The 52,535-nt window shown below is 53.6% G+C and carries 49 protein-coding genes and 1 tRNA gene; 3 read left to right on the top strand and 47 right to left on the bottom strand.

Annotation, left to right across the window (positions count from 1 at the left end; all coding sequences use genetic code 11):
- Nucleotides 1-277: 277 nt before the first annotated feature.
- From lysS to pth, 37 genes are all read right to left on the bottom strand, one after another.
- Nucleotides 278-1,774: a lysine--tRNA ligase gene (gene lysS, locus DQG23_RS38970; protein ID WP_113036461.1), complete on the bottom strand. Its 1,497-nt coding sequence runs from the start codon at nt 1,772-1,774 to the stop codon at nt 278-280.
- A 253-nt stretch (nt 1,775-2,027) separates the two neighbouring features.
- Nucleotides 2,028-2,504, bottom strand: a complete 477-nt coding sequence (greA, locus tag DQG23_RS38975; RefSeq protein WP_113036462.1) for a transcription elongation factor GreA — start codon at nt 2,502-2,504, stop codon at nt 2,028-2,030.
- A gap of 359 nt (nt 2,505-2,863) precedes the next feature.
- A complete protein-coding gene (dusB, locus tag DQG23_RS38980; RefSeq protein WP_113036463.1) occupies nt 2,864-3,889 on the bottom strand; it encodes a tRNA dihydrouridine synthase DusB in 1,026 nt (341 codons plus the stop codon).
- Nucleotides 3,890-3,916: 27 nt separating this feature from the next.
- Nucleotides 3,917-4,129: a helix-turn-helix domain-containing protein gene (locus DQG23_RS38985; RefSeq protein ID WP_113036464.1), complete on the bottom strand. Its 213-nt coding sequence runs from the start codon at nt 4,127-4,129 to the stop codon at nt 3,917-3,919.
- Nucleotides 4,102-4,626 (bottom strand): 2-amino-4-hydroxy-6-hydroxymethyldihydropteridine diphosphokinase, encoded by a 525-nt coding sequence (gene folK, locus DQG23_RS38990; protein ID WP_113036465.1) that lies wholly within the window; start codon nt 4,624-4,626, stop codon nt 4,102-4,104. The genes DQG23_RS38985 and folK overlap by 28 nt, the downstream gene beginning before the upstream one ends.
- Nucleotides 4,627-4,629: 3 nt before the next feature.
- Complete coding sequence (gene folB, locus DQG23_RS38995; protein ID WP_113036466.1) at nt 4,630-4,992, bottom strand: dihydroneopterin aldolase; 363 nt, start codon at nt 4,990-4,992, stop codon at nt 4,630-4,632.
- Nucleotides 4,993-5,018: 26 nt separating this feature from the next.
- Nucleotides 5,019-5,855 carry a dihydropteroate synthase gene (folP, locus tag DQG23_RS39000; RefSeq protein ID WP_113036467.1) on the bottom strand — a complete coding sequence of 279 codons (837 nt, stop codon included), beginning with the start codon at nt 5,853-5,855 and terminating at the stop codon, nt 5,019-5,021.
- A gap of 31 nt (nt 5,856-5,886) precedes the next feature.
- Nucleotides 5,887-6,759, bottom strand: a complete 873-nt coding sequence (gene pabC / locus DQG23_RS39005; protein WP_113036468.1) for an aminodeoxychorismate lyase — start codon at nt 6,757-6,759, stop codon at nt 5,887-5,889.
- Nucleotides 6,756-7,343 carry an aminodeoxychorismate/anthranilate synthase component II gene (gene pabA, locus DQG23_RS39010; RefSeq protein WP_113036469.1) on the bottom strand — a complete coding sequence of 196 codons (588 nt, stop codon included), beginning with the start codon at nt 7,341-7,343 and terminating at the stop codon, nt 6,756-6,758. Before pabA ends, pabC begins: the two co-directional genes overlap by 4 nt.
- On the bottom strand, nt 7,340-8,929 hold the full coding sequence (locus DQG23_RS39015) for an anthranilate synthase component I family protein (protein ID WP_113036470.1): 1,590 nt from the start codon (nt 8,927-8,929) through the stop codon (nt 7,340-7,342). Before DQG23_RS39015 ends, pabA begins: the two co-directional genes overlap by 4 nt.
- A gap of 184 nt (nt 8,930-9,113) precedes the next feature.
- Nucleotides 9,114-10,052, bottom strand: a complete 939-nt coding sequence (gene cysK, locus DQG23_RS39020) for a cysteine synthase A (protein ID WP_113036471.1) — start codon at nt 10,050-10,052, stop codon at nt 9,114-9,116.
- Nucleotides 10,053-10,138: 86 nt separating this feature from the next.
- Nucleotides 10,139-11,098 (bottom strand): peptidylprolyl isomerase, encoded by a 960-nt coding sequence (locus DQG23_RS39025; protein WP_113036472.1) that lies wholly within the window; start codon nt 11,096-11,098, stop codon nt 10,139-10,141.
- A 128-nt stretch (nt 11,099-11,226) separates the two neighbouring features.
- Complete coding sequence (gene hslO, locus DQG23_RS39030) at nt 11,227-12,102, bottom strand: Hsp33 family molecular chaperone HslO (RefSeq protein ID WP_113036473.1); 876 nt, start codon at nt 12,100-12,102, stop codon at nt 11,227-11,229.
- Nucleotides 12,103-12,163: 61 nt separating this feature from the next.
- Complete coding sequence (locus DQG23_RS39035; protein WP_113036474.1) at nt 12,164-12,931, bottom strand: type III pantothenate kinase; 768 nt, start codon at nt 12,929-12,931, stop codon at nt 12,164-12,166.
- The gene (nadC, locus tag DQG23_RS39040; protein WP_113036475.1) at nt 12,928-13,797 is read right to left on the bottom strand and encodes a carboxylating nicotinate-nucleotide diphosphorylase; all 870 of its coding nucleotides are present in this window, start codon (nt 13,795-13,797) and stop codon (nt 12,928-12,930) included. The genes DQG23_RS39035 and nadC overlap by 4 nt, the downstream gene beginning before the upstream one ends.
- 183 nt (nt 13,798-13,980) lie before the next feature.
- Nucleotides 13,981-15,585, bottom strand: coding sequence for an L-aspartate oxidase (gene nadB / locus DQG23_RS39045; protein WP_113036476.1), 1,605 nt, complete (start codon nt 15,583-15,585; stop codon nt 13,981-13,983).
- Between the two features lie 66 nt (nt 15,586-15,651).
- Nucleotides 15,652-16,590, bottom strand: a complete 939-nt coding sequence (gene nadA, locus DQG23_RS39050) for a quinolinate synthase NadA (protein ID WP_113036477.1) — start codon at nt 16,588-16,590, stop codon at nt 15,652-15,654.
- Nucleotides 16,591-16,897: 307 nt separating this feature from the next.
- Nucleotides 16,898-18,838, bottom strand: a complete 1,941-nt coding sequence (gene ftsH / locus DQG23_RS39055) for an ATP-dependent zinc metalloprotease FtsH (protein ID WP_113036478.1) — start codon at nt 18,836-18,838, stop codon at nt 16,898-16,900.
- Between the two features lie 122 nt (nt 18,839-18,960).
- A complete protein-coding gene (hpt, locus tag DQG23_RS39060; protein ID WP_113036479.1) occupies nt 18,961-19,503 on the bottom strand; it encodes a hypoxanthine phosphoribosyltransferase in 543 nt (180 codons plus the stop codon).
- Nucleotides 19,504-19,715: 212 nt separating this feature from the next.
- The gene (tilS, locus tag DQG23_RS39065) at nt 19,716-21,146 is read right to left on the bottom strand and encodes a tRNA lysidine(34) synthetase TilS (RefSeq protein WP_238178236.1); all 1,431 of its coding nucleotides are present in this window, start codon (nt 21,144-21,146) and stop codon (nt 19,716-19,718) included.
- Nucleotides 21,147-21,251: 105 nt separating this feature from the next.
- Nucleotides 21,252-22,178 carry a protein kinase domain-containing protein gene (locus DQG23_RS39070; RefSeq protein WP_113036480.1) on the bottom strand — a complete coding sequence of 309 codons (927 nt, stop codon included), beginning with the start codon at nt 22,176-22,178 and terminating at the stop codon, nt 21,252-21,254.
- Nucleotides 22,162-22,911 (bottom strand): vWA domain-containing protein, encoded by a 750-nt coding sequence (locus DQG23_RS39075; RefSeq protein ID WP_113036481.1) that lies wholly within the window; start codon nt 22,909-22,911, stop codon nt 22,162-22,164. Before DQG23_RS39075 ends, DQG23_RS39070 begins: the two co-directional genes overlap by 17 nt.
- 301 nt (nt 22,912-23,212) lie before the next feature.
- Nucleotides 23,213-25,705, bottom strand: coding sequence for a stage II sporulation protein E (spoIIE, locus tag DQG23_RS39080; RefSeq protein ID WP_113036482.1), 2,493 nt, complete (start codon nt 25,703-25,705; stop codon nt 23,213-23,215).
- 369 nt (nt 25,706-26,074) lie between these two features.
- Nucleotides 26,075-26,151 (bottom strand) — tRNA-Met (locus DQG23_RS39085).
- A 222-nt stretch (nt 26,152-26,373) separates the two neighbouring features.
- Complete coding sequence (locus DQG23_RS39090) at nt 26,374-26,889, bottom strand: S1 domain-containing RNA-binding protein (RefSeq protein ID WP_113036483.1); 516 nt, start codon at nt 26,887-26,889, stop codon at nt 26,374-26,376.
- 214 nt (nt 26,890-27,103) lie between these two features.
- Nucleotides 27,104-27,418, bottom strand: a complete 315-nt coding sequence (locus DQG23_RS39095; RefSeq protein ID WP_238178238.1) for an FtsB family cell division protein — start codon at nt 27,416-27,418, stop codon at nt 27,104-27,106.
- Between the two features lie 219 nt (nt 27,419-27,637).
- Complete coding sequence (gene yabQ, locus DQG23_RS39100; protein ID WP_113036485.1) at nt 27,638-28,228, bottom strand: spore cortex biosynthesis protein YabQ; 591 nt, start codon at nt 28,226-28,228, stop codon at nt 27,638-27,640.
- Entirely contained in the window at nt 28,225-28,506 is a 282-nt protein-coding gene (gene yabP, locus DQG23_RS39105) for a sporulation protein YabP (RefSeq protein WP_113036486.1), read from the bottom strand. The genes yabQ and yabP overlap by 4 nt, the downstream gene beginning before the upstream one ends.
- Nucleotides 28,507-28,632: 126 nt before the next feature.
- On the bottom strand, nt 28,633-28,896 hold the full coding sequence (locus tag DQG23_RS39110) for an RNA-binding S4 domain-containing protein (protein WP_113036487.1): 264 nt from the start codon (nt 28,894-28,896) through the stop codon (nt 28,633-28,635).
- Nucleotides 28,896-29,168, bottom strand: a complete 273-nt coding sequence (locus tag DQG23_RS39115; RefSeq protein ID WP_113036488.1) for an HU family DNA-binding protein — start codon at nt 29,166-29,168, stop codon at nt 28,896-28,898. Before DQG23_RS39115 ends, DQG23_RS39110 begins: the two co-directional genes overlap by 1 nt.
- Nucleotides 29,169-29,248: 80 nt before the next feature.
- Nucleotides 29,249-30,748: a bifunctional methyltransferase/pyrophosphohydrolase YabN gene (gene yabN, locus DQG23_RS39120; RefSeq protein ID WP_113036489.1), complete on the bottom strand. Its 1,500-nt coding sequence runs from the start codon at nt 30,746-30,748 to the stop codon at nt 29,249-29,251.
- Between the two features lie 56 nt (nt 30,749-30,804).
- On the bottom strand, nt 30,805-32,508 hold the full coding sequence (locus DQG23_RS39125) for a polysaccharide biosynthesis protein (protein WP_113036509.1): 1,704 nt from the start codon (nt 32,506-32,508) through the stop codon (nt 30,805-30,807).
- 187 nt (nt 32,509-32,695) lie between these two features.
- The gene (gene spoVT / locus DQG23_RS39130; protein WP_113036490.1) at nt 32,696-33,238 is read right to left on the bottom strand and encodes a stage V sporulation protein T; all 543 of its coding nucleotides are present in this window, start codon (nt 33,236-33,238) and stop codon (nt 32,696-32,698) included.
- Between the two features lie 323 nt (nt 33,239-33,561).
- The gene (locus tag DQG23_RS39140) at nt 33,562-34,668 is read right to left on the bottom strand and encodes a peptidylprolyl isomerase (RefSeq protein ID WP_113036492.1); all 1,107 of its coding nucleotides are present in this window, start codon (nt 34,666-34,668) and stop codon (nt 33,562-33,564) included.
- On the bottom strand, nt 34,655-38,176 hold the full coding sequence (gene mfd, locus DQG23_RS39145) for a transcription-repair coupling factor (protein WP_113036510.1): 3,522 nt from the start codon (nt 38,174-38,176) through the stop codon (nt 34,655-34,657). The genes DQG23_RS39140 and mfd overlap by 14 nt, the downstream gene beginning before the upstream one ends.
- Before the next feature lie 227 nt (nt 38,177-38,403).
- Nucleotides 38,404-38,634 (bottom strand): anti-sigma-F factor Fin, encoded by a 231-nt coding sequence (locus DQG23_RS39150; protein ID WP_113036493.1) that lies wholly within the window; start codon nt 38,632-38,634, stop codon nt 38,404-38,406.
- 117 nt (nt 38,635-38,751) lie between these two features.
- Nucleotides 38,752-39,315: an aminoacyl-tRNA hydrolase gene (pth, locus tag DQG23_RS39155; protein WP_113036494.1), complete on the bottom strand. Its 564-nt coding sequence runs from the start codon at nt 39,313-39,315 to the stop codon at nt 38,752-38,754.
- A gap of 138 nt (nt 39,316-39,453) precedes the next feature.
- Between pth and DQG23_RS39160 the strand changes: the two genes are divergently transcribed.
- Nucleotides 39,454-39,696: a hypothetical protein gene (locus tag DQG23_RS39160; protein WP_113036495.1), complete on the top strand. Its 243-nt coding sequence runs from the start codon at nt 39,454-39,456 to the stop codon at nt 39,694-39,696.
- Nucleotides 39,697-39,840: 144 nt separating this feature from the next.
- Here the strand turns inward: DQG23_RS39160 and DQG23_RS39165 are convergent, their stop codons facing one another.
- The 10 genes from DQG23_RS39165 to DQG23_RS39210 form a co-directional block, all read right to left on the bottom strand.
- A complete protein-coding gene (locus DQG23_RS39165) occupies nt 39,841-40,686 on the bottom strand; it encodes a MurR/RpiR family transcriptional regulator (RefSeq protein WP_113036496.1) in 846 nt (281 codons plus the stop codon).
- Nucleotides 40,687-40,747: 61 nt separating this feature from the next.
- Nucleotides 40,748-41,458: a PIG-L deacetylase family protein gene (locus DQG23_RS39170; RefSeq protein WP_113036497.1), complete on the bottom strand. Its 711-nt coding sequence runs from the start codon at nt 41,456-41,458 to the stop codon at nt 40,748-40,750.
- Between the two features lie 36 nt (nt 41,459-41,494).
- The gene (locus DQG23_RS39175) at nt 41,495-42,451 is read right to left on the bottom strand and encodes a GNAT family N-acetyltransferase (RefSeq protein WP_113036498.1); all 957 of its coding nucleotides are present in this window, start codon (nt 42,449-42,451) and stop codon (nt 41,495-41,497) included.
- Nucleotides 42,452-42,526: 75 nt separating this feature from the next.
- Nucleotides 42,527-43,717, bottom strand: coding sequence for an anhydro-N-acetylmuramic acid kinase (locus DQG23_RS39180; protein WP_113036499.1), 1,191 nt, complete (start codon nt 43,715-43,717; stop codon nt 42,527-42,529).
- Between the two features lie 54 nt (nt 43,718-43,771).
- Nucleotides 43,772-44,971 (bottom strand): exo-beta-N-acetylmuramidase NamZ family protein, encoded by a 1,200-nt coding sequence (locus DQG23_RS39185; RefSeq protein WP_113036500.1) that lies wholly within the window; start codon nt 44,969-44,971, stop codon nt 43,772-43,774.
- A gap of 67 nt (nt 44,972-45,038) precedes the next feature.
- Entirely contained in the window at nt 45,039-45,773 is a 735-nt protein-coding gene (locus DQG23_RS39190) for a hypothetical protein (RefSeq protein WP_113036501.1), read from the bottom strand.
- A gap of 33 nt (nt 45,774-45,806) precedes the next feature.
- Nucleotides 45,807-46,913 carry an ABC transporter ATP-binding protein gene (locus tag DQG23_RS39195; protein WP_113036502.1) on the bottom strand — a complete coding sequence of 369 codons (1,107 nt, stop codon included), beginning with the start codon at nt 46,911-46,913 and terminating at the stop codon, nt 45,807-45,809.
- Nucleotides 46,914-46,980: 67 nt separating this feature from the next.
- Nucleotides 46,981-47,814 (bottom strand): carbohydrate ABC transporter permease, encoded by an 834-nt coding sequence (locus DQG23_RS39200; protein WP_113036503.1) that lies wholly within the window; start codon nt 47,812-47,814, stop codon nt 46,981-46,983.
- A 13-nt stretch (nt 47,815-47,827) separates the two neighbouring features.
- Entirely contained in the window at nt 47,828-48,745 is a 918-nt protein-coding gene (locus DQG23_RS39205; protein ID WP_238178237.1) for a carbohydrate ABC transporter permease, read from the bottom strand.
- A 120-nt stretch (nt 48,746-48,865) separates the two neighbouring features.
- A complete protein-coding gene (locus tag DQG23_RS39210; protein ID WP_113036505.1) occupies nt 48,866-50,242 on the bottom strand; it encodes an ABC transporter substrate-binding protein in 1,377 nt (458 codons plus the stop codon).
- Between the two features lie 296 nt (nt 50,243-50,538).
- On the opposite strand from DQG23_RS39210, the gene DQG23_RS39215 reads away from it, so the two are divergent.
- Complete coding sequence (locus DQG23_RS39215; RefSeq protein WP_113036506.1) at nt 50,539-51,501, top strand: BadF/BadG/BcrA/BcrD ATPase family protein; 963 nt, start codon at nt 50,539-50,541, stop codon at nt 51,499-51,501.
- Between the two features lie 26 nt (nt 51,502-51,527).
- On the top strand, nt 51,528-52,439 hold the full coding sequence (gene murQ, locus DQG23_RS39220; RefSeq protein ID WP_113036507.1) for an N-acetylmuramic acid 6-phosphate etherase: 912 nt from the start codon (nt 51,528-51,530) through the stop codon (nt 52,437-52,439).
- Nucleotides 52,440-52,535 lie beyond the last annotated feature (96 nt).

The following is a 52,535-nucleotide window of genomic DNA, read 5'->3' on the forward strand; positions in this document are numbered from 1 at the left end:
GAGTATCGCCTCAAAAGCGACTTTTATACTATAACACATTGTTCTTTCTCATTGCAAGCACTTTTTTCAACCAATTTCGTCCGCCGCCTTACAGACAGCGTTCTAGCGGGCGTCTTGCGCTTGCTTTGTTGCTTGTCCGCCTCAGAAGCGGCAAGAAGTAATGTATCACATTCCGCATACCGAATGCAAGCTTTTTTATAAAAAAACTTTCCGGAACGAGAAAATCCAAAATTAAAGGGCGCCGCATCGCATGCGGCGCCCTTTAATTTGTACGATTTTAGTCGATCTGCCGGTCGCGCATATGCGGGAACAACAGCACGTCGCGAATCGAAGGAGCGTTCGTAAGCAGCATAACGAGGCGGTCGATGCCGATACCGAGCCCTCCCGTTGGCGGCATGCCATATTCCAAAGCTCGAATGAAATCGTCATCCATCTCATGCGCTTCATCATTGCCGTGTTCCTTCTCGACAAGCTGAGCTTCGAAACGCTCACGTTGATCGATCGGATCGTTAAGCTCGGTAAACGCATTGGCATGCTCACGCGCCACGATAAACAGCTCGAAACGGTCCGTGAACCGCGGATCCTGATCATTTTTCTTCGCCAGCGGCGAAATTTCCACAGGATGACCTGTAATAAACGTAGGCTGAATAAGCGTACTTTCTACGAATTCCTCAAAGAACGCATTTAAAATATGTCCGAACGTCCAGTGCGGCTCCACTTTTACTTTATGCTCTTTAGCCAGCTGCCGGGCTTCTTCATCCGTCATATGGCGGCCGAAATCGACGCCCGTCACTTCTTTAACGGCGTCCACCATCGACACGCGGCGCCATTCCGGCGTCAGATCGACTTGATGCTCGCCGTACGTTATTTTCGTCGTTCCCAGCACTTCCTGCGCAATATGCGCAATCAAGTGCTCGGTCAAGGACATAATATCTTTATAATCGGCGTACGCTTCGTACAGCTCGATCATCGTAAATTCCGGATTATGACGCGTCGAAATGCCTTCGTTCCGATAAACGCGGCCGATTTCGTATACTTTCTCCAGCCCGCCGACAATCAGACGCTTCAAGTGAAGCTCGATCGCGATACGCATATACAGCTGCATATCAAGCGCGTTGTGATGCGTGATAAACGGACGTGCTGAAGCTCCTCCCGCTATGGCGTGCAGCGTAGGCGTTTCCACCTCCAAATAGCCCTGCCCATCCAAGTAGCGGCGCATGGATTGAATAATTTTGGAACGCAAAATAAACGACTCCCTCACGTCTTGGCTCATGATCAGATCGACGTAACGCTGGCGGTAGCGCATTTCTACGTCTTTCAAACCATGAAACTTATCCGGCAGCGGATAGAGCGATTTCGACAGCACTGTGATCGATTTCGCTTTGACGGAAGTTTCGCCCGTCTGCGTTTTGAAAACCGTTCCGTATACGCCGACGATATCGCCGATATCGAGCATATCGAACGCTTGATATTCCTTTTCGTCAACCGTATCTTTACGGACATACAGTTGAATTTTGCCGGAGAGGTCTTGAATGTGAGCGAAAGACGCTTTGCCCATTCCGCGTTTTTGCATAATCCGGCCGGCCAAGCGTACCTCTACGTCCAATTCCGCCAATTCCTCTTTGGATTGGCTATCGTAAGCATCTAGGACTTGTTGTGCGGTATGCGAACGTTCGAATTTTTGACCGAAAGGATCGATCCCGAGCGCCCGCAGCTCGTCCAGCTTGTTACGGCGAATAACCAGCAGTTCGTTTAGTTCCAGTTCTTGACTCATGTTATCATCTCCTAGAAAAGTGTTGCATAAACGCAAATGTATACACGATCTGTAATATGGCGTTATAAGCATACCATATCCGGATATTCCGGGGCTAACCAATTCCCTCCACATAATGAATACGCTAAGCGACACCCGCGTCCGCCGTGCAAAATAGACGCTTTGTTAGCGCTTCGCCATATACATTCCAATAAACAGAAAAAGCTTCCGTTGGAAGCTTTCCATGGTCGAGGAGCGCTATTGCTCCGGCAGTTTATTTCTTAATATCGATAATCTGATATTGAATAATGCCCGCTGGAACGTTCACATCTACCGTAGAGCCTTTCTGCTTGCCGAGAATGGCTTTTCCGACCGGGCTTTCGTTCGATATTTTATTATGCAGAGGATCCGATTCGGCCGTACCCACGATATTGTACTCGACAGTATCGCCGAACTCGAGATCCTTCAGCGTTACGATCGAACCGATGCTTACGGTGTTGGTATCCACTTCGTCGTTATTGATAATCCGCGCGTTGCGGAGCATTTTCTCAAGCGTAATGATGCGTCCCTCGATAAAAGCCTGCTCGTTCTTCGCATCTTCGTACTCCGAGTTTTCGCTGATATCGCCGTATCCGATGGCAACTTTAATCCGTTCCGCCACTTCCCGGCGCTTCACCGATTTAAGGTTTTCAAGCTCTTCCTCCAGCCTCTTCAGGCCTTCCTGCGTCAGGATCACTTCTTTTTCTGACATTGCTTCATATCCCCTGTCATGTGATAGATTGTTCGCGGTGAACACCCGCCGGAAAGGCTCGGTTCGCAAACTCACGAAAGGCTAAGACGTACGGTATTTCGTGCCGTCATATTCAATATATTACTCACACGAAGTATGATGACTTCATGTTGCCGGTTCGGTTATTGACTGATTATATTGCAATGACCCCCAAATGTCAATCACAGGGAATTGCTCGGAATTCTACCGTCAATACACGCAAAACCCGCGTTAAACCAAGCATAACCGCCTGCACTCCCACCATACCTGCCATCGAAAACACGAACCCGCCGTATTCACGACAGATGAACGGCAATCAAGCGGCTATGCCTTCTTCAATATCAATGAACCGCAGCTTCATTACTGCCGTTCTCCAACGGCGCCTCGCCGGACGCGGTAGCAAGCTGATCCACATATTGCTCAAGGAGCTCGACCAGGATATCCCGTTTCGTCAGCTCCATGATTGCGTCTTTGACGCGGGCCGCGCCAGGCAGACCTTTAAGATACCACGCCATATGCTTGCGCATTTCTTTAACGGCCGTATTCTCGCCTTTAAGCGCGATCAACCGGTCCATATGCAATACGGCTATGCGAATCTTCTCTTCGGGCGTAGGATCGGACGGCAGCTCGCCGCCGGTCAGGTATTGGACCGTGCGATACAGCATCCAAGGGTTGCCCAGCGCGCCCCGGCCGATCATGACGCCGTCGCAGCCGGTATGGTCCAGCATCCGTTTGGCATCCTCGGGCGAAAAAACATCGCCGTTCCCGATAACCGGTATCGACACGGACTCTTTAACTTCTTTAATAATATCCCAATTAGCGGTCCCGGTATACATTTGCACCCTCGTGCGCCCGTGGACGGATACGGCTGAACCTCCGCCGTTCTCAACCGCTTTGGCGTTCTGAACCGCGTAAACATGCTCGTCGTCCCAGCCGATACGCATTTTAACGGTGACCGGCTTGCTGACGGACTTCACGACAGTCGTAATCATGCTTTCGATCTTACCGGGATCGAGCAGCCAGCGGGCGCCGGCGTCGCATTTGGTGATTTTGGGAACGGGACAACCCATATTGATATCGATAATGTCCGCGTTCGTTTGCTGGTCGACGACTTTAGCCGCTTCCACCAGCGTTTCCGTATCGCCGCCGAAAATTTGCAAGCTAAGCGGCTTCTCGCGCTCATCGACGAAAAGCATTTCCCTCGTCCGGGCATTCCCGTGCACGATCGCTTTATCGCTCACCATTTCCGCGCAGACAAGTCCGGTCCCGAACTCTTTGGCGATGAGCCGGAAGGCCGGATTGCATACGCCGGCCATCGGCGCAAGCACGACTTTGTTCTTGGCAACGATGTTTCCGATTTTAAGCATGTTTTATGCTCCCTGCTGTTCTTAATATTAAGGGGCCGCCAGTTCTTCCACGGCAACGCCAAGCGTGTCCGCGATTCGCTGAATCGTTCGGGCGTCCGCCTTGCGGGTTCCCCTTTCGATGGAGCCGACTATGGCGACCGAAACGCCGAGCTTATCGGCAAGTTCCGTCTGGGTATAGCCTTTCAGCTTGCGAAAAGCCCTTATACGCTGAGCTAATTGTTCGTTAAGCCGGTATTCCATCTCGTTACGCCTTCCTTTCCTTCCAACCCGTCCAGGTAAGCGGAAAGCGGCTCTTCCAATCCCGGCACAGCCGCTTCTTCCAGCACATCCAGCAGCGGCACGAGAACGAAAGCGCGTTCCAGCATACGCGGATGCGGGACGATCAATTCCGGTTCCGTCAACACTTCGCTTCCGAAAAGCAGCAAATCCAGGTCAATCGTCCGGGGCCCGAAACGAATATCTCTTGTACGTCCAAGCTTAAGCTCCGCATCAAGCATGGCGCCGAGCAGTTCGCCGGCCTTCATATCGGTCCGAACGGCTGCCACCGCGTTAAGAAATGCAGGCTGATCCAAATAACCGACGGGCTCCGTTTCGTAGATGGACGATAAGCGGAGAACCTGTATGCGCGGATGTTCGCCCAGCATTTGAAGCGCGCTCTGCAAATGCTTTTCGCGATCGCCCATATTGGAACCGAGCGCGATGAAAGCGAGAACCCCGCTGTTTGCGACAACGTTCATGCTTTACGCCCGCTTTCTGTGAATTTCAACAGTGACGCCTTCAAAAATAACGGCAAAAGGCGGATGCGGCTTGATGACCCGCACTGTAATTTCGTTGATACTAGTATAAGTTTGCAAAAGCGTCGATGCAACTCGCTCGGCTACGGCCTCGATCAGCTTGAACGGTTTGCCTTCGACAATCGATTTCACAATCTCGAAAACATCCGCATAATTGACGGTTTGCTCCAAATCGTCGTTAATGCCTGCAGCCTCCAAAGGCAGGAACAGCTCCACATCTACGTAATACCGTTGACCGAGTTTATTCTCCTCGGCAAATACGCCGTGATAGCCAAAAAACTCCATTCGTGTGAGTACGATCTTATCCATTATTCCCCCGCCCTTCTTCAGTCAATTTACGCATTCGGATTGCGCGCATGAACGATCGCCTCCGTCATCGCCGCCACCCGCTTCATCTGCTTCACATCATGGACGCGGATGATTTGGCAGCCTTGCGCGATCCCGATCGCCACGGTTGCGCTTGTTCCTTCCACAACATCCTCGGCAGGCAGCTGCAGCGTGCGTTGAATGAAGCTTTTACGGGAGGTCCCGAGCAGTACAGGGTATCCCAGAGCGACGATACCGTTCAAATGATTCATCAAGTACAGGTTATGTTCGTAGTTTTTGGCAAAACCGATGCCCGGATCGAGAATGATCCGTTCGGCGCGAACGCCTGACGCAAGCGCAAGCCTGACGCTTTCCTGCAAATCGGCGATGACGTCCGGCACGAATGCGCCGTAATTCATATCGGTCCGGTTATGCATAAGAATGACGGGACAATCGTATTCCGCCGCAATTCGGGCCATCGCCGGGCTGTCTTTAAAGCCCCATATATCGTTAATGATATGCGCGCCTGCCTCAAGACTGCGCTTCGCCACCTCAGGCTTGTACGTATCGACGGAAATCGGCACGCCTACCGCTTCACGTAGCGCTTCGATTACGGGCAGCACCCGCCGGAGTTCTTCTTCAAGCGATACTTTCTCCGCTCCCGGACGAGTCGATTCGCCCCCAATATCGATGATGTCCGCACCTTCCGCAACCATTTGGCGCGCTCTTTCGATCGCCTTCTCCGTAGACGCGTAGCTTCCTCCGTCGGAGAACGAATCGGGTGTCATATTTAAAATGCCCATGATGAGCGTCTTTTCGCCTAATGTAAGAGACAGCTCCCGGCAAGCCATCGTTCGTGTCGTCATGTCTTCCCTCCGCACAAAATGGAATTCGGGGTTATTCCGCGCATAACGCCCGGTATTCGTTCAGAAGCAAACGCGCTGCAGGTCCCGGCTTTCCATCGCCGACAATGCGTTCGGCTCCTTGCTTATCGAAAATCGACGTGATCGGAACGACCTCCTGGATCGAGTTCGTCACAAAACATTCGTCGGCATGGCAAAGATCGTCCCACGTATAGAAGCCTTCCTCCGGCCGTAAGCCTTTTTGCTCCGCGAGGCGTAAAATACATGAGCGCGTTATTCCCGGTAAAATGCCCGTTTCAATCGAAGGCGTCATGCAGACGCCGCCGCGTACCAGAAATACATTGCTTACAATGCCTTCCGCCACATGGCCGCCCCCCGTCAGAAACATCCCCTCGGCACCTGCGGCCCAAGGATAACCGGACATTTCCCGTTTGGCCAGTATGTTGTTCATGTAGTGAAACGACTTGAAACGCACCGCCCCTTCCGGCGTGTTTCGGGTCAGCTGCAGAAGCTGCAGCTGCTTTCCGCGCTCATACAGCGCTTCATTCGCCGCAGGCAGCGCTTTAACGTACAATATTTCCGCCGGCTTCCCGTATCGGCCGGCAGGCAGCCCCAGCGCCTCCTCGCCGGCCGAGACCGAAAGCCGGAAATACCCGTCCGTCAGCCCGTTGTCCGCCAGCAGCCGTTCGACCAAACGGCGGATATGGCCGGCATCGGGACGATAATCGATCCACAGCTCCTGCAAGGCTTGTTCCAGCCTGGATAAATGCTCATCCAGCATAAACGGCTTGCCGGCATAGGTGCGAAACGTTTCAAAAAAGCCGATTCCATAGAGAAAGCCGTGATCGTACGCGGAGATCACGGCGTTTCCTTCCTCTATCAATTGTCCGTTGACCGCGATAATCATGCGTGTGTTCCGCTTCCCGCTTTTAATGCGAGGAAGTTCTTAAGCAGCGTAAGCCCATGCTCCGAAATGACCGATTCCGGGTGGAATTGAACGCCCTCGATCGGGTACTCCTTATGACGCAGCGCCATAATTTCGCCTTCGGCCGTTCGTGCGCTCACTTCCAGGCAATCCGGCAGCGTTTCGCTTTTGACGATAAGCGAATGGTAACGAGTCGCCGTGTAAGGGGACGGAATATCGCTGAAAATGGTTTTGCCGTCGTGGCGGATCTCCGACGTCTTGCCGTGCATCAGACGCTCCGCCCGTATGACTTCGCCGCCGAACGCTTGTCCGATCGATTGATGCCCGAGGCAAACGCCTAGAATCGGCACTTTACCTTTGAAATGTTCGATCAGCGCCAGGCTGATCCCCGCTTCATTCGGCGTACAAGGCCCCGGCGAAATCAGGATATGATCCGGCTTCAACGCTTCAATACCGGCTAAATCGATCTCGTCGTTACGGCGAACGACAACCGTTTCTCCGATTTCCCCCAAATACTGAACCAGGTTATACGTAAACGAGTCGTAATTGTCGATGACTAGAATCATATGGTATCCCCCTTTAAGATAGGCGAAGCCGCCTGTTCCTCTGCCTCTGTTTCTTTATCGTTCCCGCTATAATGAACGGCCTTCCACAGCGCCTTCGCTTTATTCAGCGATTCGACGTATTCCTTTTCCGGCACGGAATCGATCACGATGCCCGCTCCCGCTTGCACGTATCCTTTGCCTCCGGCAGCTACGAGCGTTCGTATAAGTATATTTAATTCCATATTGCCGTTGTAGTCAATCCAGCCCATCGACCCGGTATATGGCCCCCTGCGGACCGGCTCGAGCTCCTCGATGATCTCCATCGTGCGCACCTTGGGTGCCCCTGTAATCGTTCCGCCAGGAAATGCAGCCGCGGTAATGTCGTACACATCCTTGTCCTGCATTCGTTCGCCGCGAATTTCGGAAACGATATGCATGACGTGGGAATAATATTCGATCACCATCAGATCGTCTACCCGTACGGTGCCGTATTTGGCGATTTTCCCGATGTCGTTCCGTTCGAGATCGACAAGCATAATATGCTCCGCTCTTTCCTTCTCGTCCCATATCAGTTCATCCGCCAGTTTCCGGTCTTCGGCTTCGTTCATCCCGCGGGGTCTCGTCCCGGCGATCGGACGCGTTCGTACCGTGTCGCCCTCCACCTGCACGAGAAGCTCCGGCGAGCCGGAAACAAGCTGAAAGCCCGGAGCTCTCAACAAACCCATATAAGGAGACGGATTCAACAGCCTGAGCCATTCGTAGACCGTTTCCGGCTCCGACTTCAGCTCCACGCTCTGCCTGACGGACAAGTTGACTTGAAAAACGTCGCCCGCTTCAATATAACGCTGAATGCGCCGAACCGCTTCCATGTATTCATTTTTGCCGAACGCGCGTTCTACGCCGGGTATGGCTTCCACGTCGATTTGCAGCCGGTCTTGCGCCATTGCCTGTTCGCGTCTTTGCCGCTCTTCTTTGGATCCGGGATCGTCATTCACAGCCGCGATATCGCGCCACGCCCGTACCATCCGCTCTGCACGCAACCGAGCTTCCTCATAGGCGGAACGAAGCCGCTCATCGTCAACGTTCTCGCCGATATGATGGCTCACCGAGCAATATAGCGCATTCTCCTCGTGGTCCAGCACATAAAGTTCATCGAACCGCATCATGTAATAATCGGGAAGCGGCAAATCGTCGGCAGCCTTGTTCGGCAGCCTTTCGATCGAACGGGCGATGTCATAGCCCAAAAAGCCTACGCAGCCTCCGACAAATTTCGGCAATTGCAGAACGCGCGGCGAACGGTACGGCGCCATCCATTCTTTAATAAGCGCAAGCGGATCCCCCTCACGGCGAACGGAAGGCCTCCCGTCGGCCCAGGTTACGATAGCTTCGCGGTTTTTGCCGCTGATGACCGACACCGGTGACAGCCCCAAAAAGGAATAACGGCCGCCTTTTCCACTTTCAAGCAAAACCGACGACTCCGATGCCATTTGCCATGCGCGTTCCCAGGACAACAGACGGGATTCCGGCAAGGTTGTTTGAAATACCATAGGAAGAACGGTATACGTTCGGGCCCAGTCCTTCCATTGATCGAACGAAGTGACAATCACAAGGGTACCTCCCTATACTTCAAACGAGGCTTACAATTTCATTAAGTATATAGGAAACCGGCGAAAATAAAAAGCGCGCAGGCAGCCTGCCCGGCATGTCCATGCGATGATGCCGTGCAATTCCCCGGGTGAAAAGCGAAAGCCCCTCCGTATAGAGGGGCTGACTTTAAACGAAGCGCTTCACTTAGTCTTCGAACTGGTACAGCGGCGTGCTGAGGTAACGTTCCCCGTTGCTCGGGATGATCGCTACGACACGTTTTCCTTTGCCGAGCTCTTTGGCTACTTTCAGAGCGGCGAAGATCGCGGCACCGGAAGAGATACCGCCAAGGATTCCTTCTTCTTTGGCAACGCGGCGCGACGTTTCGAACGCATCCTCGTTCTCGACAGGAATAATGTCGTCATAAATGCTTGTGTTCAAAATATCGGGCACGAAACCTGCGCCGATCCCTTGAATTTTGTGCGGGCCCGGTTTGCCGCCGGACAGAACCGGGGAAGCCGCAGGCTCAACCGCATATATTTTGATGTTCGGGAAGTTTTCTTTCAATACTTGGCCGGCTCCGCTGATCGTACCGCCTGTACCGATGCCCGAGATAAAAGCGTCGAGCTTGCCGTCATGCGCATTGATCGCTTCGACGATTTCCGGACCCGTCGTTTCGCGGTGAACTTTCGGATTGGCCTCATTCTTGAATTGCTGCGGAATGAAATAAGTCGGGTTCTCGGCTTGCAGCTCTTCCGCACGGCGGATAGCGCCTTTCATGCCTTCCGCGCCAGGCGTCAGCACCAGTTGGGCTCCATATGCGCGAAGCAGGTTTCGGCGTTCTATACTCATCGTTTCCGGCATGACGAGAATGGCTTTATATCCTTTCGCTGCGGCGACCATCGCAAGTCCGATTCCGGTGTTGCCGCTGGTCGGTTCGACGATCGTGTCGCCCGGCTTCAATTTGCCTTCTTGCTCGGCAACTTCGATCATGCTGATTGCGATACGGTCTTTCACGCTTGCGCCGGGATTCTGGAATTCCAGCTTCAAATAAATTTCCGCACTATCTTCAGGTACGACACGATTCAAACGAACAAGTGGAGTATCGCCAATAAGCTCAGTAATGGATTGCACAAGCTTTGCCATGTGAAGTCCTCCTCAAAATACATTTCCGAGTGTTTTAGTTGGTTTTATATTTTCATATTACCAATAGAAACCAAAGGTGTCAATCATCATTTTCTTAGCTCTGCGTCTAAAATGACCGCGTTACGTTCGTCACGCAGCTCCTGCGTCACTTCTTTGAGGGGTTTTGCTTTTTGCAAAGCCAGCTGCTTGCGAAGCGACTCGCGGATCTCTTCCTGATTCCCTTTATTCATTTCCTTCCGGTCGTTCAGCTTGACGACTGCGTAGCCGTCCGTAAACGAAATCGGCTTGCTGATTTCCCCGACTTTCAGCGATTGAACGGCCTTCATGATCGATGCCGCCACGAACGGATCGTTCTCGTCGATCCATCCCATATCGCCGCCGTCATTAGCCGTAGCCGTATCCAGCGAACGTTCCTTGGCCAGAGCCGCGAAATCGCGCCCGCCCTTGGCCAGCTCAATCGTTTTATTCGCCTGCTCAAGCGTTTCCGATATAATCTGTTGAAAACGGTATTGCACGATGCTGCGGAACTCCTCGGGATGCGCCTTCATGAAGGCATCCACTTCTTGATCGCTTACCTGTATGCCGTTGGTTGCGATTTTCTCGAGCAGGAGCTTATAATACACGTCCTCGCGCAAATCTTCTTTGCTTAGTCCGATCTGCTCCTTCATCGCGGTATAAAATTGTTCCTCGCTGTCGTACCCTTGCTGCATCCGCTTGATCTCGCGATCGAGCTCTTCCCGCTCCAGCTTCAGACCGATCTTATCGGCCTTCTGCTGAATGGCTTCGCGGTCGAGCATCTGGTTAAGCAGCTCCGCGCCATGACGGTTTATCAAATTTTGCGTCAAATCGCTCTCTTTAATTTCGCGATCGCCGATTCGGGCCAGCACGCGGTCTTCTTTTTTCTCGGGTTCCTTGATTTCTCCTTGTTTGACAGTCTCTCCTTCGGCACGCGGGGTCCCCAGCATACGAGCCACGATCCCGGTCAATCCAACCGTTACCACAAGCAAAAAAACGACGGCTCCCCACAGTAGTTTTACGTTTCTCATCCTACTCTCCTCTAACTGCAAATGAGCGTTCGACCCGCTTCAAGGATAAACGCCCGCCGACGTTTTGGACTATGGCGTTTACCTTAGGTTTAGAGCCGCTTCCACGATCTGCTTCCGACTAAATGGCGTTATGATTTTATTTTTTCCATAACTGCCTCTAATGCATCCTTCTCGAATAAATAGGCCTCGTTGCAGAAATGACAAACCACTTCCGCCTTGCCGTCTTCCTCCAGAATGGATGCAAGCTCCTCGGCGCCCAAGCTGATCAAGGTCTGCTCTACTCGTTCTCGGGAGCATTTGCATTTGAACACGACATCCATCCGGTCCAAAATCCGGACATCCTCAAGCACCGTATCCAAAATGTGCTCAAGCGCAGCCCCTTCATCCAGCATGCGCGTAATCGGCGGGAGCTTGCTTAGACGCTCTTCCATTCTGGCAATGTCCTCATCGGCCAATCCCGGCAGAAGCTGAATGATAAAACCCCCCGATGCTTTGACGGTAAAGTCCACATCGACCAGAACGCCTAACGCGACTGCGGAAGGAGTTTGCTCGGATTTCGTGAAGTAGTACGTAAAATCTTCGCCCAGCTCTCCCGAGACGATCGGCGTGCTCCCGCGATACGGCTCCTTCAAGCCGAGATCCTTGATGATGTATAGAAACCCTTCCGTACCGACCGCACCGGCAACGTCCAGCTTGCCGACAGCGTTTAAAGGCAGATCGATTTCCGGATTATCGACATAACCCCTTACTTCCCCGTTCGCATTGGCGTCGACGACGATTTGTCCGATAGGTCCGCCGCCTTTTATTTGAACGGTCAGCTTTTCGTTCCCCTTCATCATGGCGCCCATCATGGCGCCTGCGCTTGCCGCTCGTCCGAGCGCAGCAGTCGCTGTCGGCGTCGTACGGTGTCTGCGCTGCAGCTCGCCGACAAGCTCTGTCGTTAGCGCTGCAAAAGCCCGGACCTTCCCTTGAAATGCAGTTGCGCGAATCATATAGTCTGTCATGAAGTCACCTCTTACATACGGTTTCATTGTCTAAAACGTTCCGTTCCAACAAATATTACGGTTATTGCGCGTTTCGTTCATAGATGATTCTCAAGCCTTGCAGCGTAAGCAGCGGATCGACAAGCTGAATCGTTTTGGATTCGCTCGCGATCAACTGAGCCAGTCCGCCGGTCGCTACGACCTTCGGATCGGTGCCGAACTCCTCGCGCATCCGGTCGACGATACCGTCCACCTGTCCCGCAAAGCCGAAAATAATACCCGCCTGCATAGCGGCGATCGTATTGCGGCCGACCGTGCTTTTCGGTCTGACCAGCTCGATTCTCGGCAGCTTGGCGGCGCGCTGGTATAAAGCCTCCGTCGATATGCCGATCCCCGGCGCAATGGCGCAGCCGAGCAGCTGACCGCGTTCATCCATGTAATCGTATGTAGTCGCCGTACCGAAATCGACGATAATGAGCGGCGATCCGTAAAGCTCCTGGCCGGCTACTGCATTAACAATCCGGTCGGCTCCAACCTCCCGCGGATTTTCGATTCTGATGTTCAAGCCCGTTTTGATGCCCGGCCCTACGATGTAAGGCGTTTTCTTAATATATTTTGAGCAAAGCTGCTCCAAAACAAACATTAGAGGAGGAACGACGGAGGAAATCATGACGCCTTCGATATCTTCCATCCGAATCCCGCCCAATTGGAACAGGTTATAGAACATAACGCCGTATTCGTCGGCCGTAGCCGACCGGTTCGTGCTGAGACGCCAATTGTAAAGCAGCTTATCTCCCTCGTAAATGCCGAGAACCATGTTTGTATTCCCGACGTCAACAACCAAAATCATCCGTTACTCCCCTTCCGCTCGCCCAGATCCAGACTGATGTCAAGCGCCTGTACCGAGTAGGTGAGCCGGCCGACAGAGATGACGTCTACGCCGCTAAGCGCAATTTCCTTGACCGTTTGAAGGGTTACCGAACCCGAGGCTTCTACAATGATATGCGGAGCTCTAGCCTTTATGAGCTTCACCGCTTCCGCCATCATCGCCGGCTTCATGTTGTCGAGCATAATGATATCCGGCTGCGCCCCCAGCGCTTCCTCCAGCTGCTCGAAGGTTTCCACTTCGACCTCAATCTTCATCGTGTGCGGGATCAACGAGCGCGCGGACAAAATCGCCTTCGCAACGCCGCCCGCTCCCTTAATATGATTATCCTTGATCATGACCGCGTCGTACAGCCCGAACCTGTGGTTGTGGCCGCCTCCGACACGCACTGCGTATTTCTCCAGCATGCGGTGGCCGGGCGTCGTTTTGCGCGTATCGACAAGCCTGACAGGGAGTCCTTCCAGTGCTTCGACGAATTGCCGCGTTCTGGTGGCGATCCCGGACAAACGCTGCATAAGGTTCAAGGCAAGCCGTTCTCCCAGCAAAATGCTGCGCGTGCTGCCTTCCACCTCGATAAGCACCGTTCCTTTGACGACCGCCTCGCCTTCGGCTGCGACCGCCTTGAAACGGATACCCGGATCGACCTCGCGAAATACCGCCTCGGCTACCGGCAAACCGCAGAAGATTCCATCTTCCTTGACATGAAGAATACCTTTAGATTGGTGATCTAAAGGTATTGTCGTCATCGTCGTCATGTCGCCGGACCCGATATCTTCGTCAAGCCATAGCCGTATTTGCTTCCGCAGCGATTCGTTATGTAGTTCCAGCATAATTTTCACTCCTAAGGCGTTTCGTAAAAAAACGCAGTATCGTAAGCTGCACATCGAAAAAGCGGCATTGAAACATTGACGGCGCCTACATTAGTTTAACGAATAAACGGGAGTCCACCTTGCATTCCGAAAGGGATTGCCTTGCCGCTTCAGACATCTTGGTTGCGTTTCAAACGCGTTCCGCTAAACGCTCTCCTCAATGATGCCGTTATCGCGGCTGAATACCAGATGCTTGCGCCACCGGTCGTCGTTCCGTTCCGGGAAATCCTCGCGGCAATGTCCGCCTCGGCTTTCTTCCCGCATCAACGCCGCACGCGTCGTCAACAGCGCGCAGGTCAGAAGGTTCGCAAACTCGTATTCCTCGCGTTTGGTAAGCAGCGCATTAAAGACGTTCAGCTGGCGCTGCAGCTCCTCATAGCCCTTCTCCAGCATTTTGCCGCTGCGAAAAAGCCCGACGTATCGCAGCATAATCTTCTGCAGCTTTAACCGTTTCTCGACAAACGGCTGAATAAGCGGCTCCGTTCGTGCGAGCGAAGGACGAATTTCCGGACAAACGCCGACCGGCTCCAAGCCGCTGATTCGCTCGATAATACGTCGGCCGAAGACGATCGCCTCGGACAGCGAATTGCTTGCCAAGCGATTCGCTCCATGTACCCCTGTAGACGAAGCTTCTCCGCAAGCGAAAAGCCGCTTCAACGACGTCTCGCCGTAAAGATCGGTTTTGACGCCTCCCATCATATAGTGCGCAGCAGGCGCTACGGGAATCCAGTCGGTCGTCAAATCCAAGCCGTATTTCATGCAGGTTTCGTAAATCGTGGGAAAACGATGCTTCACCATATCGGAAGGCTCGTGCGTCACATCGATATATACGAAGGTCGATTTCGTAAGCTCCATCTCACTTACGATCGCCCGCGCGACTACATCGCGGGGCGCCAGTTCCAGCTGCTCATGGTAACGCTCCATAAAGCGCTCCCCGTTGATGTTGCGCAAATACGCGCCCTCGCCGCGAACGGCTTCCGAGATAAGAAACCGCGGCGCCCCCGGGTAGCACAGAACGGTCGGATGAAATTGAATAAATTCGACGTCGCGTATTTCCGCTCCCGCCCGGTAAGCGATCGCGATGCCGTCCGCCGTAGCAATTTCCGGGTTAGTCGTGTAACGGAACAGCTGGCCGGCTCCCCCGGTACAGAGAACGGTAGCGTTGCCCTGCACATATACACGCTGTCCATCCGGCTTTTGGACGATCCCGCCAAAACATTCGCTCTTATCGGTCACTAGGTCGATGACAAAATGCTCGTCCCACACTTCGATGTTCGGATGCTGCATGGCCTTCTCCGACAGCGCTCTGACGATTTCGAATCCGGTCGCATCCCCATTCGCATGTAAAATACGGCGCTGGCTGTGCGCGCCTTCCTTCGTCAGCGCGAGCTCCCCGTTCTCGATGTCGAACTGCGTACCCATCCGGATTAAATCCTTCACCCCGGCAGGTCCCTCATGCACAAGCACTTCAACCGCATCCGGCGAGCAAAGACCGGCTCCGGCAAAAAGCGTGTCCTGCACATGGTAATCCGGCGAATCTTCGTCGGATATGACAGCAGCAATACCGCCTTGCGCGTATCTTGTGTTGCTTTCCATCAGCGATTTTTTCGTTATCAATAATACTTTGCGGGTTTCCGCCGCTTTAATCGCTGTAAATAAGCCGGCTATGCCGGCGCCGATCACGATAATGTCAGCTTGCACCTTCGGCAGCTGGCGATGATCGATATCAACCAAGTATCGCGGTATCATTGTGTCATTTCACCTTTCGGGAAGTACTGAACCGTTAAATTTCCGGAAACGAGGAAGCAGCGCATGCTACTTCACTTGCAGCATGCGCTCTAACGAAGCTCTTGCCTTATCGGCAACTTGCGGCGGTACATAAATTTGCGGAGACATCGTCTCCAGGCATTTGACGACTTTCTTCAGGTTGTTAACCTTCATATTTGGACATACCAAATATTTCGTCGCAAAATGGAATGTCTTATTCGGGCTGTCCATACGAAGCTGATATCCTGTTCCGTCTTCCGTACCTACAATAAATTCTTGGCAGTCCGACTCCCGGCAATATTTAATAATTGCGGTTGTGCTTCCGACAAAATCGCCAAGCTTCACGACTTCCGGACGGCATTCCGGATGTACGACGAATTGCGCGTTCGGATGCTGCGCCTTCATCTCTTCGACATCCTTGACGGTCAGCATGTCATGGGTATTGCAGTACCCTTCCCAAATGATCATCTTCTTGTTCGTGAATTTAGACACATAGTCCCCTAAATTTTTATCGGGTACCCATATAATCTCCTCTGCGTCGACGGATTCGATTACTTTAATCGCATTCGCCGACGTGCAGCAGATGTCCGTTTCCGATTTTACATCGGCCGAAGTATTGATATAAGCGACGACTTTCGCATTGGGATGCTGCTTCTTCAGCGCTCTCAAGCCGTCTACGTTCACCATGTCGGCCATGGGGCAGCCGGCCCGCTCGTCAGGGATAATAACCGTCTTATTCGGCGCTAAAATTTTGGCGCTTTCTCCCATGAAGTGAACGCCGCAAAACACGATTACTTCCGCGTCCGTAGAGGCGGCCTTCTGGGCAAGCAAGAACGAGTCACCGCGAAAATCGGCAATTTCCTGAATTTCATCGCGTTGATAATAATGCGCCAAAATAATCGCATTGCGTTCCTTCTTCAACTGAAGAATACGCTCCTTCAGTTCGCGGTTCTGCTCCGCCTTTCTCTCTAGAGCCAAAGCTTCCACGCAGGCTCTCCCCTTCCATTTATTATTACAAGGATAAACGACTACCGGCGTCTTGAACGTCGGCGTTACCCATAGGTCCAGAGCTGCTTCCACAATGTACTTTCTTATAGTCTCAAGAAACGGCCCTTGTCAACCGATACGGCCACTTGTGAAGAAACGCACAAGCTACGCCGGACCCCACACATCTCATCGTTTAGTTTAAACCTAATTTACACATTCTTAATGGTGGTGTCAATCTCGTTTTGGCGTCAAAAACGGAAAAATCCGGCGCCGCCGATAAGGCTGCTCCGGATTCCTTTGATTCCCTTTATTCTTCCTTGTCATCCTTCTTCTCGCGTTCAAAGTCGAGCTTGTTGGCGTCGCTTTGATAATCTTGACCAAGGATGTTGATTTTTACGTCTTCGCCGCTGTCGCCGCCAACAATGCCGCCTTGTTCGATCAACTCGACGATTTGATCTTTGTCCAGCGTTTCGCGTTCGATCAGCGTTCTGGCAATCAGGTGAACCTGCTCGCTGTGAGTCTCCAAAATTTTTCTGGCCCGCTCATAGCAAGAACGGATCAAGCTTTGCATTTCTTGGTCGATTTCGTAAGCGATCGCGTCGCTATAATTCTGCTCGTGGCCGAAATCGCGACCCAAGAATACTTGGCCGCCTTGCGCCGTACCGAACTGGAGCGGTCCGAGCTTATCGCTCATTCCGTAATCGACGATCATGCTTCTGACGATTGCCGTAGCTTTGCGGAAGTCGTCGTAAGCGCCCGTTCCGATTTCGCCGATAAACATCTCTTCCGCTACCCGCCCGCCAAGCAAGCCGGTAACTTGATCGAGAAGCTCGTTCTTTGTCGTAACAAGCGGATCCTCCGCTTCCTTAGGCAGCGAGATCACGTAACCTCCCGCGCGTCCGCGCGGCACGATCGTAACGCGGTGAATCATATGAGCGTCGCGCGCGTGATATCCAATAATCGCATGACCTGCTTCATGGTAAGCGATCGTCTTCTTATCGCGGTCGCGGATAATGCGGCTTTTCTTCTGCGTACCTACAATGACGCGGTCGAAGGCTTCCTCGATCTCGCTCATCGAAATGTCCTTACGGTTGCGTCTTGCGGCGATAAGCGCCGCTTCGTTAAGCAGGTTTTCCAAGTCCGCTCCGGTAAAACCGGTCGTATAACGGGCAAGCGAATCCAGCTTGACGTCTTTGCCCAGCGGCTTGTTGCGCGCGTGAACTTTCAGTACGGCTTCACGGCCTTTGACATCCGGACGATCAACCGTGATTTGACGGTCGAAACGGCCTGGACGCAAGAGCGCGGGGTCAAGAATATCCGGGCGGTTCGTTGCAGCGACGATAATGATGCCTTCGTTCGCGCCGAAGCCGTCCATCTCGACGAGCAATTGGTTGAGCGTCTGCTCGCGCTCGTCATGTCCGCCGCCGAGACCGGCGCCGCGCTGACGGCCGACCGCATCGATCTCGTCGATAAAGATGATACAAGGAGCATTCTTCTTCGCGTTCTCGAACAAGTCGCGAACCCGGGAAGCGCCGACGCCGACGAACATCTCAACGAAGTCGGAACCGGAAATGCTGAAGAACGGAACGCCCGCTTCGCCGGCAACTGCACGCGCAAGCAGCGTTTTACCGGTACCCGGAGGCCCCACCAGCAATACGCCCTTCGGTATGCGTGCGCCGACCGCAGCGAATTTACGCGGATCCTTCAAGAACTCGACGACTTCGACAAGCTCTTGCTTCTCTTCGTCTGCCCCTGCCACGTCCTCGAACGTAACGCGTTTCTTCTCTTCATTGTACAAGCGGGCCCGGCTCTTGCCGAAATTCATGACTTTGCCGCCGCCGCCCTGAGCTTGATTCAACAGGAAGAAGAACAAGACGAATATAATCACAAAAGGAATGATGGACGTCAGGAAGGATATCCAAATGCTGGTCCCTTCCATCTTCTCATGAACTTCCTCTTGTACTTTGCTGGTTTCAATCAACTCGATAACACGATCGTCCAACGGCGCGCGTGTTTTGAAGCTTTTGCCCGTTACGTACTTCCCTTTAATAAGGAATGTCCCGCCCTCGGGCTGCACTACGAGTTCCTGAATTTTGTTGTCCCCTGTTTCTACTTTAAGATACTCGCGGAACTGGCTGTAGGAAATCGTATCTTCCATTTCGTTCTGCGCGCTGATAAATCGTACAATCCCGATGACAACCAAAATGATTAGTAAATAAAATCCGGTATTTCGGAGGATTCGATTCATCCCCAACCTCCTCTCAAGGGCACACTTGTTTTATTTTACCACAGTAAGTCTCGGCTTCACAATATTAAGGTGCGATGAAACAATAAGTGCGTTTATTGTGCACCGCGGCGCTTTCGGCCGCTTTATTTTCCTGCGTAAACGGCTTCCTTCAAGATGCCGATGTACGGGAGATTCCGGTATTTTTCCGCATAATCGAGGCCGTAACCGACGACGAAAGCGTCAGGCAGCGTATAGCCTTTGTAATCCGGCTCAAGATCGACCGTTCTGCGGATGGGCTTGTCAAAGATCGTTACGACCGAAACAGAAAGCGCATTGCGTCTCTCAAGCACATCGATCAAATAGCTGAGCGTAAGACCGCTGTCGATAATATCTTCGACGATAAGAACGTTCCGCCCTTCCACGGGGACGTCCAAATCTTTAATGATCTTCACGACGCCGGATGATTTCGTCGACTGGCCGTAGCTGGAAACCGCCATAAAGTCGACTTCGAGGGGGATCGTAATCGATTTGACCAAATCGGACATAAAAATAAACGCGCCTTTCAGCACGCAGATGACGAGCAGGTTTCGTCCCTCGAAATCTTGGCTGATTTGTTGCCCAAGCTCTTTAACCTTCTGCATAATCTGTTCTTCGCTGTAAAGCACCTCTTGAATGTCGTTGTGCAACGAGACACCCTCCTACGTTATTCTATGAATCAAAAGCCGCTTCGATACTACCCTGTATGATCGCGATTGAATCCGTTCAACAGGCAGCCGGCATAATATGGACAAAAACCAAACCATCCGGCCGTTCAAGCATCGTTCCAAACCATTCGGCGAGCACATTGCTTGCGACTATCTTCACATCGGAGCGCCTCGGCTGCATGCCGGTGCATCGATTACGAATGCTCGCCCCGGTCGAGCCGAATCCGGAATATACGGGTTGTCTTCGCCGTAGGCTTGGCGTACGCCGAGCGGCGTCCAGGCAGCCAAAGCACACGGTTTTGCGCGTCCAGAACGAGCGGAAGGCGATCCCGCAGCCGGGGAGGCACTTTATCGTCAATGAAGATATCTTTTACTTTTTTGGTTCCGTTTAAACCCGAAATCGCCATTCGATCTCCGGCATGCCGATTGCGCACCGTAAGCGGAAATTGAAGCTCGTCGAGGTCGAACCACATTTCGTCCCGGCCTATAACGGGCCGATCCTCATTCGAAGATGCCGCTGAGCCAGCATCCTGTCCGGATATCGCCGAAATCCGCCATCCCGTGCCAGGCAGCACCCATTCGCCCCCTTCAGGGCGTACTATATAATGGAAGCTTTCCGCAGATGCCTCGCTCTGGGATACGAAACGGATAACGTCGTACTCACGGACAAAAAAAATACGCTCGCCGATTTGATGCGTCAACGTTGTCGGTTCCACCTGTACAATCGCCGAACGAACCAATTCCATCGTGACATAATCGAACAAACCTTGATCTTTCGCAAGATAACTTAATATTAGTTTAATCAATCGCCTTTGTAAAGCGACATGAAGCCCGGCAAAAGACCCCCGGGAAAAGCGAAAACCGCCTGCCTCCGCCGCCGCCAAATCGTTGAATACCCGCTTCGCCTCGCCTTCCATGTAATCGTCTTCGGGACCGGCCAGGTCGGCCAGCCGGTTAAGCGCCTGAGGCAATTGAGGATTATACCTCAGAAGCTGCGGCATCAGGTCGAGGCGCACCTGGTTTCGCATGTATTTACGTTGGGCATTGCTGCTGTCTTCGCAATAAGCGAGCCCGTAAAGCTCGCAATGCATTAATACCTCTGACTTGTATATACGAATGAGCGGGCGGATCAGTTCCACATTTTTCACGATTCGCCGTTGGCGAATTCCGGAAAGTCCCGAAAGCCCGCTCCCCCTCAGAATGCGCATGAGTACCGTTTCCGCCTGGTCGTCCGCATGATGAGCAAGCGCGATCTTCGTGGCTCCGTAGCGATGAGCCGTTTGGCGTAGAAACTCGTACCTTTTCTCCCTCGCCGCATTTTGCGGATTGTCGCCCGTCTCGCGAATGTATGCCGGAACGTCAATAACGCCCACTTCGCAAGGCAAGCCCATTTGCTCGGCCAACTCGCGAACCTGCTCCGCTTCGCCGTCCGATTCCGCTCCTCGAAACTGATGATTCACATGCGCCACGACCAGCTTCAAACGCCACTTGGACGATAGCAAAAAGAGGATATGAAGCAGCGCCACGGAATCGGGTCCACCCGAAACGGCCACCACTACGCTATCCTCCGGCTTCAACAATTGATGCAGCGTCATTTCCTGTTCAATTTTGCGGAGTAGCTCCACTGTCGTTCATCCTCTCAATCCCGCCTATCCCTTGTGCCTTATCCTTATGATGACGATTATCGGCGTCAACCAAGGGATCCTTTAAGTACCTATCCGTTCGCGCAGCTACCGCTGCCAATACAGATATATCGCGCCCAAAAAAAGCAGCAGCGAGCCGACGAAGCTCGCCTTGAGCCAGCCTCCCCGCGACTTGCCCTTACGGGCCGCGCGGCTCTTCCCGGCCTCCGGAGCATGCATCATACGTCTCCACTCCGCGTAAGCGTCCTTCGAAGACGGAAACTGCTGCATAAGCGCCTTCCGCAGAAAAGCCGACAGCCAACCGTGATTGGAATCCTTGTCCAGCTCCGCAATAAGCAGCTCCGGCGTCCGCCCCCCGGATGCGGCTTGCTGCTTCGGCAGGCTTTCCTTGATCCCGCCCGCCTGCATAAACAACACGGCAAACGAGAATAAATCGTAGGCTTCGTCCGCCGTCCGCGAACCGGCGCCCCAGTAGCCGCGGTCGTATATTTCCGTGAACTGCTTTACGGCGCGCCCTTTAGGCGTCACCCCGCCGAAATCGACAAGCTCCACATCGCCGTAGCCGGACACGAGTATATTTTCCATCTTGATATCGCCGAAAACCCAGCCGTGAGCATGCAGTTCCTTCAGCTTGCCGAGCAAGTTAAGCCCGACCAGCCCAAGCCATTCCTGCCCGCGCTGCTTCAGAAAGACGGACAGCTGCTGTCCTTTGACATATTTCATCACATAAAAAGAAATGTCGATGCCTTGCCAATGGAAATCGTCGGCATCGACCAAATAACGCTGGAACGTGCCCGGCTTCGTCGAAAGATGGGTGAGCACGTTCACTTCCGATTGATGGTCGACAGCGTCGAAGCCCATTTTCATAGCGTAATGGGAACTGCCCCGACTGACCAAATATACTTTACCGTTAGCGCCTTCGCCTATAGGGCGTTCAATCCGGTACCTGGCCTTGTTCCATTTGCCGGTAACCGTCGTCCCCGCAGGGAAGGCAGGTTTATACGATGTAGTCACTCAGCATCCCGTCCTTGCTCTCGTACCGGTCCTGACGATGCAGCGGGGCATCTTCGCCCTCCCCGAACCGATTGTCCATCATAAACCGGACGACATGGAGAATAGCCGGACCTGTCGGGGTTGTACCCTTCATGTTTAATTTATAAAATAAGTTTTTCGTTTTGGCAAGGTCTCGAGTCCATTCAAGATCTTGTTCGGCATCTTCATTGTTTTTCCCGGGGAAATGAAACACCGCAAGCTCGCTTATACCTTGGCGCGCCTGCAGGCTCAGCATCAGATCCTGGATCGCTTCCCTTACTGCGGGAATTTTCGGCTTCATGCTGGCGCTCGCATCGATCAGAAGAACGATTCGGAGCTCCGAATTTTCGGTCATATCTTCCATTACCTGCACGACCTGAGCCCTCTTCCCCGGAGGGAGCGCTTCGATACGGCTGTCTCCGAGCAGATGGCGAAGCTCCTTTCCTACCGCCTGCTGAATCGTATGCGTTACCGTACGGCGCGTCATCATTTGAACGGTTTGCGATAACGTATTCGTATCCGCAAGCCGGCTAAGTCCGCCTCCGGCTTTGGCGATTTCACCGATCTCGGCCGCGCCGAGCTCTCCGATGTCGCCCGCATCGATGATGCCGACCACATTGACGACGATTCCTTCGGCAAGCGCTTGCGCCGCCGCCACCACAGGACTGACGCCCACATTGGAGCAGCCGTCCGTTATCAGTATGATTTGTTTCATACCTTTTCCCTCCCAGCATATCTCTTGAACACTCTATGTCTCTAGTTTTGCCATTTCATAGAGTGAATAAACCGGAACGGGGGGCAGAATTCCGAAAACCGTCTTTTAATCTGCTGAAGCCATCTACTGGGAAGTCTGGCAGGAGCCGTATCAGCTCCCTGCCGCCGGCTGTCGCATCGGTCTTCTTAGGTTCAATCATACCCTGCGCGAAACCGTGAAAACAAGCCGTCGCTTTGCCGTCCTAACATTTAGGCGCAAGCAAAAAGGACCCGGCTCCTTTGCTTCCCGGGTCCCTCTATATTTAGCTTACCGTCTTCGGCCGCTCGAATCGCGACAGCCCCGGCCAGCGGAACGTCGCCCACTCCGGCTGGTACCGCTCGATGCGGGCGACGATCACCGTCATGTCGTCCCCGATATCCCCTTTCAGCTGCCGAAAAACCCGCTCAAGCAAACAATCGGCGAAATCCTGCGGCGTCTCCGCTCCGATTTCCTGAATGACCCTGCGCACCCATATCTCCTTGTTGACGGCGTATCCGGGGGCATCGAAAATTCCGTCCGTCATCATAATCAAAATATCGCCCGGAAGCAGCTGCACCGAAACGAGATCGACATCGATGTCATGGAGAATGCCGACCGGCAAATTGTTGGCCGTAATCTGAATAACCTCCGAACCCCGCTTTATAAAACTCGGCGTCGAGCCGATTTTCATGAACGTCGTGTGCGCGTTATACAAATCGATCAGCGCCATGTCGACAGTGGCGAACATTTCGTCGGGCGACCGCAGCATCAGCACCGAGTTGACCGACTTGATGGCTAACCGCTCATCCATGCCCGATTGCAGAAGCTGCTGCAGGATCGTCAGCGCCGTGCTGCTTTCCGCACGCGCCCGCTCCCCGTTCCCCATGCCGTCGCTGAGCGCTACGGCAAACTTGCCGTTGCCGAGCTCCATCGTGCTGAAGCTGTCGCCGGACAATAAGGCGCCGCCCTTGGCGGCACCGGCCACCCCCGTCTCAATCTCGTATTCCTTCGCCGATCCGAATGCGACGGTGGAGAAGCCCTCCCTCTCCTCGTACTGCTCTCTTTTAACCGCGATATTTTCACCCAAAATGTCGGACAGCAGCGGAGCGATGATTTTGCGGCATTCGTCGAAGCCGCGCGAAAACTGATGAACGATTTCAATTTCCACATTCCCCTCCTCCAGCGATACGATGTCGATGCTGTGAATCGATAGACCAAGCTCTTCCAGCGCATTGCGCACCTGCTCCTCCTGGAGATGAAGCGCCTGACCCTCGCGTTTGATCTCCTTCGCCAAGTCCTCCATGATCTGCGAAACGCCGGTCAGTTGGTCAGCGACAAGCTGGCGGCTCTCGGCAATTTGCTTCTTCCAGCGAAGATCGTTCTTGTGCAGCTCGAACTGCCGCTTCATCACATCGAGCACCTGGTCCGTACGCACGCATGCGCGGCCCCATTCGAACGGAAAATCTTTGCGGGAAAACCGTTCGTTTCCTTCGATGCCCGTCATCATGCCCGTCATCATTTTGTACGTTCGGTAAAATTGATCGTCCCAGCATTGGCCCCGCCTGGAGCACGTCGAGCATACCTTCTGCTCGACATTGGTCATGAAATGGCCGATCTCCTCCTCGCGCTTTTTTTCCGGCTGGCTTTCGCCAGTCAGCTGCTTGAAGCTTTTCGAAAGCTGGCGGAACACCTCCGAGAACTGTTCGACCCGTCCGGCCGTAATATCACGCACCCTTCTCGCATATTCGTAATGCGTTTTCATGTTTTCCTGCGTGCCGGGAACGAACTTGGCCAGCGTTTTGACCATGCTTCGCGGCGTCAGCAGGAACAACAGCGCAGCGGCTAGAGATTCGTAAGTCGAGGTGACGACAGCCGCTTGGTCGCCAACATATATCGATAATATCGATGAGCCGAGCACCATGCCGAGCGCGACCGAAAGCCTTTTGCCCTCGCGAAGCAGCCCCGCCAGCATACCGGCGAATGCCAGCAGGCTCATCTGGTAAATGGCGTTTACATCGGCAAGACTTAGAATCAGCCCTGTAATGACGCCGACCGAGGCGCCTAGAGGAGCGCCGCCCACCAGCGCGAACAGCAAGATTAAATACCGCGAAAGCACGTGCTCCACCGTAACCGGCCCGACCAGCCAGCCGACCGTGCCCGTCATAACCGAAGCGAGCAGAATGATGAGGCATATAATCTCCTCGTGCTTCAAACTGTACTTGCGGGCAACCGTAAACACAGGGAGCGCCTGCAGGAAGATCAGCGTCAATATAAAGCTCAGCACCGCTTGAACGGCTATCATCATAAGCGCATACCACGTAATTTCTCCGGAAACCGCTATCACAAGAAGTTCGACAAACGCCGTCGAGACAAATACGAGAATCGGCACGTACGAGGTTTCGGCTCGTTCGAATTTTTCCAGCGCCTTCTGAATCAGCAGAAACACGATCATCTGGGTAGCCGTCAAGACGACATGCGGATCGATGGAGAAGTAAGTGCCCGCCAGCAGGGCGGCGCCGATCCATGCAAGCAAATCCTTGCGCACATAATACATGACTGCAAAATACGCGATGCCGAACGGGGCCAGCTCGTCCAATATTGTGGCGCGGCCTAGAAGGAATGCCATCACAACCATAAGAACCGTCCACTTCTTCACCATCCACACCTGTACAAAGCGGTTTTCAAGCAGCGACCTCAGCCAGCCGGCCGGTCCCTGGAACACGGAAAGCCACCTATGCTGCCGATTGATCCTTACTGCTTCATTCGTCTTTTGCATACCTCAGGACACCACCTTACCGTTTTCGTGTCCCCCTATTATATGGACAATCTATCATGAAGTTTGTCACAATCAGGTAGTAGATTCAAAAAACTTTCCGACAAAAAACCGTTTTATCCGTGAAGCCCCGGCGTATGGAATCGAAGTCCCGGGTATGACGGAAAAGGTTGTCGGCTGCGCGAAAAACCTATCGAAGATCGGCGCCAATCCCCGGTTCTTGTGTGAGAAAACGCAAGGATAAACGCCTGCCGGCGTCTTTGACGCTGGCGTTTACCGTAGGTTTAGAGCCTCTTCCACGTTCGATATACTTTCCGATAAACGCAAAAAGGACCCTCGCTTTCGCGAGAGTCCGTTAATGTATTGTATAGTTGGTAGCGGCGGAGGGGATCGAACCCCCGACCTTACGGGTATGAACCGTACGCTCTAGCCAGCTGAGCTACACCGCCACGACAAGTCAAAGTATATACCAGTCCTCCCTCGCATGTCAAGCCGGGACCTCCCGCATGCGGGCATAACGGCGTACCGGCCGCATTATCGCCACGAAAGCGTACAACTCTAATTGCTCCGCTTCATTCGCGGCATTCCATAGGCGAACCGTATAAATACGTATATTTCAAAAAAAACCGCATCGGCGCAATGCCGAGCGGTTTATATTCAATAACAGGGAGTTAGTCCCGGCGTGCGCCTCTGCCTCCGCGTTTGCCTTCCGTGTTCTTCTTAAGGGAAGACATGCGTTCTTCGCTGTCCTTCAGGAAGCGTGACATTTTATCCTCGAACGATGGCTTGTTGGCAGCTGATTTGAAAGGACGTCCGCCACGGTCACCCCGGTTGAATCCACCACGATCTCCACCGCCGCCGCCGCGATTGAATCCGCCACGATCTCCACCGCCACCGCCACGGTTAAACCCGCCTTCTCTTCCTCCCCGTTGTTCAGGAGCTCCTTCAGGCTTGTCGACCGCTTGCTTGATGGACAAACCAATTTTGCCGTCCTTATCAACGTTAATCACTTTCACGAGGACTTTGTCCTCCAGCTTCAGGTGATCGTTGACGTCTTTTACATAGTTATCGGCGATTTCCGAGATGTGGACAAGTCCGGTTCCGCCCTCAGGAAGCTCAACGAACGCTCCAAAATGGGTGATGCCGGTTACTTTCCCTTCCAGCTTGCTGCCTACTTCAATTGCCATAAAGGTAAATGTGCCTCCCTTAAAATTTTAAAAAAACCTGGCTACGAAGATTATAACTGATGCATACTAACTGGTCAACCGACCAAACACCCAGTTACAGCCTTGCAGCGGTCTTTACAGCGAAAGTTTGAATGTTTCATGATGATGAAGGGAAGGTTGCTTGCGTCGCGGTAGGATATCATGCGGCCTGGGGCTCGATGGGAGCGTTGCACGGCTAGTTCGGCAGATCGAATATCGTTTCGCCCGGCTTCGCTACCCGCAGCTCTTTGCGCGCTTTCTCTTCTTTGTACTCGGGATCGTTTAACCTTGCGATTTCCCGCTTGAGGTCGTCGTGCACCTTGTTCGTTTCGTCAAGCTTCGCCTTCAGCTCGGCCAGTTGCTCCCCTTTAGCGGAAAATTGGCCCATTTGTTCCCACAAGGTAACGCAAGCCCAAATCAACAAGCTTACCATGATAAACGAAAGGAGCTTCATCAGCCGGTTCGGAGATTTGCTGGGTCGTGTCGTATGCGATAGTTCTTGCGGCGTCATCAAGTTCGAAAACCTCCTAATGATCCCTGCCAAAATAAAGCTTGCGCTTCCGGAACGTTCTGCCGCAAGCATAACGTTACCCAGGGGCCTTATATACCTATGCCAACCGCCCGCACCCTTCTGCGGTACTTGGCGCTTTCATTCGTCCGGCGCGTGCGGCAGTCGTTGCTGCATTGGCGCGTATCCCGTTCACCTGCATTCGGCTATGGATTTGCGTTCCTACTTCTTGTCAAAAAGCCAGGCCTTAAAACGTACCCAACCCCGCTTCAGCGCGTTCCCCCAACGAACGGCAAGTCCTTCCATGCCAAGGCGTTTCAGGAAAAAACGTAATATCGCCATGCCGACTACTTTGAATGGGTACAGTAATTGTAACATAATTTTTCCTAGGAACATAGCGGCAGCCGCCAAAAAGCCGAGTATGGCAATTACCATTCTATAAATCCAGATGATCGGCGTTACGACGAGCAAGTCGATCGTTCGCAGCAGCAGCTTGTACAACCACTTAACCGCCCGGACGATCCACATGACCAGCTTGATCGTAATTCCGGTCGTGAAGCAGTAGTGAAACGAACAGCCCGCAACAAGGCCGATAAATACAAATAACCGCACTTGTCCATAATTGCTATAGAACAGCACGCGGAAAACAGACAGCGTCGCCGTCAGCCAGAAGACGAAGTCCAGCAGGTGGATGAACAGACGCGGCAACCGCAGCTGCCCAGTCAGCACGCGATACGCATCGAAAACAACGCCGAGCGCCCATCCGCAGCCAAACATCAGCCCTAGCGTGATAAACTGTTCATTTAGCGTCACTTGAACAGCTTGCCGAGCAGACCTTTGGATTTACCCTGGGTATTGGCATCTAAATAAGCAAGCGCATGCACAAGTCCTTCGATTGCAACCAGGCCCTGCTCCAAATTTAAGTTTTTGATATGTAAATTTTGTCCTTTAATCGTCAGAAAGCCGCATTCCGTTTCCAGCAAAAACTCCTCGTTATCGAAGCTTTCCACGTTCATCACGCCGGATATCTCCAGCAGCTTGCGATTCAGCATGCGCACTTCCTGGCGCTTCACTTTTCCTTGGTCGATCATGGCATGTACCCCTCCCTTACTTCTACCATATGGAGGGATGTCCCGAATTAGAACAAGGCGGCCGCTTATATCATACTATCCGATAAACGCAAAAAGAGACCGGGCGTCAGCCCGGCCTCCTTGCAGTTATGGCGTCGTATTCGATTCTTCCTTCAGCAGCGTATACATCTCGGCAGCCTCGTCCTTGCGGCTTGTTTCCGCAATGCGCTCTATGCGAACCGTTACGCGCTTCTGGCCGAACTGTACGGCTAGCTCGTCGCCCACCTTCACCGTACTGCTCGGTTTGGCTTCTCTCCCGTTAATCCAAACGCGGCCCTGCTCGGAAACATCCTTGGCAACGGTACGGCGCTTGATCAGACGGGAAACCTTCAAAAACTTATCGAGCCGCATTATTTTACAGCTTCTTTAAGCTTGTTGCCGGCTTTGAATGCAGGCACTTTCGATTCCGGAATGGAGATCGCTTTGCCCGTTTGCGGGTTGCGGCCCGTACGTCCGGAACGTTTACGAGTTTCGAACGTGCCAAAGCCGATCAGCTGAACTTTGTCGCCGGTCGACAGCGCTTCGGTAATTTCGCCAAGGAAGCCGTTGAGAACAGTTTCGACATCTTTCTTCGTCAAACCGCTTTTTTCTGCAATGTTGTTAATCAGATCCGTCTTGTTCATCTGTTTCATTACCTCCTACATAGTTTCATCGGAAAATAGGATACGCTCATATGTATTCTTTGTCCACTAGGAAAATCCTTCTACGACAAGGAGTTTTTCGAAACTTTTTTTGCTTCTTGCCAAAAAAATTCCATTTCCTCCAGGTTTGTTTCGTCAAAAGATTTTCCGTTTTCTTGAAGTTTTTGCTCGATATACGAAAATCTGGCGACAAATTTCCTGTTTGTTCGCGCGAGCGCCTCCTCGGGGTCGGCCTTCAAAAACCGCGCTGCGTTAACGACCGCAAAAAGCAAATCGCCGAGCTCCGCTCTCGCTTCTTCCTCATCGGCGCCCGCAGCTTCCCTTAACTCCTGAAGCTCCTCTTCGATTTTGGCGTACACGTCCTCTATGCGGTCCCAATCGAAGCCGACCTCCGCAGCCTTCTTCTGGAGCTTCCACGCCTTCATAAGGCCCGGAAGATCGCGAGGTACGCCCGCAAGCCGGGACACCTGCGCCGTATCGACGCCCTTCTTCGCCTTCTCCTCGTCCTTGACCGCCTGCCAGTTGGCAAGCGCATCGTCGGCATTATCCGCCTCTTTGGTGCCGAATACGTGCGGGTGACGGCGAATCAGTTTCTCGTTCAGCCCCTGGATGACGTCGTAGACGGTAAACGCGCCGGTCTCCTGCTCCATTTGGGCATGAAGCATAATTTGCAGAAGCACGTCGCCGAGCTCCTCGCACATGGCATCCGGATCGTCGTCATCGATCGTCTCAAGCACCTCGTAGGTTTCCTCGATAAAATTTTTCCGGATGCTGGCATGCGTTTGCTCGCGATCCCACGGACAGCCTTCGGGGCTGCGCAGTATTTCCACAATTTCATGCAGCCGGTGAAAAGAACGGTTCTGCAGCGATTCCTCATCGCTTCTCGGCACCCATATGAGCGAGAGGTTGCCGTAGCCCTCTACGCGGTCCAATTCATACAAAGGCACGCGCAATATGCGTTCCTCGCCCTCCACGCCGAGCGCATGGCCGACGACGACGGGATAATCGTCGGGGTAGACGTCCATTAGCGCCAGCTTCGCATCGGAAGCCGTAAACGCATCGTATACTTGTCCGATGACCGTGTGCAGCTGCGGGTTAAGCAGCTTGGCGCCGAGCCGCGTCGCGTCCAGCAGTTGAAAGCCTTCGATCGGATCGAAGCCGAGCCGCAGGAACGACTGGTCGAGGAAGCTTTCTCCTCCGAGCACCGCAAGCTCGACGCCTGCTTCGGGACAGCATTCGCGGAGCAGCTGCGTCGTCCGTTCCGCCACCATCGGATGGCCGGGTACGGCATAGACGATTTTCCGCTGCGGATCGGCCGAAGCCAGCGCAAGCAGCTCATCGGCAATGCTCGCATAAACGTCCTCGAAATCATCATGCCGTTCATACAAATGATCGAACGTCGTAAAAGCTATTCCGTTCTCCTGCAGCCAAGCGAACACCGGATGCCGACCGGTTCTCGCATAGATATGCGGAGACGCCTCCTGCAGCCTGCGCCAAACGCCAAGCGTCAGCTGCGACTCGTCTCCCGTGCCGAGTCCAACTACCGTAATATGACCGGTCATACGGATCCCTCCTTAAAAAAGTTCGAGTTACATGCTCCTGCTGAATTGCGATGTATCTAACGCAGCAGCCTAAGCCGCTCCAGCAGCGGCTGCAGCTTGCCGAAGCCCGGCATATGAGCCAGCTCGTGCCGGGTAAGCGTGCCGCCGCGTAATAGCGCTGCGGCGTACACAAGCGCGCCCGCGCAGACGGCGGCCAGAGCGGCGGCCGTCTGCGCGATGCGGTGCGACGGCGCATGCGGCAGCGCCGCGAGCAGCGCCTCGACGCCGGCGGCCGTCGCCCACACGGCGGCGCACATGGCCGCGGCAGCGGCAAGCGGCTTCGCGAGGCCCGCGCCGCCTGTTGCCGCGACGCCGGTGCAGCGGCGCAAGCGCGCGACGTTGAGCGCCGCCGCCAGCGCATACGCGAGCACCGCTGCGACCGCTGCGCCGGCTATGCCGTATGCCGGCACCAGCAGCGCGTTGAGCGCCAATTTGGCGATCGCCGCGAGCAGCAAATTGCGTGCAGGTGTGCCGGCGAGGCCGAGCCCTTGCAAAATGCTGCCCGACACGACGCTGATCGTGCCGAAAAGCGCCGTAAAAGCGATGATCGCCATCGGCAGAGAGCCGTCCGCCGAGGCGAAGAACATCACGTTCAGCTGCGGCGCCGCGACGGCTAGACCGAGCGCCGAAGCCAAGCCGAGCAGCCATGTGAAACGCATCGTCATCGCCGCACGGCTCGCGATCAAATCCTTCTCGCGCTTCAGCCTTGCGGCCGCCACGGCCGGGATAAGCGCCGCCGACATCGAGCCGGCGATCATGACGACCAGCTGCACCAGCGGCTGCCCGTGATTATACAGTCCGAAGGACGCGATCGCCTCTTCCTCGCCGCTTCCCGCCTGCATGAGCAGCCGGGGAATCGTGAACGAATCGACGAGTGCAAGCAGCGGCACGACCAACGAACCGAAGCCGACAGGCAGCGCATAGGCCAAAAATCGGCGAAGCAAAGCCGCCGTCGGTTCTCTTCCGCCCTGGCGTAGACGGCCGCGCTCCTCAATTCTCGCCGCATGTTCTTCGGGCTGTTCCCGTTCATTCGGTTTTGCCTGAGCCTGCGGGCCCGGACTTGTACGGCCGCGCCGCCAATACAGCAGCATGACGACCAGGCCTGCAGCCGCCCCGGCCGCTGCGCCGAACGTGGCTCCCGCCGCTACCCAGCTGTCCCCGAACCCGCCTTCGAGCATATAGAACAGCAGGCCGAGCATTACGGCAACGCGAAACAATTGCTCGACTACCTGGGAGACGGCCGTCGGCACCATATTGTGCTGCCCCTGATAATACCCTCTGAGCACCGACATGACCGGCACCAACAGCAGCGCAAAAGCGACGCTTTGTATCGCACGCTCGCTTTGCCGGACGCCCATAAACGCCGCAATACTCCCGGCGCCCCAGAACAGCAAGGCGAATCCGGCGATGCCCGAAACAGCCAGCACCGCGGCCGCGACGGCCGTTACCCGCTTGGCCTCTTCCCGCTCGCCGAGCGCCATGTGCTCGGAGACGAACTTCGACACGGCAACCGGAAAACCGGCTGTAGCAAGCGTCAATATAAGCAAATAAATCGGCTGCACCGCATTATAAATACCGAATACGCCGTCGCCGGCTATGTTCTGCAGCGGAATTTTCTGCAGCGTGCCGAGCAGCTTGGAGACGATCGTCGCCAGCCCGAGCACGGCCGCCCCTTTAAATACGGCAGCAGCCGCTTTATGTTCCCGCACCTGCGTATCCATGCTTCGCAATCAATCCTACTTCCTGTGCCAAAAGCTTCAAGGCTTCGTGCTTCGTGCAGGCTTTGCCCCGCACACGATGCCCTTATTATAGCGCAAATCGGCCGCATGCAAAAACTTCCCGTATCCGCGGCTATCGCCCGAGACGGGAAGCTATCCTGCTTTTAACCTAAGTATCATATGCCGGAAGCTACTGCTCCATTTGCTTGGCCAGAAAGCCGGCCGCCGTTTCCGCCATCTTCACTTCCATTTGACCCATCTTGGCATTCTCATCTTTACTGATCAGAACGACTGCCCCGATCGGATCCCCGCCCGCCACGATCGGCGCTATCGCATAGGAGCTGTACGTTTCGCTCATATCCTTAACGATCTCGTATTGACCCGAGTTGCTGTCCATGGCCGCTTTCCGGTTTTCCATGCATTGCTCGACAAGGCTGCCGATCTGCTTCTCCAAATACTCCTTCTTGGAAGCGCCGGCTACCGCTATAATATTATCACGATCGGAAATAATCGTAATGTGGTTCGTGCTTTCGAACAACGATTCGGCATATTCCTTCGCAAAATCGCCCAGTTCGCCTATCGGGGAATACTTCTTCAAAATCACTTCACCGTCGCGATCCACGAAAATTTCCAATGGATCGCCTTCTCGTATGCGCAAAGTACGACGAATTTCTTTAGGGATGACGACCCGGCCCAAATCATCGATCCGACGAACAATTCCTGTTGCTTTCATTGCTCTTGATGCCTCACTTTCGATGTTGGTTTGATGACTAGATGCTGCTCTTGATGCGAAATCATGTATTCGAATATTGAGGTTTGTTTAATTCTAGGCATAGTATTCATCGATTGCCAGTTTGTTATGCATTTTTCACATTCGTTCGGATGCCGGCCCCGCAAACCGATGACAATTCGAAGCCGCGCCGTCCTTACCATATTTTTCGTAAACGGCCCGGACGATACGTCCGTACTTCGGCAAGAAATATGAGAAGGGGGCATAATTCGCATCACAATAAAAAAAGAGCGCCCGTGACGGACGCTCTGCTTCTTGATTCATGTTTAGCTTGCCGGCGAAGCCGACGGAGATACGCTAGGCGACGGGCTTCCCGCCGGAGAAGATGCCTCTGGAGATACCGAAGGCGACGGCGACGGCTGAGGCAGGGTGATTTTGAAGTCAAGCTTCGGCAGCTCGTTCTCCACATAATCGTTCACCATGTTGCCGGCAACCTCCGAACGCATTTCTTCCTTCACTTGATCGAACGTTTCGGTAGTACGCGAATCAACCTTCATGACGTGGTAGCCGAAGCTTGTTTCGACAGGCTCTCCGACTTTGCCGACCGGCTGGTCGATCGCGGCTTGCTTGAATTCGGCGACCCACTGCGTGGTAGCCAGGCGCTCGTTTTCGTACTTGCCGCCGGTATCCTTCGAACCGGGGTCATCCGAATATTCCTTCGCAAGAGCCGCAAAGTCGCCGCCCGCGTCAAGCTTCGCTTTCACTTCCTGCGCGCGTTTCAAAGCTTCTTCCTTTGTGCGCAGGTCCTTTTGGCCAGTTTGGTCGGCCGGATCCTTCGTCGAAACGAGAATATGGCTGACCGTAGCGATATCGAACGCGTGCGCGTCTTCTTTAATCTTCTGGTCGTATACGCCCTTCGCTTGCTCGTCCGTTACTTTACCGTTCATATCGGTAATGACGGTCAGCGTTTCTTTCATGTAATCCTCGATGTCCTTCTCTTTCACGCCAACTTCCTTCAGCGCGTTGTCCCAAGCGCCTTTTTCCTGCTGCTCGGCCATTTTCTTCATTTCTTCGATCTGCGTTTTCGTTTTGTCCGCCGCATCTTTCTTGCTGGCGTCGGAAGCTTGTCCGCTAAGCAGACGCATAGTGGTCATTTGCTTCAGCATGTACTCCTGGAAGCTCGGATCTTGACCGAACATCGCATATTGCGGATAGAAGAAGTACGTCGTCGAAATAAACTTGTCCATTTCGGCGCGCGTAATTTTACCGTCCTTGTACGTAGCCACAATATCTTTCGGATCTCCCGACGGGCTTGCCGCCGGCGTCTCCTCTTCCTTCTTCTTGCTTCCGCAGCCCGCGAGCAAGCCCGCGACCAGCGTCAGCGCAAGGCCGGCTGTAAGCAGCCGTTTGCGCATGGATTTATTTTGCAACATTGTGCAGTTCCCCTTTCGTTTTAAGCGCCTCTTTATATTGTACCAGAAATGTCTCTACCATTTCGAGCGACTGCTCCTGACTCAGGCCTTTACACTTGATTTCGATGACAATATGCGGTCCCGGCTGCAGTCTGATGCGGTTTTCGAACTTGGCCGCAATCGCCATCAGCTTGCGTCCGTCCAAGTTGGCGTTCTGATCGTCATGGATCCGGATATGGAAATCGTCGCCTTTATGCGACAGCTGTTCGATCGCATACATCGCCCCGTACACCTTCAGCCGGGCAACCGTCAGCAAATTAAGCACCGCTGCCGGCAAATCTCCGAACCGGTCCACAAGCTCTTCGTGAAGATCGTCGACTTCCTCCAGCGTTCCCAGATTGGCCACTTTTTTGTAAATCTCGATCTTCTGCATACTATCATAAATATAGTCGGATGGTAAATAGGCATCGAGATGAAGGTCCAGCTGCGTACTCCATGTTTTGGCTGGCGCGGCCTCCGTTTCCCCAAGCTCGACCTTTTTCTTCGCGATCTCCTCTGACAACATTTGGGAGTACAAATCAAAGCCGACGGATGCGATAAATCCATGCTGCTCCGCGCCGAGCAAGTTCCCTGCGCCGCGTATCGCCAGATCGCGCATCGCAATTTTGAAGCCGGATCCCAGTTCGGTAAACTCCTTGATGGCCTGCAGCCGCTTCTCCGCCACCTCCGTCAGCACCTTATCGCGCTGGTACGTAAAATAGGCGTACGCGATCCGGTTCGAGCGGCCGACGCGCCCGCGCAGCTGATACAGCTGGGACAAGCCCATTTTGTCGGCGTCATGGACGATCAGCGTGTTGACGTTCGGGATATCCACGCCCGTTTCAATAATGCTCGTGCTGACCAGCACATCGTATTCCCCGTCGAGGAAGTCGAGAATGGTCTTCTCCAGCTCCTGCTCGGACATTTGCCCATGGGCGACGGCTACGCGCGCATCGGGGACAAGCATCGCGATTTGCTCGGCCATCTGCTGAATCCCTTGCACCCGGTTGTATAGGTAGTAAACCTGCCCTTCGCGCGCCAGCTCCCGTTCCACCGCTTCGCGGATCAGAGCGTTGCTGTGCTCGACGACGTAAGTCTGCACCGGAAACCGGTTTTCCGGCGGCGTCTCGATAACGGACAAATCCCGCACGCCGAGCATCGACATGTGCAGCGTGCGCGGAATCGGGGTCGCCGTCAACGTAAGAACGTCGACGTTCGTTTTAAGACGCTTCAGCTTTTCTTTGTGCGTTACGCCGAACCGCTGCTCCTCGTCCACAATCAAGAGCCCGAGATCCTTAAACACGAGATCTTGGGACAAGAGCCGGTGAGTCCCGATGACGACGTCTATCGTCCCGTTCTTCACGCCCTTGCTCGTTTCCGTCTGTTCCTTCTTGGAACGGAATCGGCTGAGAACCTGAATATTGAACGGATATCCGGCAAAACGCTCGCGGAACGTCTCGTAATGCTGCTGAGCCAAAATGGTCGTCGGTACGAGTACCGCCACCTGCTTGCCGTCGATTGCCGCTTTGAAAGCGGCCCGAATCGCAACCTCCGTTTTGCCGTAGCCTACGTCGCCGCAAAGAAGCCGATCCATCGGCCGCGTTTTCTCCATATCATGCTTAATCTCTTCGATTGCGCGAAGCTGGTCGCGCGTCTCGTCGTAAGGGAACATGCTTTCGAATTCATTCTGGTAAGGCGTATCCTTGCTGAACGAAAATCCTTGCGTCGCTTGCCGCTCGGCATACAGCTTAACCAAGTCGTCGGCAATGTCCTTGACGGACGAGCGAACCTTGCTTTTGACCCGGTTCCAATCCGCTCCGCCGAGCTTATAAACCTTCGGCTCCTTCTCCTCGGCACCGACATATTTCTGAATCAGATCGATTTGGTCGATCGGCACGGACAGCTTGTCGCCGCCCGCGTACAAAATATGCATGTAGTCCTTATGGATGCCGCCGACTTCCAATGTGCCGATACCGACATATTTACCGATGCCGTGATTGACATGGACGACATAATCGCCGACCTTCAGCTCTTGATAGCTTTTAATGCGTTCGGCATTTTCAAGCTTCTTGTCGACTTTGCGCGCTTTGCGCTGCTTCTGCGAGAACATTTCGCCTTCGGTAATGACTACAAGGCGGATCGAAGGCAGCTCGAAGCCGGACTGCAGATTGCATTCAAGCAGCTTCGGCTCGTCGATATGGTAATCGTTCAGCACGCGCTTTACCCGTTCTTTCCGTTCGGCGCCGCCGGTAAGCAGCATGACGTTGGCTCCGGTTTTTTTCCAGCGGTCCATCTCCGCCTTGAGCACGTTCATCTGACCGTGAAAGTTTTGCATCGCGCGGCACATGAAGTTGACGATATTTTGCGGCGCGGTCTGCGGAACCTGGCGCAGGAACAGCGACAAATACAACGTCGAGAACGGCTTGCGGTGAAGCAGAGAGTCGTACGTTTTGCCCACAACCAAAGCCGGCAGCGTTTTGCCGTCCGCAAGCATGGAGGTGACCCACTCGGCCTCGTCCCGTTCCAGCTGGCGCGCCGTTTCCAGCAGCCTTGCCGGCTCGTCGATGATGAGCAGCGTATCCTTCTCCACGTAGTCGAACAGCGTCTGACGTTCCGGGTAGAGCAGGGAAATGTATTTATAAATGCCCGAGAAAAACTGCTGCTCGCGCAGCATTTCCAGCTCATGTCCGATTTCTTCCTTAAGCTTCTGCTTCGTTTGGCGGTCGGTCATCTTCGAGAGCTGTTCCTCCAGCAGCTCGAAGGCCGTTTGAGCCGCATTATGCAAACGCTTACTGTCCGCAATGATCTCTTTGCACGGAGGAATGACGATGCCGTCCAGTTTATCCACCGAACGCTGGTCCGCCGCATCGAACGTACGGATCGAATCGACCTCGACATCAAAAAGCTCCAGCCGACAGGGCAGCTCGGCCGTAAGCGGATAAAAGTCTATAATGCCGCCGCGTACGCTCATCTCGCCTTTTTTCTCGACGCGTTCTACACGCTCGTAGCCGTTCGCCGTCATACTTGCGAGGAACGACTCCAGATCCAGCTGATCGCCTACGCGAACCGAAATTTGCGACTCCGCAAACACTTCTTTATTGGGAAGCAGCTTGCGCAATCCGGCGAACGGAGCGATGACCACCCCGCGAAAACCGGCGGCCAGCTTCGTGAGAACGTCGATTCGCTGCGCCAGCACTTCCGTGCTGGAAGCAACCGTTTCCGTCACCATAAGCTCCTGGGCCGGATACAGAAGCACCCGTTCGGGCGACAAGCATTCGACCAAATCTTCAGCGATTTTCTGCGCGGAGAACATATTGTGCGTAATAACAAGCACCGGCTGCTCCAGATCCTCGGCAAGCGCCGCTATAAGCACTTGTTTGGACGATCCGGCCAATCCGGAAATAAGCTGTTCTTTCATACCGCCGCGAATGCCCGTAACAATCGATTGAAACTCGCTATCCTCGGCAAATGCGCGAATTAGCGTCTGCAAACCTACCACCTCATTCAACTGACGAAACATTTTTCTTCCCATAAGCAAAAGAAGCCTGGGCGTGCTTGCCAAGGCCGTATACCGAAATCTATCTGCGGGAATGCCTATTCCATACAGGTTTTCGTTTGGATGTCAAAATGTGCATCTCCGATCCTATTTCCTTCCGGCAGACGCGCGCAAAAAGCGCGGCCGTTTATTCTCACAGGCGCGAAAAACGCCTGCTCGGGCTACTGCAGCGGGCTTCCGACGAGCGTGAGCTCGGGGTTTGCTTCAAGCGCCTCTTTGCAGTAATCGCAAACGACCTTCACCGTAACATCGCCATTCTGACTATATGATATTATATCTCTGCGCTCACCGGGGGTCAAGGAATGGAAGCCGAGTTGAAACTCGCTTACCGTTTGGCTGTCGATCGTGCCGAGCTGCGTGCGGCAGTGGCGGCAAACGTAATTTACTGACATCTATATGCCTCCTTCGCGGGTCGTATACCTGCCATTATGCCCATATCAGGCAGGTATAATTCCCGGCCGGGGCAGCTGCACGAAAGAAACGCCGACAGCCGGAATCCCTTTGTCCGATTAGCCGTTGTACTTCGCCATCGTCTGCTCGAACGTATGCTCGAGCCGATACTCCATCGCGTGGCAAACCCTGTCGAGAATAGGCGGGAGCTCCTGCATTTCCGCCTTGGCGAATCGCGACAGCACGTAATCGGCTATATCCGCCCCGGGCGCAGGCCGGGAAATGCCCATTCGAATCCGGTCGAACGTCTGCGTGCCGGTATGCTGAATAATGGATTTAATCCCGTTATGGCCGCCGGCGCTTCCCTGATAACGCAAGCGGACTTGTCCGAAGACCGTATCCAGATCGTCATAGATGACCGTCATATTCGGCAGCTCCGCCTTATAATAGTCCATAAACGCCCGCACGGACTCCCCCGACAAGTTCATATACGTCATCGGCTTGATCAGCGCAACCTTCGTTCCCTGCACGTTGCCTTCGCCGATTACCGCCTTGCACTTCCCTTGCGGCTTCAGCGTTATGCCCCATTTGCCAGCAAATCGGTCGATTGCCAAAAAACCGATATTATGCCGCGTCGTTTCATATTGCGGGCCCGGATTTCCCAAGCCGACAAACCATTTCATCGCGTTACCTCCGCTACCTGCATAATGTTCAGCCTACTGAACAAAGTACACAAATTTTACACTTCCTGCAACTGTCAAACGTGTAGACTTGTCTTAATAATTGTAACCCAAAATTCATTACAGTCACAGGAGATGACCATGTGGAAAATCGTCGAATTTCTTTACTTGCGCTTGACATGCCGATACGTGTTCGGACAGAAGCTGACACGGGACATGCACTTCCGAGACCATGTCCAGCATGAAATTCCGGTTCAGGTCTACGACGGCAGCCAGCACATCGATATAGGCATGGTCGAAAGCTACTCTGAGCATTTCATTAAAATTAATAATACCGCTTACAATCGGAACATGTATACGTATATATCGCGTCCAGGGTATTGACCCGCCGAATATCGCCGAAGCGCACGGGTAAGCGTCTACCGGCGCCGTTTACCGTAGATTTACTTCTATACGCTAAAGAGAAGGCTAGGAATTTCCCAGCCTTCTTTGGCTTGCCGTGATTATAATCGCCGAAACCGCTTTTTATTATCCCAGCTGCTTGATGACTTCCCTGCTCTTCTCCAAGTATGTCACGGAATGCTCGTAGCTGCGGCTGGCAACGCCCAGATAAAGAATGTCGATAACGTTCAGTTGGGTAATCCGGGACGAGGTCGCCCCGCTTCGGATTTCATTCTCCGTCGAGCAGGTAAACAGCGGAATATCCGCAATCGTGCTCAATGTTGAATTGCCGTATTTCGTAATGCTGATTGTCGTCGCCCCGGATTCCTTCGCCGTTTGCAAGGCTCCGATCACTTGATCGGTTTCGCCCGAGTAAGAGATCGCTACGGCTACATCCCCCTTGGTCAGCATGACGGCCGAAGTAAGCTGGAGATGCGGGTCCGTAAACGAGAAGCTTGTCTTATTAATCCGCAAAAATTTATGCTGCGCATCCTGCGCGATCAGGTTCGAAGCGCCCAGCCCGTAAAAAAACACCCGCTCCGCCCGGCACATCGCATCGATCGCTTCGGTAACCGTCGCTACATCCAAAATTTTGAGCGTATCCCGAATGGACTGGATATTGTTGTTGGAAACGCTCTGTATGATCGTATCGATCGAATCATGCGGCCGAATTTCCTGATAGCCTTGCGTCTCCTCGCCGCCCTGCTGCAAATCGCCCGCGACCTTCAGCATCAGCTCCTGATAACCCTTGAGTCCCATCGATTTGCACAGCCGGATAATCGCCGCCTGGCTGCCTCCGCTAAGCTGGGAGAGCTGGGCGACGGACAGTCCGATCATTTTCGCAGGATCGTTCAGAATGAATTCGGCTACCTTACGTTCGGAGGCCGTTATATGGTCGATAATTTCCCGAAGCCGCACCAAACCGCCGTTCATCACGCCATCACCCCTTTTCTCCCATTTTAATGCAAATTTGTAGAAAAAAATAGACTGACGTCTACTCGAACATTTGGAGACGTTTGTTGTGGGCGCCGCGAGGCACGCCGAACGCTTCCGCACGCTTCATGTACACCGGCGCTCCGCGCACGACTTTAAGGGCGCTGTAATAGTCCAGATAAGGGAATCCCGTCTCGCCGCGTCCGAGCGCATACTGCGTGAGCCCCTTCACCCACGTTTCAAACGCCGCATCCGGAATATCGATGAAAACCTCCGGCACGAAATCGTCGGCGTCCTCCCAGTTGTCGGTAAAATACATTTTACGGGCAAAATGGTTCGGCAGCGGCCGCTCGATGTTCTTAAGCGCAGCATAGAAATGCGCATCCTGCACGATGTAATGCGTGTTCATATGGTCTTTGTGCATGCTGTTTTTCCAGTGAGTGATGATGATATCCGGCTTCACTTCGCGAATGACGTCCGCCACCTGATATTTGATTTCATCGTTAACCGGAATTTCCGCATCCTTGTAGTTCAGAAATTTCACGTCGCAGCCGACGATTTCGCCGAATTTATGCGCCTCTTCGATTTTTTGCTTCGCATACTCGTCCGGCGTCAGGCGGGGATGCCCTTTTTCGCCCGGAGTCAAATGCAGCATCGTCGCCTTATGTCCTTCTTGAACGTATTTGGCGATAACGCAGCCGGCGCAAAGCTCCATATCGCCCGCATGCGCGCCGATTGCCAGAATGTGCGATTTCTTCTGTTCTTCAGCCATGATATTCTCTCCTCTATCCTCTGTATTTGGTATGAGTTAAGACGGGGCGCTCAGCTTCATGACATGGAAATTACGGGTGATGGAGAAGCCTACCTTCTTGTACAAATATCCAGCGTTCGTCGTTTCGCCCGTCCAAAGGAACCATGCCCCGTGCAAGCCTTGAGCGCGCATATTGGTAAGGCAGTCGTACAACAAAATTTTGCCGAGCCCCTTGCCTTGCTGACCGGGATCGACGCCGAACGGTCCGAACCGCTCTTTGATGCCTTCATAGCCGCCATGCAAACAGAAGCCGACAAGCTTGCCGTTATCTCTAACGATAAGAATGCTGTCCAGAGGCAGGCCCTGCAACACGCCTTCGCGGATCGCGCGTCCCCAGTCCGGATTGAATACGTCGTTAGCGAACTGAATAACCTCGTATAAATCGCCGTCAGCCGCATGGCCGAACGTATATCCTTCCGCTATGCGTTGCTGTTTCAGCACTTCGATGTCGGCCGGAGCCTCGTAATCGACAAGCGAGTAGTCCATGGCGATCGGGGAGTATAAGCGCACGAAGCCTTGCTTCTGTAAGAAAGCATAGCCTGCCGGATAGTTCTTTTCGTCGATTCCGGGCGTAATGTAATTCGGCGCATAAGAGGCGAAGAAAATATTCTTCCTTCCCTGCTCCCTAAGAAAAGCGACAGCTTCCTGCATGAGCCTCGATGCGACGCCCTGGCGGCGAACCTCCGGCGCAGCGAAGAAGAACGGAATCCAACCGTTTTCCGGCTCCAGGTCGGTTCCATGCATCGGAAGCAGACGGCGAACGGCGTAGACGCAGCCGACTACACGGTTGTCTCCGTCAACGGCGACGCGAAGCCCCTGCGGATCGAAATTGGCGTCAAGCAGTACCAGGTTGCGAAAGCGGACCGACGTAATAAGATCCTTCGTCAAGCAGCGGTTCCAAAGCCGGACGAGTCCGGCTTCATCGCCCGACTGATAAGTACGGTAAGTGATCATACGGCGTACAACTCCTTCGTTTGGTATGCAGCGGAGCGGATGCCCGCTGGCTCATGGTGCATCGCTATATATGAATTAGAACGGAAAAGCAAGCTTGCCCATCACGGCCGGCCGCTCGGCCCCCGTGGCGGATGGAAGATTGTTCGGAATGCCGAACAACGTATTGTTGGCGAAAATCGCGAACGCCACCGCTTCCTTGGCGTCCCCGGAAATGCCGAGCTCGTCGGAAGTCGTCACTCTCTGCTGGCGCAGCAGCTCGCCGAGCATGCGGAGCAGCGTTTGATTGTGCGCCCCGCCGCCCGACACGAAAACCTCTTCCGCATCCATAACCGGCAGCACGAAGTCCCGGTAGCTTTGCGCAATCGAGCGGGCTGTAAAAGCGGTAAACGTCGCGACGATATCCGCGTCGCTCAAGCCCCGGCTCTGCATGCGACCGATCCAGTCAAGCGCGTAGGCTTTGCCGAAAAGCTCGCGTCCCGTAGTCTTGACCGGCGGACGCTTAAAATACGGATGGCTCATCATCTGCTCGATGAAGCCGTTATCGGCAGTCCCTTCCGCGGCCCATTCGCCGCCTGCGTCATAGCTGCGCGCTCCGTTCGACAACGTGTATACGGCCTGGTCGATCAGCATATTGCCCGGACCGGTGTCGAAGGCGATAACTTGCTCGGGCCGGCCCCCCGCCGGAATGGCGGTGCAATTGCCGATGCCGCCGATATTTTGCGCGATGCGGCCCTTCGTCTCGTGGCGGAGCAAAATATAATCGCTATACGGGACAAGCGGCGCACCCTGTCCGCCGACCGCCATATCGGCGGTCCGGTAATCGCCGATAACCGGCTTGCCGGTTTCCTTGGCGATCACGGAAAGATCGCCGATCTGCAGCGTAGAACGAATGAGAATTTCGTCGTTCGGATCGTTTTCCGGTATATGCCATATCGTTTGACCGTGACTGCTGACCAAATCGATGTCATCCATGCCTAAGCCGGATTGTGCGACAACCCGCTTCGTCGCGTCCGCCAGCACGTGGCCCATATAGAAATTCATGCCGCATACTTGCGCAACATCGGATCGTTCGACGCTGCACAGTTCCTTCAACCGTTCGCGCAGGGCGTCGTCATACACGGTCGAGCCGTAGTGAACGAGCTCCACCTTGGACTCGAGCCCTTTGCCCTCGATTCGAACGATCGCCACGTCGACGCCGTCAAGCGACGTGCCTGACATGAGACCGGCAATCAGCCGGCTCGGTTTATTGATAAGCTCTGCTAACATAAAGGAACCCTCGCCTTCCTCAAGCTCCGGATCAACCGGTTGCCGCCTTCCGCGTTAAGCCTGACGTTTTCCTTTCCCGTACAGCAAGAACGGCTCCCGGTCCCGCTTCCAGGCTTCCGCCTCCTGCGACCACCGCTGCACAATGCCGGCAAGCCCGGACTCCTGCGAAATGGACGTGCGTACAAGATCGCTTCCGGTCAAATAATCGATAAAATGCTTCCGCCCTTCCTTAAAGGGAGCGATCCATTCAAAACGGTCCGGATACATCCGGGTAATCGTATGCAGAAGCGTAAGCCCGCTTTCCAGCGATTTGTACGTGTTTTTATCCGTAACGAACGTTTGTACGCCTCCGCACAACGAGCCTTGATGCTTCGAGAACATCGGCGTGAACGTAACCGGGTGAAAATGGACGCCGGGAAGACCGGACCGGTTCATTTCGCGGCTCAGCTCGGCGCCGTCCACCCATGGCGCGCCGACGACTTCAAAAGGCTGCGTCGTGCCGCGCCCCTCCGACAGGTTGGTGCCTTCAAACAAACAGTTGCCGGTATACACGCGAACCGTATCCATCGTCGGCATATTCGGCGATGGCATGATCCAAGGCAGCCCCGTATCCGGGAACTCCATGTCGCGGCTCCAGCCCTCCAGCGGAACGACCCGCAAGTCGCAAGCCGGCTGCAGTCCGGCGTTCGCGTAGCCTGCGAATTCGCCAAGCGTCAGCCCCGTACGAAACGGCACGGCAAATCCGCCGACCATCGATTCGAAACCCGGCACCAGCATGCCGCCTTCGCAAACATTGCCGCCAAGCGGATTGGGACGGTCGAGCAGAACGAACGTTTTGCTCGCTTTCGCGCAAGCTTCCATCATATATAGCATCGTCGTCATATACGTATAGAAACGGACGCCCAAATCCTGAATGTCAAATAGGACCGCATCGACATGCTCCAGCATATCGGCGGTCGGCTTTTTGTTCTTGCCGTACAGACTGAATACCGGAATGCCCAATCGGGAATCCGTTTCATCCTCGAATAAGACGCCGGCCTGCCGTTCGCCGCGAATACCATGCTCGCAGGCGTACAGCGCGGCCAGCTTGACCGATGTCAAATCGGCGCAAACGTCGACAGTCGAGCGGAATTGCACGTTCACACCCGTCGGATTGGTAAGGAGCCCGATCCGGGCCCCGTTCAAATGGCGGGTTGCCCAATCCACAAGCTGATCCGCTCCGGTTCGAACCGCTATCTTCTCTACCGTTTTCATATCTAGTAACACTCCCTGCTCTAGTTTCCCGATACGAGGCTGAACTATAAGACGGCGGCGCCGGCATCTATCGAAGCGCAGCTGCCGACGGCCCTCCCGCCATCTCCTTCGAGAAAGCGTCGTCGCCGATCGGTTCAAGAACGCCGGATTCGCTATCGGCGCCTTCCTCCTTGCGGATAAGGTTGGCGGTCAGCATGTTTAAATAAATGCCGATCATCCCGACGTACAGGAAGCCGAATCCGACAATCGTGATGCCCAAGATGACGGTAAGACAAACAATTTGAACGAATGCGCCGATCGTGTACAACGGATTGGCGATAAATAATTTGAAGCTGCGGCCGATCGCCGTAAAAATACCGACTTTCTCCTGCACGACCAAAGGCAGCGTGTAAACTTGCGAGACAAGCGCCATGGCGATGAAATACGTTTGGAAGACGGCTATGATGAAATAAAACGTGCCGCTCTTGCCTCCGTAATACCACCAGGAGGAAACGAGAATAAGTCCGAACACCGCAAGCATAAGACCATATACGAGCGAGGCTCCGTAAAATTTGAGCGCGCCCTGCCACATAAGACGAAGCTTGCCTTTGCCTCCCTCCAGCATCCGGTGGGTTGCATAGAGCACGCCTGTGCAAAGCGGCACATAAAGCAATACCGCCAAGAATACGGCCATCCCGATCGGCAGGAAAAAGACAAAAGGAAGCAGCACCAGCGAACTGACGATACTGAATAAAGCAACCGGGACGATCTCGCGGAATACTTGAGCTCCGGATTGAGCGACGATCTGATTAAGCTTTTTCATGCCATATCCCCTTCCTGAATCGGACAGCCGGTTTTACAGTTCGATCCGCACCTCCGTCGACGGGTCGAAGAAAACGAGCTTGCTGCGGTCGACGACGAATGTTTTCGTTTGTCCGATGCGCGCTTCCGTCACCGGATTTACGCGAGCGGTTACCATCCGGCTGCCGATGCGGAAATAAACGAGGTTCTCCGCGCCGAGGTTCTCGATGACTTGAACCTGCGCCACGATCGTATGCTCTTTGGAGGCGATGTGCACGAAATCGTCGCCGTAAATATGCTCCGGACGTATGCCCATCACGACCGGCTTGCCTTCGTAAGCCTTAAGTCCGGACGTCATCGCATCGTCGAGAGCGATCGAGCCTCCCTCAAAAAATGCTCTGCCGCCTTCGATTCTCGAATCGATGAAGTTCATCGCAGGCGAACCGATAAATCCGGCTACGAACATGTTGTTCGGTTTATTGTACAGCTCCGTCGGCGAGGCGATTTGCTGAATGGTACCTTTATTCATAACGACGATCCGCTCGCCGAGCGTCATCGCTTCTACCTGGTCGTGCGTTACATAAACGATTGTTGCACCAAGACGTTTGTGCAGCTCGGCCAGCTCCACGCGAACCTGAACCCGCAGCTTAGCGTCCAAATTGGACAGAGGCTCGTCGAACAGGAACACCTGGGGATCGCGCACGATCGCACGGCCTACGGCTACGCGCTGGCGCTGCCCGCCGGACAATTCGCGCGGCTTGCGCTCCAGCATGTCCGTCAAACCAAGGATGTTGGCCGCTTCCGCCACTTTGCGCTCGATCTCATCCTTCGGACGCTTCAGGTTTTTCAGCCCGAACGACAAATTTTCCCGGATCGTCATGTGCGGGTAAAGAGCATAGTCCTGAAACACCATGGCGATATCGCGGTCCTTCGGATGCATATCGTTGACGATGCGGTCTCCTATGATAATGTCGCCGCTCGATTGGCGTTCGAGTCCCGCCATCATGCGCAGGGAAGTCGACTTCCCGCAGCCAGACGGGCCTACGAAAACGACAAATTCTTTATCGTTAATGATGAAGTCGGAGCCCGTTACAGCAGTGAAATTTCCCCTTTTTTCGTCCACGTATTCTTTGACAACGTTTTTAAACTCCACTCTTGCCATTTGGATTCCTCCTTGATTAATCCCCGCAAAGCGAAGCTGTGCCGCAAACTTTTGGGGGAATCGTCGGTTAGCCCTTTACAGCGCCGATCGTAATGCCTTGCAGGAAATATTTTTGCAGCGAGAAGAACAGAATGAACATCGGCAGCGCCCCGATCGTAGCGCCTGCCATAATAGCCCCGAAATCGGTCGCTTCGGCGAAACGGAACGTGGACAAGCCGACCTGAATCGTCCGCATTTCGTTGGTGCTCGTTACAAGCAAAGGCCAGAAGAAATCGTTCCAGCTGGCGACGAAGGTGAAAATCGCAAGAACCGCAAGTCCGGGCTTAGCCATCGGAAGTATGACCTTCCAGAAGATGCCGAACTCGCTGCACGCATCGATTCGCGCCGCATGAATGAGCGAAGTGGGCAAACTCGACATATACTGCTTCATCAAGAATATATTGCCCACGCTGGCAAGCGACGGCAGCAAAATCGCCGTATACGTATTGCCGAGGTCAAACACGTTAATCATCAGTACGTACAGCGGGATCAGCGTAACTTGAGCAGGGATCATCATCGTGCTGAGCAGGATCCAGAAGATCGAGTTGCGTCCCGGAAAGTTTAATTTTGCAAAAGCGTAACCCGCGAGCGATGCGAGAAATACGTTGGTCACCGTCAACACGGCGGAAATGAACAACGAGTTGCCTAACCAGCGAAGCGCCAGCGTTTTACCGAAGAACCGTTCATACGGCGCTAACGACCATACGTCCGGAATCCACTGCGGCTGAAACGACGCGGAGGCCTTCGAATCCTGGAACGAGCCGATAATCATCCAGTAGAGCGGCACGATCGAGATTAATACCCAAACGAGCAGCACGGCTGCGGCGATCGTTATAAAAATGGTTTTGGATTTTGAATGCAACGTGCACACCACCCTAATATTCGATATCGGAGGAAAAATATTTGAACTGGACGACGGACACCAAAATGATCATGGCCGCAAGCACGAAAGACTGAGCGGAGGCCAATCCGAAGTCCGAGAAGTTAAACGCAGTCTGATAAATGAGATAAGCAATGGTCGTCGTCGAGAAATTCGGTCCGCCGGAGGTCATCAGGTAGACGCTAATAAATACCTGGAACGATGTGATGACGCCGGTGACGGTAAGATACAGCGTAGTCGGCTTCAGAAGCGGCCATGTGATTTTGCTGAACTTAGCCCAGCCGCTGGCATGGTCGATGTCCGCCGCTTCGTAAAGCGACTTCGGGATGCCGCCCATCGCAGCCAAGTACAAGATAATGCCCGCGCCGTGCGCGCCTAAGTAATTCATCAGCATCAGAGAGAACAGCGCGGTGCTGGATTGACCCAGCCATACGACCGGATCGATGCCGAAGGTGCCCAATATTTTGTTCATAAGCCCTGAAGAGGTCGGGTCGAAAATGGCAAGCCAAACGACCGAAATCGTAACCCCCGATGCTACGGCAGGCAAATACAATGTCGCTTTGAAAAACGTTTGCCAAGTATTTTTCATCTGAAAAATAAAAAACGCGAGAACGAACGTGATAATAATATTGACGGGAACCGTACCGATCGTAAAAATAACTGTATTTTTAACGGATTTCCAAAAAACGTCGTCCTGAATCATGTAGGAGTAGTTATCCAGACCAATCCATTTCGATTTCAATACGTTATATTTCTGAAAGCTCATAATAAACGCAGAAATTACGGGATAAAGCGTAAACAGCAAAAACAACAGCACGGGAATCAAAATAAATAAATAGGCCCAGCCGTAGTCCTTCCAAAATCGAGTTAAGGAAGAAGCGGCCGGTTTAGGTTGAGCGATTCGATTTTCCACCCATGTTCCTCCATTCTCGGAAAAAAGAGGCCCCATATGAAACCATATAGGGCTCTTAGGCTTACCAAAATCATGTCTTACCCGTTACCGGTCTTTATATCGAAAGCTGATCGGCAAAAATTATTTAAGCAACTGAGCGCCTTTGGATTTAAATTCTTCCGCAACCGCCTCAGGCGTTTTCTCCCCGGCGAACAGCGCTTGAAGCATCGGTTTTACAACTTGCTCGCGGTAACGCTTCAGGCTTGCCGCTTTGTCCGTCGTAATCGACAGGGAAACGTTAGCCGATGTGTTGTTGCGCATATTTTGCGATGCTACTTGGTTTTCCGGTTTAGCCATGCTTTTGCCTTCGAATTGCTTTGCTTGCGATTTGCTTACAAAAGGAAGCGCCAGCTCGTTAGCCGAGTTACCCGCTTTAGCGCCGGTCAGTGCTTGCATAACGAGGAACGTGTTTTTGGCATGTTGAGCGCCTTTGTCGTTCTTCTGGCGGAACATGATGTAGCCTTCTCCGTTGCCCAGCGTTTTGCCGTAGCCTTGGATGGAGTCGCCATGCGGAACCGGCAATTGAACGTATTCGATTTTCTCGCCTTTCACTTTGCCTGCGTCGATATCTTTGTTGCGGTTTGCGATCATGATGTCGTAGTAAGGAATGGCTTTACTGATAATTGCCGCTTGGCCGGCATAGAACATTTCGGAACGCTTGGCCGGCGCGATAGCCGCCGTTTCTTTCGGCATCAAGCCGTCTGCGCGAAGCTTGTCGATGAATTTAAGCGTGTCGAGAATTTTGTTGTCGTTCCAGATGAAATTGCCTTTCTCGTCGACGGAATCGACCAAACCGTTCGCACGGCTCAGCATGTCGAGGAAGTCCAGGGACGTTCCGTCCGTAACGAGCGCGTATTGTTGGGTGCCGTCAGGCAGCTTTTTGTTCAGTTTTTTGGCGATTTCCATAAACTCGGTCCAAGTCCAGCCTTGTTCTTGGATCTTTTTGTAGTCGACGCCCGCTTCAGTCAGGATGCGTTTGTTCGCGCCCCAGCCCCAAAGCGATTGATACAATGGAATACCGTATTGCTTACCGCTGAGCTGCATGGTTTCGAGCGTGCCCGGTTGGAAATCGTCTTTCATTTCTTTCGTCATGTAAGAATCCAGATCAAGCACGAGGCCTGTATCTACATATTGACCGTTCACTGCGCTGAAATACATATCCGGCGGGTCGCCTGCATTCAGAGCGACGTCGAATTTTTTCGGACCTTCCGCCCAGGAGAGCACTTCATATTCCACTTTAATGTGAGGGTATTGTTTGTTGAAATCGGCAACCAAATCTTTCATGTCGTTCTCATAAGTGCCGTGTACCGGATATGTCCACACTTTGACCGTATCAGGCGTCGTGTCTACCTTGCCCGGCTCTTCCGTTTTCGGCGTTTCCTCCTTCTTGCCGCAAGCCGCAATGACCGTGACAAGCACGAGACTCATGAACAGGGCCAACCATTTGTTCATCTTCATCTTGTTTCGTTCCCCCTAAGTTAGGTAATGGTTAAACCGTATGACTTCAGTTTGCATGGAAGTGAGATAAGTTATTCGCATTATTGGGAATACTACGTTTAACCCCTCCTTTTACGGATGCGAACTGAGTTGTAAGCCGGAAAGCAATACCGTCGTTTTTGAAAATCGGATGGGACCGCTTTCACTTTTATTATTATAATCTCTATGAAATATTATTTCAAGATCATTTTAAAATTACAATTTTTTATTTTACAACAAAATCGGATTCCCTTATACTTAAATAAGATACTACCCTCATGAAGCAGGTGATAACGATGAAGCTTGTCCTTGGAATCGACGGCGGAGGCACGAAAACGGAGGCGATCGCTCTTGATCATAACGGCGGCTTGCTGCTCAGGCTAACCGGTGAATCGACGAATCCCCACGCCATCACTTTTCCAAAGGCCATGCGGAATCTCGGTGCGCTGCTGGATGCTTTGTTGGAAGCTCCGGAGTTGAAAGGGCTTGACTGGACGACGGCCGCACTCGGCTTGTCCGGCGTCAGCACGGAGGAAGAGCAGCAGGCGGTTTACCGTTATTTGCAGGAATTTCAAAAGGAACGGGGCGTTGCCTTCGACGTTTCCCTTCTACATGACGCTCAAATTGCGCTGATGGCTACCCTTGAACGGGAAGAAGGCATTATTGCCATATCGGGTACGGGTTCGATCCTGTTCGGCTTGACTCCCGAAGGCAAGCGCTACCGCGTAGGAGGATGGGGACATCTCCTGGGTGATGAAGGCAGCGGCTACGATATAGGCTTGCGCACCTTAAAAACGATCATGCGCCATTATGACGGAATCGCGCCTGCGACCGGACTGACGGAGCTTGTTCTTGAAGCATACGGCTTCTCTTCTCCAACCGAGCTAAAGCCTTATATCTATAAGGACTCGGTTCAAAAAAGCGACATCGCCAAATTTGCGCAAATTTGCATCGAGGCGAGCGAAAAAGGCGACAAAACCGCTGCCCGCATTCTTTTGCAAGCTGCGGGGGAGCTGGCGGATGCCGCTATCGCCCTAATCGGGAAAGACCAATGGTTCGAATCCTGCGACCTCGTGACGACCGGATCCATCTTCTCCCACTCTTCGTTTTTCTCCAGACTGTTCCAGGAGAAGGTGACGGCGGCATATCCTAAAATAACCGTTCATTCCTCCGTTCAATCGCCCGCATACGGCGCCGCTTTACTCGCATTGAAACGATACCGGGAGCATATGAGCCTATGAAACACTCTTCAAAGGAGTCGACTGAAATGTATAACTTGCTAGACGAACTGACAACAGAGCAGGTCAATCCTCGGAGCCGAAACATCGATCGTTTATCTACCGAGGACATTGTCCGGCTTATCAACGAGGAAGACCGTCAAATTGCCGTCAAAATTCAAGAGATCACGCCTGAAATCGCCAAAGCGGCGGACTTTATTCTTCGTTCCTTCCAGAAGGGCGGCCGCTTGTTGTATATAGGAGCCGGCACCAGCGGGCGCCTGGGCATTCTGGATGCAAGCGAGTGCCCGCCCACATACGGCACGGATCCGTCCATGGTTCAAGGGATTATTGCCGGCGGCGATCGCGCCATCAAGGATCCCGTAGAAGGCGCGGAGGACAGCGCCTCTGCCGGGGCCAGCGAAGTCGACGGCCTTCACGTCGGCCCTGACGATACGGTTGTCGGCATTGCCGCAAGCGGACGGACGCCCTACGTGATCGGCGCGATGAAACGGGCCCGCGAGCTTGGCGCAACGGTCATCGGGTTGTGCAATAACCACGGGACCCCGATGCGCGAATATGCCGATCTGATGCTGGAAGCGGTTGTCGGACCCGAGGTCGTGCTCGGCTCGACGAGGATGAAAGCGGGTACGGCTCAGAAGCTTATTTTGAACATGCTGACGACTACAGCCATGATTCGGTTGGGCAAAGTTTACGACAACCTGATGGTCGACTTGAATCCGTCCAATGCCAAGCTCGTTCATCGGGCGAAACGGATCATCGGACTGGCGACTAATGCGCCTGAAGATGCGATCGAGGAAGCTTTCGAGCAATCGGAGGGGCATGTCAAGACGGCGATCGTCATGCTGCTTGCCGGCATCGACCGTCAAAGCGCGGAACAGATGCTGAGCCTTTCGGAGGGCTTCGTTCGCGAGGCCGTTAAGCTGGCGGAGCAGAAATAAACGCAGAAAAAAAAGGACCGTCCGGGAAAATTGAAGTGCACCCCTTAGAATAGACATTGGAAAACCCCCTAGGTTAATCCGATGAATCTAAGGGGT

It is taken from the genome of Paenibacillus contaminans (genome assembly GCF_003285015.1).
GTDB classification, from domain to species: Bacteria; Bacillota; Bacilli; order Paenibacillales; family NBRC-103111; genus Paenibacillus_V; species Paenibacillus_V contaminans.

Coding starts and splice junctions, on each gene's coding strand:
- lysS (WP_113036461.1), bottom strand. CDS start 1,774: ATGAGTCAAGAACTGGAACTAAACGAACTGCTGGTTATTCGCCGTAAC.
- greA (WP_113036462.1), bottom strand. CDS start 2,504: ATGTCAGAAAAAGAAGTGATCCTGACGCAGGAAGGCCTGAAGAGGCTG.
- dusB (WP_113036463.1), bottom strand. CDS start 3,889: ATGCTTAAAATCGGAAACATCGTTGCCAAGAACAAAGTCGTGCTTGCG.
- DQG23_RS38985 (WP_113036464.1), bottom strand. CDS start 4,129: ATGGAATACCGGCTTAACGAACAATTAGCTCAGCGTATAAGGGCTTTT.
- folK (WP_113036465.1), bottom strand. CDS start 4,626: ATGAACGTTGTCGCAAACAGCGGGGTTCTCGCTTTCATCGCGCTCGGT.
- folB (WP_113036466.1), bottom strand. CDS start 4,992: ATGGATAAGATCGTACTCACACGAATGGAGTTTTTTGGCTATCACGGC.
- folP (WP_113036467.1), bottom strand. CDS start 5,855: ATGACGACACGAACGATGGCTTGCCGGGAGCTGTCTCTTACATTAGGC.
- pabC (WP_113036468.1), bottom strand. CDS start 6,759: ATGATTATCGCGGTCAACGGACAATTGATAGAGGAAGGAAACGCCGTG.
- pabA (WP_113036469.1), bottom strand. CDS start 7,343: ATGATTCTAGTCATCGACAATTACGACTCGTTTACGTATAACCTGGTT.
- cysK (WP_113036471.1), bottom strand. CDS start 10,052: ATGGCAAAGCTTGTGCAATCCATTACTGAGCTTATTGGCGATACTCCA.
- DQG23_RS39025 (WP_113036472.1), bottom strand. CDS start 11,098: ATGAGAAACGTAAAACTACTGTGGGGAGCCGTCGTTTTTTTGCTTGTG.
- hslO (WP_113036473.1), bottom strand. CDS start 12,102: ATGACAGACTATATGATTCGCGCAACTGCATTTCAAGGGAAGGTCCGG.
- DQG23_RS39035 (WP_113036474.1), bottom strand. CDS start 12,931: ATGATTTTGGTTGTTGACGTCGGGAATACAAACATGGTTCTCGGCATT.
- nadC (WP_113036475.1), bottom strand. CDS start 13,797: ATGCTGGAACTACATAACGAATCGCTGCGGAAGCAAATACGGCTATGG.
- nadB (WP_113036476.1), bottom strand. CDS start 15,585: ATGATACCGCGATACTTGGTTGATATCGATCATCGCCAGCTGCCGAAG.
- ftsH (WP_113036478.1), bottom strand. CDS start 18,838: ATGAATCGAATCCTCCGAAATACCGGATTTTATTTACTAATCATTTTG.
- DQG23_RS39075 (WP_113036481.1), bottom strand. CDS start 22,911: ATGAAACAAATCATACTGATAACGGACGGCTGCTCCAATGTGGGCGTC.
- spoIIE (WP_113036482.1), bottom strand. CDS start 25,705: ATGCAAAAGACGAATGAAGCAGTAAGGATCAATCGGCAGCATAGGTGG.
- DQG23_RS39090 (WP_113036483.1), bottom strand. CDS start 26,889: ATGGCAATTGAAGTAGGCAGCAAGCTGGAAGGGAAAGTAACCGGCATC.
- DQG23_RS39095 (WP_238178238.1), bottom strand. CDS start 27,418: ATGACGCCGCAAGAACTATCGCATACGACACGACCCAGCAAATCTCCG.
- yabP (WP_113036486.1), bottom strand. CDS start 28,506: ATGATCGACCAAGGAAAAGTGAAGCGCCAGGAAGTGCGCATGCTGAAT.
- DQG23_RS39110 (WP_113036487.1), bottom strand. CDS start 28,896: ATGCGGCTCGATAAGTTTTTGAAGGTTTCCCGTCTGATCAAGCGCCGT.
- DQG23_RS39115 (WP_113036488.1), bottom strand. CDS start 29,168: ATGAACAAGACGGATCTGATTAACAACATTGCAGAAAAAAGCGGTTTG.
- yabN (WP_113036489.1), bottom strand. CDS start 30,748: ATGACCGGTCATATTACGGTAGTTGGACTCGGCACGGGAGACGAGTCG.
- DQG23_RS39125 (WP_113036509.1), bottom strand. CDS start 32,508: ATGGATACGCAGGTGCGGGAACATAAAGCGGCTGCTGCCGTATTTAAA.
- spoVT (WP_113036490.1), bottom strand. CDS start 33,238: ATGAAAGCAACAGGAATTGTTCGTCGGATCGATGATTTGGGCCGGGTC.
- DQG23_RS39140 (WP_113036492.1), bottom strand. CDS start 34,668: ATGTTGCAAAATAAATCCATGCGCAAACGGCTGCTTACAGCCGGCCTT.
- DQG23_RS39150 (WP_113036493.1), bottom strand. CDS start 38,634: ATGTCAGTAAATTACGTTTGCCGCCACTGCCGCACGCAGCTCGGCACG.
- pth (WP_113036494.1), bottom strand. CDS start 39,315: ATGAAATGGTTTGTCGGCTTGGGAAATCCGGGCCCGCAATATGAAACG.
- DQG23_RS39160 (WP_113036495.1), top strand. CDS start 39,454: ATGTGGAAAATCGTCGAATTTCTTTACTTGCGCTTGACATGCCGATAC.
- DQG23_RS39165 (WP_113036496.1), bottom strand. CDS start 40,686: ATGAACGGCGGTTTGGTGCGGCTTCGGGAAATTATCGACCATATAACG.
- DQG23_RS39170 (WP_113036497.1), bottom strand. CDS start 41,458: ATGGCTGAAGAACAGAAGAAATCGCACATTCTGGCAATCGGCGCGCAT.
- DQG23_RS39175 (WP_113036498.1), bottom strand. CDS start 42,451: ATGATCACTTACCGTACTTATCAGTCGGGCGATGAAGCCGGACTCGTC.
- DQG23_RS39180 (WP_113036499.1), bottom strand. CDS start 43,717: ATGTTAGCAGAGCTTATCAATAAACCGAGCCGGCTGATTGCCGGTCTC.
- DQG23_RS39185 (WP_113036500.1), bottom strand. CDS start 44,971: ATGAAAACGGTAGAGAAGATAGCGGTTCGAACCGGAGCGGATCAGCTT.
- DQG23_RS39190 (WP_113036501.1), bottom strand. CDS start 45,773: ATGAAAAAGCTTAATCAGATCGTCGCTCAATCCGGAGCTCAAGTATTC.
- DQG23_RS39195 (WP_113036502.1), bottom strand. CDS start 46,913: ATGGCAAGAGTGGAGTTTAAAAACGTTGTCAAAGAATACGTGGACGAA.
- DQG23_RS39210 (WP_113036505.1), bottom strand. CDS start 50,242: ATGAAGATGAACAAATGGTTGGCCCTGTTCATGAGTCTCGTGCTTGTC.
- DQG23_RS39215 (WP_113036506.1), top strand. CDS start 50,539: ATGAAGCAGGTGATAACGATGAAGCTTGTCCTTGGAATCGACGGCGGA.
- murQ (WP_113036507.1), top strand. CDS start 51,528: ATGTATAACTTGCTAGACGAACTGACAACAGAGCAGGTCAATCCTCGG.